Below are 52702 nucleotides of genomic sequence, written 5' to 3'. Positions count from 1 at the left end.
CCCGCACCAAAACGCGCCTGATCTATCTCCCCGCCGTGCGTCTCGTCGATGAACTGCGGCTTAATGAGTGTCTTCAGGATCTCCTCCGGCTGAATGTTCTGAACTGCAAGCGAAAAAGACGCTTCCCAATTAGCAATCTCGTCGGTTACTTCCTTCTCAAGAGACTTAAGCGACTGCCCGTCAGCACAGGTCTGCGTCCTAATCGAGCCTTCAAAGGCGCCGAACGCCTTGGTAAGCTCTAGGTATGCGGGGCTGTCGGCGACCACCTTGTTGAGAACCTCCGCTACGAGTTCTCGTAGCGCAGAAGGGCCGGTGAGCTTTGTGTTGTCATCGACCTTGCTGACAGCGGGAATGTAGACGATGTGTCCGACCTTGCCAGACCCCACATTCTTCGCACCGTAGAACAAGTTGTCGGACAACTTGTCGTCTTCGTAGGCGTAGTACCCCGCGCGAACCTTGCCATCTGCTCCGCTCGAGGGGCTGACGTAGTTCCGGACGCGGAAGGTGCCTTCTGCACTCCTGTAATCATCCTTCAGTTGCGCGAGCTCATCCGCAGTCGGCTGAAACTCGATCTCAACCCATGCTTCTGAATCGCTCGCCTCTACCTTCGGGGCATCACGTCCCTCATCCCACTTCAGGTCCCCATAGAACAGCCGGATGGCATCTATGATGTTGCTCTTGCCTGCATTGTTGGCTCCCGCGATTAGCGAGAGTGGCTCAAGGCGAATCGTCGCGTCGTGGACGCTCCGGAAGTTGTGAATCTGGACCTCTACTGCGCGCATTACAAGCTCCAATTGCCAGGGACGCTGACAGCGTAGCCCGGGACGGTATCAGTGCCGATGCCCAGCTGCTTGAAGTGCTCAGTCGCGGCTTTGATCTTGGCGTTCTCAGTCGGGCGACGCTTGGACTCATCCAGCGTGCTCTTGGTCTCGCGGATCATGTAGATGCGATCCACGCCATCCTCATCCTGCTTGATGATTGCCCAGTCTGGGTTGTACGGCCCGACGGGCGTGTCGATCTTGAACTTGTCGGGCAGCTTCATGAAGAACTTGACGTCTTCACGTGAGTCCAGCTTCTCCGCGAACTGGCGCTCAGGGGCGTCCGCACCGTCTGAGTCGATCTGGATGTAGTCGAAGTCGGTCTTGCCGGTGTTCTCGACCTTGTAGACGCGATCGAGAAAGAGGTCACGTGCCTCAGCACCATCGGCCTGCAGTTCACGCAACTCGTAGACGTAGCCGCCGATCTTCTCGTACTGAATGCCTTCCTGAACGGCAGCGGCCACCACGTTCTGGAGGTTTCGCTTCACCATTGCAATGAAGTCATTGGGATTGCCGATAAACTCGCTCAGCTTGCCAGAGCGCGTCAACACGTCAATCAAGGTCCGACGCGTAAGGGATGTAGCTTCCTGCAGCTCGCTGAGGATGTCGGGAAGTTGATAGGCGCCAGTCAGCTCAGCAGAACGAGTTGCAGTCTCGGAGGTCTTGGTGCCGCCCCGCACCAGCTTTACGCCTGCACGGGTGACCTGAACTCGAAGCGGCAAGATGGGCTGCTCAGCCTTGATTCTGTTGACTGCGTTGTCGATGACTTCCTCACGATTAAGGGCCACTCGATAGGTGGTCTTCTGCGAAATCGTGCGCCAAAAGTCCTCGAACCACGGCGTTGAGTAGATCTCCTTGTTGAGCTTGCGAGCGACACGCTCGCGCCGAGTCTTGACTATGCGCTCGATGCGACAGTTGAGCATCACATCGATTATGTCGTCTTGGGGCCAGAAGAACTCCGGCACCGGGCCAAGTGTGAACCCGAGTGTCTCGGGACGGAAGTTGGCGGTGACTCTGCCTTCCTTGTCAATGAAGCTGCGTTCGACCAGTTCGTCCCAGATCAGTTTGGAGCCCTGGAAGCCGAGCCGTTTCTCGTCGCCGGTAACTTCGTCGATTGTCGGGATCTTCGCGAACTCACCAGGGCGCACCAGGCCGATACTGACGCCGGAGTCCCGATACTCCTTCTGTAAGCTATCGGCGAATTCTCGATAGGACTCATTCGCAACGACGGTGAGTTGAGCGATGCCCTTGTCTGGTACCCGCTCTCCTGCCTGGCTGACCGGCAGCCGCAGTCCGCGTCCGATCGTTTGGCGACGCTCCGTCGCTTCGCCCATCTCACGTAGAGCACAGATCTGAAAGACGTTCGGATTGTCCCAGCCTTCACGCAGCGCCGAGTGGCTGAAGATGAATCGCACCGGCTCGTTCTCGTCGAGGAGTCGTGCTTTGTCACGCATTATCAAATCGTAGGCGTCATCATCAGCCTTCGATGTGCCGGTTGTGTCCTTAAAGGTATCGTGCTGACCCTTCCTCCCCCTAATGGCCGAGAAGTAGGCGCGCCGGTAATCGACTGGATCAAGAGGCAGTGATTGCGACCATTGCTGACTCCTGGAGCGCTCCTCGATGAACAGCTCGTCGAACCAAGTGACGAACTGCCCGTCAGCAGTGTCGTTGTTGTAGCCCTCTCCAAGGAAACTTGCGACCTTGTCGACAAAGAACAAGCTCAGCACCTTGATCCCGTGAGGTCGTAGCATCGTCTCCTTACGCAGATGCTCACGGATGGTCTCACGGATCATCTCGCGGTAAATGGAATCGTTGGAGCCGCCGATGGTCTCACCTGCCTGAAGCCACCCGTGCGGGAACAGCTCGACTGACTCGGGTTCGATACTCAACTCGTTGACCAACCAACCCTCATAGGCAGAGTTGTCAGTGACCAGAGCGAGGTCTTGGCCGTTTTTGACGTACACCGTCTTCCGCTGGATTGTGCCGTCCGATGCTTTGCGCACCGCCAGTTCCATACATGCTAGAAAGCCTTTGTCATTACGAACTGACTGGAGCTTCACATACGGTGCTGCATCGGCGCCCTGCTGCAGCGCCTCCGCCACCACAATCTGCTTGACCAAGCCGAGATCGTGGGCGTCAACCGGGTCGAGGCGATAGACGACGTTGCGCGTCTTGCGATGGGTTGCCGAGTAGCGCAGGGTGCAAAGCGGATTCAGCTCACCCACTGCAGACTGGCTAAGCAACGACTCCATGTTCTGTGGCTCGTCCATAATGACCACTGGATGTGTGGCCTTCAGATAGTCAATTGGGCGCAGCCCGTTAAGCTTGTCACGAGTCTGGTGGATGACGCGGGTGTTCTTGTCGCCCCGCAACGAGTCGATGGTCATGACCATGATCTGCACGCTCGTGGAAGTGGCGAACGACTGCACTTCTTCCGGCGTGCTGCCGCTGTAGACGAACGAGTCGAACGGCGTGGCGTAGAGATCTTGGAAGTGCTTAGTCATTAGCTTGATACTGGTGGTCACGCCCTCACGGATGGCCACGCTCGGCACGAGGATGATGAACTTGGTGAAGCTGTAGTTCTTGGCCAGCTCGAAGATGGTACGCAGATACACATACGTCTTGCCGGTGCCGGTCTCCATCTCGATGTCAAAGTCCAGCGAACCCCCAGCCAGCTCGCTCACTACCTCGAGGCCGTTTCGATCCTGCACGGTCTGCAGGTTCTGCAGTATTGTCGCGTCGTCGAGCAGCAGGTTGTTCCCAACCGCGCCAACTTCGCTAACCATGTCAAAGGCGATCATCTGATCGCCAGCGTCGGGAACCGCGCCCTGGAGCTTCGTCGACAACGATGCGGCGTCGGCCAGCTGACCCTCAAACAGATCGACCACGGCAGCGATTGCGTCCTGCTGGAACTCCTGGTGAGCATCAAACTTGAATTCCATCGTCAGGCCGTCCAGAGTTCCACGCTATGTGACCTGCATTCTTGGACCAAGTTGGTCTTTAGCTCATCGTCGCCTTGGAATGCGTCTTCGAGGATAACGAGGCGTGCTGGCTTCTCCGCCAGCACAGAGCGCAGTTGATTCAGCGTCGGCTTGGTGCGCTCGTCCAGGTATGCGAGCAGAAGTCCCCCACCAACGGTCTTCAGCTTCAAGCCTGAGACTTCGATCTCGTCAATCTGCTCGGAGAGAGAGTACCCCTGCTTCAGTAGAATCTCGGTCAACAAGGCATCCGGTGTTGCATCGTCAGCAGCGTTGTCGCGCAAATCGAGCAAGTGCTGCTCGAGCGTACTTGCGTCCGCATCGCTTGCCACGCGCCACTTCGAGAAGTTGGTGTCACTGAGGGTGAACGTGCGAAATCCGACATCAACAGTCTGGCCCTGGAGCGACCCGTGAACTTCCTCACCAGCACGCCTGATCCGCTCAATCGTCAGTGCGGAAATCGTGTCATACCCCGCGTTGCGAGCATCGGACTCTTCGGGTGTTGGTTCAGGCAGCTGAACCAACACGAAACTGCGGCTGCCACCATCGGCTGCGTTCTGCTTCAAGACCGCTTGTGCCGTCGTGCCGGAGCCAGCAAAGAAGTCGAGGATGATCGAGTCCTTGCGAGCCCCGATGGCCAACACATCACGGATGAAATCAACGGGCTTCGGGTTGTCGAAGTAGTTCTGTCCATCGAAGAGCGCCTTTACTGCACGCGCTCCGCCTGCCGTATCATACTTCGGGTCAATCCAGACTGTCTTAGGCCGGACCGTCCTCGCCTCGCCATCAACGACATCACGCATCTTCACATAGACATTCCACTTGCCGTTGACTTCTCTAGCTACAAGCTCGGTATCCTTGTTCTTCTGAAAGGTGTCCCTGCTCCAACGCCACCGACCTTCCACTCCTGCTGAGTCAACCGGGAAGATTTCAATTGCGCCAGTACTTGGCTCGAGGCTGAATTCCGAAGAACTCGGACAGTAGTAGATCGGGTAGTACATGTTCGGGCGGTCAATCCTTCGTGAGTTCTTACCGGTCTTGCGAAGCCCGACCTCTTTGTAGTTGCTAATCTCATCTGAATGCTTGAACTCGGCTTGATAGTCCTCCGCTGTTGCGAATCCATAGATGGTCGCACCCTCGTTGTTTCGTGCACAGGCGACCAAGAATTCATTCGCCGTAGCGAAGTACTGGTCATCAGAGCGACCCTTGAGGTTGTTGACCACGGAGACTGAGCCGAGCAAGTTGCTCTCACCGAAAACCTCTGCACACAGACGCAGCAGTGCAGCGTGCTCGTGCTGGTCAATCGAGATGAACAGGACACCGTCCTCGGTCAACAGGTTCCGCGCAAGCTTGAGGCGCGGATACATCATGTTGAGCCAGTTTGAGTGGTAGCGACCCTCGGTCTCGCTGTTGGTGCTGACCTTCTTACCCTCCTCATTGACCTGCCGAGTCCATTCGAGGTAGGTGTCCAACCCCTCCTTGAAGTTGTCAGGGTAAACGAAGTCGTTGCCCGTGTTGTAGGGCGGATCGATGTAGATCAGCTTGACCTTGCCGTGATAGTGCTTCTGCAGAATCTTGAGCACCTCGAGGTTATCGCCCTCGATGAACAGATTCTTGGTGGTGTCCCAGTCCTTCGAGTTCTCGAAGTCGGGCTTCAAGGTTGCTGTAGTCGGCTCCTGCGCGGCACGCAAAGCTCGCTTCTTTCCGGGCCAGAACATGCCGAAGCGCTCGCGGTCGTCACCCGCATCGTCCCCCAAGAGCTCCTTGAGCTTTTCGACGTCGACTTTGCCATCGGCAATGGCCTCAGGAATCAACTCCGAGAGTTGTGCCGCGAGCTCCGTTTGGAAGCTTGGTGTTGTGCTTGGTGTTTCGTAGATGTCCTGTGAATCGTCGTTGCTCATTGAATGTTTCCTCTATTCATATTACCAATAATTGTATATTCGACCAGTGCGCTCATCAGGAGACCACCTTCCATCGGATGGCAAATAGGTGCTCGACCTCCTGAGTTCCCTTGAGCGCTTGCTCAATCAACTCGAGATAGTGGTCCGCTTCTTCACGCATCTTCTTGCGAGCCAGGCGTGCCTCTTCGTCTTCTTCCTCCGCACGCTCTGACCAGCGGCGTGCATCCTTCTTGAACTTTAGCTGTTCCATTGGATCATCGGTGGCCCTGGCGGCTCTGCGGGCCTCCTTCTCCTTGGCCTTGTACTCGCGAATCTTGCCCTCGGACTCAGCTCGTCGGTCCTGTTGATTGCGGTAGAGGAGCTCCTCTTGCTGGTCGTAATAGCGGGAGTTGCGGCCCTGGACTTCCTTCTCCAAGTGCGAGCGACGCTCTGACAGATGACTATCAAACCTCGAGTCATCGACAGTGACTTCCGGCCCCTCATCTACACAAGCCAAGTCCAGCAAATCGGCGACGTATTCATGATCGAGCCACTGGCCATCGTCGGTCAGGCCCCCAGCAAGCATGTAGGACTCACTAATGTCATCGTTCTTCGCCTTCATAGAGAAGGTGACAAGCTTGACCGTTAGCTCACCAGACTTGCCCTGAAGCTCCTTCACGGCAGTACTAATACGCGAGGACTCGCCGAGGCTGAAAGTGAGTTCCCTGCTTGGGGTTTCGGCCTCCTTGGATGACTCCACGACATAGCGAGCAAGGTCACTGTCGAAACGGTACTGGTGGGCGTTGTCGAGCGGCTCTGACTTGAAGTAGTAGCGGCCGGTCTTCGCATTCTTGACTGGGGCTCTATTCAGAACGAAGCGGCGACCATCGCCCTCAAATGTCGCGAAAGGTTCGAGCTGCAACTTGGTCACTGATAGCAGCAGGCGCTCGAACTTGTTGAGAACCTCGCCGGACTGCGAGTCATATGCTTTCAGGCGGTCTTGCACGTTCGGGTCAAGGTTGTCGAACACCTTGGCTTTGGCGGCAGCCATTTCAGCCGTGATCTCGGTGGCGTACTGCTCCTCCAGTGCCCTGAACGCTTTGTCGATATCAGCGTCACTTCGAGAAGTACTGAGGATGCTGTTGATCGTCTTCTCGAAATCGAAACCGTCCTCGATAGCACCAAGCACTTCATCGCTGGCACCAAAGACGGACTCAAACAGGTGGAACTTGGTCGCCAGCAGTTCGAGGATGCGTGCCTCGGCTACATTGCCCTTGTTTGAGAAGTTGACCACGACCACGTCGAACTTCTGTCCGTAGCGGTGAGCACGTCCAATGCGCTGTTCGACCCGTTGCGGGTTCCACGGCAGGTCGTAGTTCACGACCATGGAGCAGAACTGCAGGTTGATACCTTCGGCTGCGGCCTCGGTGGCGATCATGACGGTGCCGTGGTCGCGGAAGTAGTCCACGAGAGCCTTGCGGCGATCGGCAGCCGGAATGCCGGTTATGACGTCGCCATCCTTGTTGGCTTCAAGCCAGTCCCTGTAGATCTGGTTGCTCTCGGATGAGTTGTTGGAGCCGTTGAACAGGACCAATCCCTTGGCCCGACCGGCCTCACCGAGCGAACGGGCAATGTACTCCTGGGTCTTGGTTGAATCCGTGAAGATGATCGCCTTCTCGGGTGCGCCAAGTTCACGCAGACGTTCGAAGCCTTTGTCGAGAGCTTCGTTGAGCTTCACGGCCTTCTGATTCACCGTGATGGCGCGAGCCATATCGGCGTAGCTGCGAAGCTCGGCGACCTCGGCACGCATGGCTTCGAGTGTTTCATCATCGAGACGCGCACCGGAGCCGGGGCCGAACTGGGTCCGCTCGGAGGCGGGTTCGCCACCATCTTCGAGCTCCTCAAGCACCTCATCCGGGAGGTCGTCGTCAATGAGGTCGGCCGCAATCAGGCCACCACGACTGTCGCGACGGACGCCCGCGTCTAGCTCCGCTTGGAGCCTGTCAGCGATCTTCCCCAACGTACTGGAAACGGCGTAGGTCGATGAGCCGAGGCGCTTTCGGATAATCAACGTTGTCAAGTGCCTCTGGGAGTTGCCGAAGGCAAACAGATCCTCGCGCTGCAGATAGTCGTTGACCCTGTCGTAGAGTCGGATCTCCTCGGGACTCGGCATGAACTCCACGGTGAGCGGCAGGCGCTTGGTGAAGTGGATGTACTTGTCGGCGTCCCGTCGCAACGTGCGCTTGCTGATGGCTGCCACGCGATCAACTAGATCGTCATTGTCTCCAATGCCTTTGGCCTTGACGTACCGCTCACGAAAGGCATCGAGTGAATAGAAGTAGTCGGGATCGAAAACGCTGACAAGGCCATAGAGTTCCTCTAGGCGGTTCTGCAGCGGCGTCGCGGTCAGCAGCAGTGTCTTGTGAGCTTCACGAACGATGTGGCTGATTGCCTCCGGAGCCTTGTTGCGTCCGGTGTAGAAGTTGCGCAGACGATGGGCCTCATCGCACACCACCAGGTCCCACTGGCGCAGCAGGCTAGCCTCATGACGTAATGCAAACTCATACGAGCAGATCAGCACTTCGGCACCGCGTTGCGCGGTGCGCGCGAGCTGTTGGTCCTTGAGCTTTGGGTCGAGTAGTTGACTCGGAATCAGGAACTTCTCGTAGAGCTCTTGCTGCCACTGTTGACGAAGGCTTGAGGGCGAAATGATGAGGATACGTCGCTTGCGTTCAGCCCAATACTGCGTGATGACGATGCCCGCCTCAATTGTCTTTCCGAGGCCCACCTCATCGGCAAGAACCACTCCGGCCAGGTACGGTGTCTGCAACGCAAACAGTGCCGCATCTATTTGATGTGGCTTCGGTTCAACTTGTGCGTCAAAGAGAAGGCCAGCAAGCTTGCCGACATGATCGTTCGCGTAGGAGCGCTGGAGCTCGTGGGCGTAGTACTTCGCCTGATAGGCAGTGATGCTCATCGACACCCCACGCTGTCGATTGGTCCCTGATTGCCACTCAGCGCATCAGCGGCTATCCAATGCCGCTGAACCGTTCTCTTGCTGTGCTGCGTCTTGCCCGTGCGTGCCATACTTCGTGCTCCATCTTCTTATTCCGGGATGAGATCCCCGGCGATCCGCAGCGCTCCCCCATCATGATACGTCCGGCCGCTGACACGAACACGCAGAATCCCCCCTACACCTGCGTGAACTTGGGACGGACAGCGCGTCAGAAGATGGCGCTGAAACCTACACTAAGAATAACACATGCATATATCGCTCACAAAACTGCATATTGTACTGAGGACTGTGTTCCAGCACCTACGAACTGAACCACTCCCTGAATGGCACACCCCAGTCAACTGACTCGTCAGCCGTCTGCAAGTACCGTGGAGGCCGCGCGTCCAAGGCTGCCCGAGGAATCGCCTCTAATGCTCTGCCGTCGCTGTTTTTCGCTGAGACCCCAGATTCACTCAAAGCGATGTCCACCGTGTTCTCCACCAAGTAGAGGAATTCTCGTTCAGCTTCCTTGGCTTCCATAGTCAGAGACCCGAACCTGCTCTGCAGCACCGCGCAGGCAAGCCTCGCAGCTTCGATTGCCGCACCACGGTGCCGGGCCGTTGGCCGCTCCCAAGGCATCGTCGCGCCGATCGGAGAAACTGGCCATTCAACTGAAGCCAGCATGGCGCTCCAACGCCCACGTAGTGCTCCGTGTTCACCCTCAATCAGCTCCAAGGCAAAGGTGTGAGGATCGTCATCCTTGGCAGACGACAGTGCTTGCAGGAGGACCTCCAGCTCCTCGGTAAGAAACGGTCGGTCCAGCCGCGTCCACACCCACCACTCGAGCGGCAGATTCTCGCGAAGGAAGTCCCGACTGGCCTTATCCCTAAGCACCTCGTTGAAGTACAAGTGCACGTACGTGAACATCCACAGCGCCAAGTCCCCATTCATGCTCGGCTGCTCTGAAACGAACCGCGCAGTGTCCCGGTACCGATTGCTCGCCGGAATTTCAAGTGAACAGCGCGCGCAGAAGTCGGCCGCTTCCAACCTCAGCGTGACCTCCTGCAGATAGCGATACAGCTGTTCAATCGCGCCACTGGTGCGTTCAGCTACCAAGTCACCGCCTGCACCAGAGCGGGCAGAGCCTGCCGACACCCCAAGCGTTGGCAGGCTGTCTTGGGCATCGCGATGTATCTCCCAGGCCAGCGTCTGTAGGATGCCTGGTTGAATACCTGTGCGTACGTGCTCGGCGCTGACGCCCAGATGCCTTCCCGACTCCCTGCGCCTGTCTCCGATGGGTTGGCGTCGACTCCCTTGGGCGGCACCGAAGAGAACGGCGACAACCTCCTTTAGCCGGTCATCCGGATACCGACTGAGATGCCATCGGAGTAGCTCATCCAGAGCGTTAACCCGGCCAAGGCGATCACACGGATCGGTGGTTCGGATGAGTACGTTTGGCAGAGACAGCAGCGTCTCGTCATCGAACTCGGGTACGACAGGCAGGCCTCTCCGGACGATAGGACCCAAGGCCTTCGCAATATGCTCAACGCTCGGGAGCGAATCGCTGCGCGTAGGATCCGGTCCTTCGTTTGAGATACGGAATTCCTCCGCTTCGCCCAATATCTCTCCTACGCGCTTCTGCGGTCAGATACAGCCAGACGCAACCGAAGCGTCTGGACCTCCTTCTTCGAGAAAGGATGCGAGATGTCTGACCAAACTGGCTTGGCTCTTCAGGGTAACGGACAAGCGATTCAAATGCTCGATCACATGTCGCGCTCGACACAGCGCCACACTCGGCGTGAGGTTGAACTGATGGCCAAGCGCACCATCATCGCCTGCCAGCGCGAGGAAGGACGGGCGCAGATCGCCCAAGCCGCCATGATGGGCGCGGCCACGGTAGGCATGGCCCACGAGACCCTGATCGAGATGGCGCCCATGGCCGAGGACAACCTGAGGGCGCTCAGCATGGCCTACGGCATCGGTGCCTCCAAGGCAATCATGGCGTGGTGACGGCAATGCATCCCATCTGGTGGTTCCTCATCGTCATCGTGGGCCTGATCTTCCTCTGCGATCTAGCACGTCAGGCGAATGAAGGCCTGCGCGAATCAAGGGCGCTGGAGCAGGCGGCAATGCGACGACGGCTTGGCAAGTTCGAGGCCGAGCAGCGTGTGCGCCAGCAAGCCGCCGTCATGCAGCGCACACGAGAGATCAACGCCATGGCCCACGAGACTTGCCAGGCAATGCTGCGGGCCGCACTCGAGGCGCAGCGCAAGGAGCTCGACAGCTACATCGAGTAGGAACGTTGTCTATTCCACTACAACGGCTGACGTTTCCACTAATCGTGCGTATACCGCTTATGCCAACCTGTCCCATCGCTCCGACTAGTCGGTACCTCTGACCTGTGCTTTTGCCACGAATGGGTGTGCACTAGATGCGAACGGCGGGCCGGTTTCAGTTCGCCCGCCGCGTAAACGAAAGGAGGTTTCCTATGACCAAGAAGACATACGGAGCCGCGATCATCGACCCGCCATGGATGCGTGGACAGACCGGCTCACTCGGCGCTGAGCGCCACTACAACCTTATGACCCTTGACGCGATCAAGGCTATGCCGATCGCCGACCTGATGAACCCCGAGGGCAGCCACATCTGGCTCTGGACCACGAATGCCACGTTGAGGGACGGCTACGACGTGCTCGAAGGCTGGGGCTACACGGTTCGCAGTCCCCTGCACTGGTGTAAGCCGCGCTTCACCCTGGGCAATTACCTGCGCAACAGTAGCGAGACGGTCCTACTCGGCACACGCGGCAAGTCCAAGGATGTTGCAGTCCGCTTCCGTGGTCAGCCGACGTGGATGTTCGCACCGCTGCAGGACCACAGCCACAAGCCAGAAGAACTCTACGACATCGTGGAGCGCGTCTCGCCCGGTCCCTACCTCGAGATCTTCGCCCGCCGTCGCCGCCATGGCTGGGACGCTTGGGGCAACGAGATCGACTCCGACCTCGACATTCCCGGCTACCCGGTCCCAAGCCGTGCACTACCGGAGGGTGTGTGATGGAGGCCGGTGAGCAAGATGTCGAACGAATCGAGCGACTCGATGCTGAAGAGACTCTGGTCCGCTTCGTTGAGTCTCCTTGGAGTGACCCTCGTGTTGTGGCTCAGCGTTCAGATCCTGCTGAAGATCTGGGTGGTCCTAGCGATCGCGGCCGTCGTCATCTTGGCCGTCTGGCTACTCGCAAGGTGGTGGTACTTCCGCAGCTGATGCGAACGATCGGCGGTACGTCGTTGAGAAGTGCCGGAGTGACCGTTGGTGATTTGGAAGGAGGTGCAGCGTCATGAGCAACCATAGACGCAGAGGCCGCCCGATGCGATCGAACCGCGTCTGGATTGAACCAGAGATGAACGAGGATCTCGACGCTCGTAAGCTGTCGCGCGCCTTCCTCGCCTTGGCGCTGCACCAAGCGGCGGAAGAGGCTCAGGCCCAGGCCGATCACGTCGAGTCACATACCAAGGAGGCCGACGATGCTGGCGCGTAGGAAAGCCCTCGTCTGGCGGGGTGTCACATGGCCCCGTCCGTTCGAGCCGGAGGCCGCCCTGGAACTACTCACCCGACTAGCCTCCGATCACACGGTAGGGCATGTCGTCTTCGAGGTTCGTGGTAACTCGCGCAAGGTCCACTACCTCGTGGGATGTGCACCCGACAAGGTGCACGCCGTCGCGAACCTGCTGCCGACTCATGTCGAAGGCGCGCGTTTCTGCCAAGACGTGCCGCGTCACACCCCGAGTATCGCGGCTAAGGTGCGCATGACGCACCCATCGCTGGCGCTGTCGACCGATCGCGTGCTGGCGGCAGTGAGATCGGTGCTGGCTGGCTTTGCTGCAGCCAAGAAGGATCACGAGGAACTCGTACTCCAGGTTGTCTTAGGGCCGCGCATTCAACCGCATATGCTCTCCGACCGAACAGCCGACCCGCGCAGCACATGGTGGGGCCTGCTTCTGTTCGGAGAACGCCCCGTGTCACCTGAAATCAAGTCCAGCATGAAGGTCCGTGCACACTCGCATGCCTTCAAGACCACCATCCGTCTCGGGGTTCGGGCAGAGACCGCAGGCAGGGCTCGTCAGTTGCTGACCAGCCTATACGCCAGCCTCAAGGTGGCCGAGGCCGCAGGGGTGAGGCTACACATCAGTCCTGAGGCCCCACGAGCAGTGCAGGCGGCTAGTGGCCCGTGGCGGTGGCCACTGACCCTCTCCGCGCCAGAGCTCGTCTCACTAATGGGCTGGCCACTCGGGGAAGGCACGCTGCCGGGCATTGGTGGTGTGCATCCGAAGTCGATGCCGCCGCCGCTGAAACTGAAGGACTCGGACAGAACGTTTGCTGTTTCCAGCGCTGCCGGAGAGACAGTGAAGCTCGGCATCTCGGCTCACGACTCCTTGCAGCACACCGTGCTACTCGGGCCGACCGGCTCGGGTAAGAGCAATGCCATGCTCAGCCTGATCATGGCTGACATCCAAGCCGGACGCGGCGTGCTGGTCATTGATCCGAAGAGCGATCTCACGACGGAGATTCTCGCCCGCGTTCCGGAGTCCCGTCAACGCGATGTCGTCGTCATCGATCCGGCCGACAAATGCCCGGTCGGGCTCAACCCACTTGTGAGCAAGCGACAGAACCCTTCGCTCGTAGCTGACGGCATCCTCGCCGTCCTGAAAGAACTCTATGCCGACTCATGGGGTCCGCGCACTCAAGACATCCTGACCGGAGCACTGCTGACGCTGGCCCAGACGCCGAACTCCACTCTGGTCTGGTTGCCATCATTACTGACCGATGCTCGCTTCCGCCGAAGCCTGACCACGCACCTATCTGACCCGGTTGGCCTCGAGCCATTCTGGAATGCGTTCGAGGCGATGAGCCCAGCGCAACGCGATCAAGCGATCGCGCCGGTCCTGAACAAGCTCCGCCAGTTCCTGCTTCGCCCCGCCCTAAGAGCAGTGCTTGGACAGACCGAACCGAAGTTCGACATGAGCGACCTATTCTCGAAGCGCAAGATCGTGCTGGTGTCGCTCAACAAGGGTCTGATCGGCTCAGAGGGTGCGCGCTTGCTCGGTTCACTCGTCGTGGCGCAGCTCTGGCCCCTCATACTGTCGCGCGCCACCCTCTCTCCAGAGCGCCGCTACATCGTCAGCGTGTTCATCGATGAGGTCCAGGACTACCTGACGCTACCGACCGATCTGGCTGATGCGCTGTCGCAGGCACGTGGACTTGGCGTCGGCTTCACATTGGCACACCAGTATCGCAATCAGCTGCCAGCGAGTCTGCGGGCTGGAGTCGACGCCAATGCGCGTAACAAGATCGTCTTTGGACTCAATGCCGGTGACGCCCACGACATGGCGGCGATGGCTCCGGAGCTTGAGGTCCGGGACTTCATGTTGCTGCCGCGCTTCGGCGTCTACGCCCATCTCATGCATGGTGGTCATTCCACCGGCTGGATCTCAGGCAAGACTCTCGCGGCCAGTCGGCCAATCAGCAACCCGGAGCATCTGCGTGCTGCCAGCGCTGAGGCCTACGGCAGTCCAGCCGCAGAGGTTGAAGCAGCTGTCATCGAGGCAATCGGACTCGGTCATGAATCTAAGCCTGCTAACGAGGCGACTGAGGCGGTCGGTCGTCGCTTGAGGAGGTCGTCATGAGCTGTCCTGTCGGGCGACCAGTCGTGTCGAAGACGATGGCCGATAGTCGCGGCTCACGGGCGTCCATGGGGCCGGCAAGGGATAAGACTGTCCCCCACTACTGGTGGCGTCCTTCTTCCTACCGCCGGGAGGCCGAGCGATGAGCCGCCCACGAGTGAGTCGCGGGCGGCTCCAGGCAATACGGAGCCAGCTGTCTGAGCGAGACATGGGTGTGATCGAGGAAGTAGCGAAGAACCGGTTCCTGACGTCGCATCAAGTCCGCAGACATCACTTTGCCGACCATGCCACCGACACAGCCGCCATCCGCGCCACGAATCGGTCACTGGCAAGACTGGCGGACCTTGGACTCGTCCTTCACTTAGATAGGCGGGTCGGCGGCGTGCGAGCTGGGTCCGGCTCCCACGTCTGGACCCTCACTGAGGCCGGTGCCCGTTTGCTCCGGACTGCTCATGAGACGGATGGGTTTCCAGCGCGGTACAGAGCGCATGAGCCGACGACCAGCTTTCTCGAGCACACTTTGGCCGTCGCTGAGGTCTGCCTGAGGCTGTCAGAGGCCGACAGAGGCGGCAACTTCTCTATAGTCGAGTTGCTGCGCGAACCGGACTGCTGGAGGGCATACAGCGGCAGACACGGCGGCGTGGTCCACTTGAAGCCGGATCTCTCGCTAGTGACGATGTGCGGTCAGTACGAAGATCACTGGTTTCTTGAGATTGACCGCAGTACCGAACCGCCTTCTCGGGTCGTTCGAGCTTGCCTCAGATACGAGGCTTACCGCGAGACCGGCGCCGAGCGGAAGCGCATCGGGGTGTTCCCTGCGGTCGTGTGGATCACCCCGGATGCCAAGCGCACCAACACTCTGCGGAGTCACATTACCAGGACGCCCGGCCTCAGCAGAGACCTCTACGCGGTCGTTCAGATCGATGATCTGCCCTCACTGATCAAGGCCGGAATCGGCCCACAGGAGACTGGCCATGGAGCGTAGCGATTTCGACAACACCGCAGGTCAGAATATGTACGGGGGTGACGGCGAGAATGCCCTTGCTGACGTGGGCAATCAGAGGTACACATGGAAGGAAGTAAGCGAGGTACCTAACGCAATGAACCCACTAGCAGCAACGATGTCAGCACCATTCGCGGACGCATTCGCCCAGAGTCTCGTCCCGAAAGCCGCCGTTTCCTACTTGCGCGTATCGACGCGCGATCAGGCCCACCGAGGCGGCGAAGCTGAGGGCTTCTCCATTCCGGCCCAGCGCGAGGCCAACAAACGTAAGGCCGCGTCGCTCGGGGCTATAGTAGTCAAGGAGTTTGTCGATCGTGGGGCATCCGCGAAATCAGTCAACCGACCCGAGCTGCAGAACATGCTCGAGTATGTCGCCGAGAACGAAGTCGACTACGTCATCGTCCACAAGGTCGACCGACTGGCACGCAACCGTGAGGACGACGTCGAGATAAACAAGGCCCTCAGCAAAGCGGGCGTTCGGCTGGTCTCGACAACCGAGAGCATCGACGAGACGCCATCCGGCATGTTGCTGCACGGCATCATGTCGTCCATCGCCGAGTTCTACTCACGCAATCTCGCCAATGAGGTCGTCAAGGGCATGAGTCAGAAGGTCCGCAACGGTGGGACGGTAAGCAAGGTGCCACTTGGCTACCGGAACATCAGGACCGTTGACAGCGATGGACGTGAAGTACGCACTGTGGTTGTCGACGAAGAGCGAGCACCCCTAGTCAAGGAGGCATTCGCACTGTACGCGACCGGCGAATGGACCATCGCCACACTCGCGGAACACGTTGCCGATCGAGGACTGACGACCTTGGCCACACCGCGAGTCCCCTCTAGGCCAGTGGACGCCAAGAAGCTCAACAAGCTTCTGGTGAACCCCTACTACACCGGGCTGGTTACATTCCAGGGCGCACTGCACCCCGGAAAGCACGAACCACTCGTTGACGACAAGACGTGGCAGATAGTCCAAGACGTGCTCGCCAGTCATATGCACGGTGAACGAACGCGCAGACACCCGCACTTCCTCAAGGGCACAGTGTATTGCGCGGAGTGCGGTGAGCGCCTCGGCATTCAGAAGCCCACGTCGCGATCTGGTGAAGTCTATGAGTACTTCGTGTGTCTTGGGCGCCAGAGGGATCGCAGCAGCTGCACACAGAAGGCTGTGCTGATCTACGAGGTTGAGGAGCAGCTTGAGGCCTTCTATGCGCGCGTCGCGCTCAAGCCCGAGTTTCGCGCGGCCGTTGAGAACATGCTCGGCGAGGAACTGCGCGCCGCCCAGGATGATGCGGAGCTGGAACTGAAGTCACTCCATCGCGAGCGCGAGAAGCTGGAAAGGGAACGCAAGAAGCTCATGGAGGCTCACTACGCTGGTGCCATTCCGTTGGATCTTCTCGCAAGTGAGCAGGAACGGTTGAGGGCGAGGCTCACCGAGGTTCAAGCCAAGTTGGACTCCTCGGCCGTCCGCTTCGAGACGATCCAGAGCAATCTGACGACAGCACTCGATCTCGCCGAGGATTGCGGGCGCGCCTACCGCCTGGCACCCGACAGCATCAAGAAGCGCTTCAACGTCGTCTTCTTCAGGCGGGTGTTGGTGCACGCTGACAGCTCGATCGATCCCGACCTCGCGCCACCGTTCGATACACTCCTCGGTGCCGACTTGCGAACAGCGATCGAGGGTCAGTCGGCCGAGAATGCAAAGAAGCCCACTGCTGAGAGTGGGCTTCCTGCGAAACCATCACTGAACCGTCGTGCACGCCGTTCAATGGCGTCTTTCTTGGCACATGGTTCAGTTAAGACACTTTTGGTGGAGCCTAGGGGGATCGAACCCCTGACCTCATGGCTGCCAGCCATGCGCTCTCCCAGCTGAGCTAAGGCCCCGTATCACATACCGCTTGAACGGCAGGCGCTAGTATACCAGGCACCCAAGCACGGTCAACACTTCCCGCTGCCGTTCCCGCTGCCGTAACGCGGCCACAGCGCGCCCGGCCAGCGCGCCTTACAAGTCCCGCGCATCCGTATCGCTCAAGCGCGACGCGACCGGCACCGGGATACCCTCAAGACTCGGCTCGAACTCGACACCCTCGCGGGGGTGCGCGGCCGCGCCCACCACCTCGGCGAGTATCATCCCCGTGAGAATCAACCCGCTTCCCACGAGTCCACCCACCCCGATAGCCTCGCCTGCGAGCCACCCAAACATCCCGCCAAACACCGGCTCCAAAATGAGCACGAGCGCGGTCTTGGCCGGAGAGATGTAGCGTTGCGCAAGCGTTTGCACCCAAAACGCGATCGCCGAGGCCAACACGCCGGTCACTCCGAGCGCGATCCACACGCCGCTGTCAGGCGGAAGCCCCGGACTTTCTGTCGCAAGCGAAATCGCGCCGCACACCACCGCGACTGTCATCAGTTGCATGAGAGTCAACGCCCCGACGTCATGCTTTCTTCCCAGCGACCCCAGCACGATCATGTGGGCCGAGTACGCAACCGCGCAAAGCAAGACACGAGTGTCACCGTCGTTCCACCCTCCACCACCGGCACCAGAGAGGAACCACAGCCCGATGAACGCCAGCACCGCGCCAACGGCGGTAAGCAGGCGCGGAGTCCGTCGCAACAAAACCGCCTGCATGATAGGCGTGATGATGACGAACATTCCGGTGATGAACGCCGCCTTGCTCGCGGTCGTGCCCTGCAGTCCCCACGTCTGAAACACGTACCCAAGCGTGAGCATCCCCCCCGCAAGCAACCCAACCTGCACCGTTCCGCGGTCGAGGCGGGCAAACGCACGCGGAAACAGCACGCTGAACGCTACTACCGCGATAGCGAACCTAAGGCCGAGAAACCCGTAGAGCGGGTAGCGCTCGACGGCGTCCTTGACCATGACGAAGGTCGCGCCCCAGATGGCGGCCACCCCAACGAGGGCAAGCGTCACCCAGCTCGTGGCCGAACCCGCTGTCACCTAGGTGTCCGCTCCCGCCGAGTCCGCTCCCGCCGAGTCCGCTGGCAGGGCCTTCGCGACCTGTCCGGTGATGTCCTCAGGCAATTCGAGTCGCGGAGCGTCGCTCCACAGCTTCTCAAGACGGTAGAAATCACGCTCAGCGGGCTGGAAGACGTGCACTACGACATCGACAAAGTCGATGAGAATCCATTTGCCCTCGGCTTGGCCCTCCACACCTATCGCCGGAAGCCCCGCCCGCTTCATGACAGACTCGACCTCCTCGGCGATGGTGCGAACCTGCCGATCGGTGTTTCCGCTACAGATCACAAAGTAGTCCGTCACAACGAGCAAGGCCGCGACGTCGAGCGCCACGATGTCTGCTGCCTTCTTCTCTGCGGCCGCTCGCGCCGCTGTGATCGCGATCTCGGCGGCGGTAAGCTCCCGGGGCTCTGATATCTCGTTATCGCTCATTAATCCTGGTCCGTCCTTATCCCTCGGGTGATCCTGGTGGCGTGAAATCCGCACCAATGATCACGATCACGTCAGCAACCCTCTGTTCAGACGGTTGCACGAGGACCGCGCCTACGCCAATCGAATCGCGCACCGCGTTTCCCGTGCTCTCGTCGCCCTGCTCCACAATAATCTGTGTCTCCGTGTAATCGAATGTGTCCGCGTTCTTCGTGTCGATAACTCGGAATCCCGAGCGGATCAGCACCCCGGCCGCCTCACCGGCGATTCCTGGAACACCCGCACCGTTATACACGATGACGCGGATCGCTCGATCCTCGGCATCGATAGCAACCCCCCACCACGCCTCAACAAGATCTGCGATCTCCTCGCGTTGTGGCTCAAAATACGTCTGCGTTCCCACATTGAGCGGCTTTACCGGCATAGGCACAAGCGCGACGTTGGCCACCGGTATCTCAGCCACCGCGACACGCCACCTTTCGAGCGCATCGGCTTCGAGATTGCTATCGACAACTCCCGCGAACAACCCGCGTACATCTTGGCCGGTCAGCGCCGCCTGATATGCCGCCGAGTCGACCGTCAGGTACGTGGTAAACGGCACGCTGAAAAAGTTGGTGACGGCGGCAAGCGAGGTGTCAGGACCTTCGGTGAAACTGTCTCCGGCCCTGGTAAAACCTTGCCCAGGCACCTCAATGAAGGCCGCGTCCGGTATCGCAATGCCAAACACTTGCTGCTGCTCAGGCACGACCCTTAGCGCGAGGAAGCCTGTGGCTCTTCCCTCGGTCACCGCGATGACCAGGAGGTTGTCGCGCGCCTTGATACTCAACGCCTCTGGAGAGGCCTCGATAGCGGCGATCCTCTCAGCGTTCCACCGCGCAATCCCATTGATGGCAAGCGCCGAGAGCCACAGCACCAGCACGCCCAGCGCGAGAGCGCCCAGGCTCATGCCAGCGAGGTAGACGGTGTTGCGAGCGGTTCGCACGGCCGTGCGCGCCGCGCCGCTCGCCCGCTCTCTCGCCGCGTGCGCCCTCATCGCGCGCTCGGCTTGCTTGCGCGCGCGCGAGCCACGGCGAGTTGAGCGCCAGCCGCTCGGCATCTGAGGCGGCTCGGCGGCGGCAATCCGGCGCGCCTTCCGCGGATTCCGGCGCGCCATCACGCACCGCCCTCAGACACGATCGCGTTCCACACAGCGACCGTGTGCGGGTGGAGTCTCCGGCGCCCGCCCACGATGCGCGTGATGGAAAGCGCGTAAGCGCGCGCGAACAGCTCGGCGAGGGAGACCTCTCCGGCCGCGGCGCGAATCTCCGCGATTCCATCGATCCGCCGGTCCGGTTCGATCAAGTCCGCGATGTACACCACGCGGGCAAGATCGCTCATCTCGACATCTCCGAGCGTGTGTGCGGCGACGGCTTCGACAATCGCCTCTCCCAGCTCAGGAAACTCCTCGGCGAGTTGCCGCGCGCCTACCTTTGCGTGCAGCAGATACGGTACCGCTGCGTCAGTGGCCGTCACCTCAATACCGATGGCTGCTGCCGCGGCGAGCAGATCCTCAGCGCGCTCCGCGCGCGCCCAGTCGTGCAACATGCCTGCGACGAAAGCGGTATCTGAGTCGAGTCCGTATGCGCCCGCGAGAGCCGCGGCTGTCTCGGCCACCGCCAGCGAGTGGCGGTACCCCTGCTCACCGAGCCGTTCACTCAGCTTGCCGTCGAAGCGGGCCCGGATCGCATCCACGTCTGACGCGCTCCTCACCGCGTCTCCCGATAGAGCCCGTACTTTCGTATGTAGGAGCCGACAGGCTCGGGCACGAGGTAGCGGACGGGCTGACTCCCCGCGACGCGATTCCTGATCTCAGTTGACGACACCGCAAGCGCAGGCACTACCATGAACTCGATTCGAATGCGGGAGAGCTCCTCGGCGTGCAGCGCGCGCGCCGCGTCGAGGTCGTAACCAGGACGCGTGGCGGCAATGAACGTCGCGAGTTCACGGAAGCGCTCGGCCTCCTTCCACGTCACAATCTCCCACACGGCGTCAGCTCCGGTGATGAAGAAGAGTTCCGTCTCGCCGCCATGATCGTCTCTGAGCTTCTGCAACGTGTCGACGGTGTAGGAGAGCCCTGGGCGGTCGATCTCGATCCGGGACACATCGAAATTGGGGTTGGATGCGGTTGCGATCACGGTCATGAGATACCGGTGCTCCGGAGCGGTCACGGGGTTGTCTGTCTTGCGCGCCGGACGGCCGGTTGGCATGAATACGACGCCGTCCAGATTGAACTGCACAAGCGCCTCCTCGGCCGTCACAAGGTGGCCGAGGTGGATGGGGTCGAACGTACCACCCATTATGCCGAGGCGAGACATCTTTTTCACTGCCTGATCTGACCGCTTCCCATCGCCAGGTACTTTGTCGAGGTGAGCGCAGCCAGGCCCATTGGGCCACGTGCGTGAAGCTTCTGCGTCGAGATGCCGATCTCCGCACCGAGGCCAAACTCCCCGCCGTCGGTGAAGCGTGTGGACGCATTGACGTAGACGGCCGCCGCGTCCACCTCGGCAAGGAAACGGCGAGCTGCGGCGTAATCCCCCGTGACGATTGACTCTGAGTGCTGTGAACCATACTTGTTGATGTGACGCACAGCCTCATCGAGCCCGGAAACGACCTTGACCGATATCTTGAGATCGAGGTACTCGGTCGCCCAGTCCTCCTCGGTAGCCGGCTCGATTCGCATGACCGCACCGAGCGCGCGGACGTATTCATCTGCGATGATGGTGACTCCGTTGGCCTCCAGCTCTTTCAAGATGGGCGGCAAGACGCGCTCGTAGATGCTCTCGTCGATGAGCAGGCTCTCGGCCGCGTTGCACACGCCGGGCCGCTGGCACTTGGCGTTGACAACAATCGAACGCGCCATATCGGGATCGGCGGCCTCATGGATGTAGATGTGGCAGTTGCCCACACCAGTCTCGATGACAGGGACTTTCGCGTTTTGCACCACGCTCCTGATAAGCCCGGCCCCGCCGCGCGGGATCAAGACGTCAATGTAGCCGTGAAGCCCCATGAGTTCCTCGGCAGCTTCACGCTCGGGCGACTCCACACTTTGGATGCATCCTTCCGGCATGCCAGCCCCACTAGCGGCGTTGGCAAGAACGGAGGTGAGCGCCGTGTTGGAGTTGGCGGCGAGCGAACCGCCCCGCAAGATCACGGCGTTGCCCGTCTTAAGACACAAGCCGGCGGCGTCGGCGGTGACGTTTGGCCGCGCCTCGTAGATCATCGCGACCACGCCGATGGGAACTCTCACCTTGGTGAGCGTAATGCCGTTGGGAAGCGTATGCCCCTCAATCACCTCTCCGATGGGGTCCGGCAGAAGCGACAGCGCTTTGAGCGCCTCCGAGATCGACTTGAGCCGCCCCGGATCGAGCAGGAGACGATCGATCAGCGAGGGAGCGACGTTCTTCGCGCGAGCCGCCTCCACATCACGCGCGTTGGCGGCAAGAACCTCATCGGCGTTGTGCATGAGGCCGCCAGCCATGGCGAGCAGGGCACGGTTGCGCTGTTCCGTGGAGGTGGTAGCGAGACGCACGGCTGCCTGCCGCGCGCGTATCGCCAGGTTCATCACTTCCGACATCGGTCCATCCCTTCTCGGCGGATAAATCCGCCTCGCCCATCCCACGACCGGAATACGTCTACCGTCACACGATCACAAGGTGGTCGCGGTGTACGACCTCTCGGCCAGCAGCCGCCGGACGCACCCGTTCGATGTCACTCGACGACAGGCCCTTGATGGCAACGAGGTCCGCGGAAGACACACCCGCCAGTCCTCGAGCAACAATTCCCCCGTCGGGACCCCTCAATACTATCGCATCACCGGGCACAAACGTTCCTGAGACCGCCGTCACGCCAGCCGGAAGGAGACTCTTTCCGCGCTCGCGAACCGCCACGACAGCACCCTCATCAAGCACAACCTCGCCACGCGGCGAACCGCCAAGCGCGATCCACGACTTCCGGGCGCCCCGGCTCGCACTTCCTCCCTCGAATCGCGTGCCTACATCCACGCCCGCGACCGCGTCGAGGACCACATCCGCCCGGCGTCCGTCGCAGACAACCATCGGGATGCCCGAGCTCATCAGCGCGCGCGCCGCCTCCACCTTAGTCGCCATGCCGCCAGAGCCTACCAAAGACCCGCTTCCCCCAGCCGCCGAGACGACTTGCTCGCTCAGCTCATCCACGCGCTGCAACAGCTGGGCTTCAGCGGCATGCCGAGGATCGGCGTCGTAGAGTCCCTCGATGTCGGTGAGAAGCACAACGAGGTCTGCACGGATCATCGTGGCGACAAGCGCGGCAAGGGTGTCGTTATCGCCAAACCTGATCTCGTCGACCGCCACGGTGTCGTTTTCGTTGACAACCGGGATCACGCCGAGGGCGAGCAATCGCTCAAGGGTGTCGCGAGCGTGGAGAAACGCCTGACGGTGCGCCGTGTCGTGACGTGTCAGCAGTACCTGGCCCACCGAAATACCCCGCGCGGCAAACAGAGCGGCATACATTCCGAGCACCTGCACCTGGCCGACGGACGCAGCGGCTTGAAGCGAGGGCATATCGGAAGGCCGCTTACCTAGTTCGAGCACCTCAACGCCTGCGGCAATCGCGCCTGATGTGACGAGCACGATCTCGTAGCCGTCACTGGCGAGCTGGGCGAGTTGCCCTACGAGCGAATCCACGTATGCCCGGTCGAGACCTTGGCCCTCGGGCGCGAGGGTCGATGTCCCAACCTTCACGACGACTCGCCGAGTGACCGCCACGCTACCCGCCCCCTCCATCATCATCTTCTATGGCGCCCTGCGCGGGATCGGTTGCGCGCGTGCCTTCAAACTCGAACGTGACCGCGGCGATCGATATCTCGTCCCCGTCGCGCGCTCCGGCTTCGATAAGCGCGGCTTCAACCCCGGTTTTGGCGAGCCGCCGCTGCAAGTGCGCCACAGCCTCTTCGTTGCCAATCTCGGTCATGATAACCATACGCTCGATGCCTTTGCCCCGAACCTGAAACGAGTGCGCCCCCGTACGGCTCACTTCGAACCCGCGGTCGGTACGACGCGCGTGGGTGTACACAGCTTCCGGCGCCTCGTGGCCGTCCATCTCGGCACCTTCCGAGCGTAACTCGTACACGAGTCCGCCAACCGCGAGCGCGAGCGCTTCGAGGCCCGCGCCGGTTGCGGCCGACACCGCGAAGTATGAAATCCCGCACTCATCGGCGTATGCGGCCAAAATCTCTGAGGACTCGGCGGAACCGGGAACATCGAGCTTGTTGCCCACGAGCACCCGGGGCCGCTCGGCGAGCTCCTCGGCGTGACTGGCGAGCTCACGGTCGATGACGGCAACGTCTTCAAGCACGTCGCGACCCTCCCAGCCTCCGGTGAGGTCGACCACGTGAATAATGAGCGCCGTCCTTTCGATGTGACGCAGGAACGCGTGACCGAGACCGGCGCCCTCACTCGCCCCCTCGATGAGGCCGGGTACGTCGGCAAGCACGAAGGAGTGCTCACCCGCGCGCACCACGCCGAGATTGGGCACGAGGGTCGTAAACGGGTAGTCCGCGACCTTGGGCCGGGCGGCACTGAGACGTGCGATGAGCGAGGACTTGCCCACATTGGGCAAACCCACAAGGGCTGCGTCGGCCATGAGCTTCATCTCTAGAGCGAGCGTGCGCTCCTCGGCGGGCTCGCCGAGCTCAGAAAAGGCCGGTGCCCGCCGAGTAGGCGTCACGAAGTGGATGTTTCCCCTGCCGCCCCTGCCGCCCCGCGCGACCACGACCCGCTGACCGTGGTGCACAAGGTCGCCGAGGCGCTCACCGGTCTCCGCGTCGCGGACGATCGTGCCGAGCGGCACGGGAAGCACGAGATCTTCTCCCGTCGCGCCATGCTTACGCGAGCCCTTCCCGTGGATCCCTCGCGGTGCCTTGTAGTGACGCCGGTAGTGGTAGTCGATCAAGCTTGAGGAAGTGGCGTCGGCCTGAACAACGACGTCACCGCCGTTTCCGCCGTCGCCGCCGTCCGGGCCACCCTTGGGCACGTGCGCCTCTCGGCGAAACGATGTGCAGCCGCCGCCGCCTGGGCCGCTCTTTACATGTATTGTCGCTTCATCAACGAACATGGAGCACCCTCATTCGAGTCGGAGGAAACACACCACGCGTCGCGTGGCGCGAGCGAAAAAACGAAAACCCCCCGCCCGACTCTTGGCGGAGGGTCCGTAGTTGACGGTCGTACTCGCACGAGCGGACGTAATGGATGCTATCCCTCGAACGGTCGCACGTGCACACGACGCTTGAGACCCTTCGTAAACTCGACCACACCGTCCGACATCGCGAACAGCGTGTCGTCCCCGCCGCGACCGACGTTGTCACCGGGGTGGAAGTGGGTTCCCCGCTGACGCACGAGAATCGAGCCAGCACTCACGCTCTCTCCACCAAACCGCTTCACGCCGAGCCGCTTTGCCTTCGAATCGCGACCGTTCTTGGTCGAACCGAGGCCTTTCTTGTGAGCCATCTCTCTCCCTGCCTTTGCGCATCCATACCACGGCACCTGCCGAAGTATGACTCGATCCGGTATATGTGAGGTGCTGCGCTACGCGTCGTACTTTTTCGCGTGGACTCCGCAGTACCTAGAACCATCCTTGGGCTTGTTGCCGCATCGCTCACCGCTCGACTTCACGGCTTCACACTGCTCTGCGGATGTCTCGGCAACAACGGCTTTCTTGGGGGCGGCCTTGGCCGGCTGCTTGGGGACAGCCTTGGTGCCACCCGCGAGCGCGACATCGGTGATCACGACTCTCGTCTGATCCTGCCGGTGACCTTTGAGGCGCTTGTAGCCTTTGCGCTTCTTGAACTTGAACACAATCTGCTTGTCGCCTCTGAAGTGCTCGACGACCTCAGCGGTGACAAGAGCGGATGCGAGCGCGTCCCGATCAGCGACGATTGCGTCACCGTCAGCGACGAACAAGACGTCGAAGGTAACTGTCTCACCAACAGCCGCATCAAGCTTCTCGACGACGGCCTCGGCACCCTTCACGACCTTGAGTTGCTTACCGCCGGTAGATACCACAGCGTACATCGTTTCCCTCTCTTATCGCTTCCATGCGCGAAGGGATACTCTAGCAGAGGGCCCTACCAGCGTCAACGCGCACTTCGCACACTTCGCACTTGGAAGCATCACAAACTCGGGGGCTAGTTGACGAATAACGCGGACTCCTGAGGCGGCTCACTGCGCACCACGAGCGAGGTTCACGCCACATATAGTGCTTGCTTCGTGCGCTCGATCTCTGCACGGATGTAGCGGTTCTTGATAGCGTCGCTCATGACGAGGTCGACCTTGGGGCCGAGAAGCGCACGGAGATCGTCGAGCAGACCGAAGTAAGCGTCGATAAGCTCGAAGGGATCTTGATCGCCGAAATCGGCGAGCAGATCAATGTCACTCTCGCCCACGCGGAAGTCTTCGCGTATCGCCGAGCCGAAGACATCCATACGGACGACCCCGTACTTGCGGCACAGTCCGGCGATGACATCGTGCTTCTTCTCGAGCGTCATAACCATGATCAACCTCCATGTTCATGGTACCCGCTACGGAGAAGTACTGCCATTCACTCATGCTGGGGAGTCGGACTGACCTGAGATGAGAGAGTGGAGTTGGTGAGGAAGCGCATCGTGGCTGGGTCGTAGTGGCGGGCCGAGGGGTAGTAGGTGGCCGAGTGCGCGTCGTAGGTGTAGCCCGCGTAGCGTAGCGGCTGGCGGGCGGCGACCGCAGAGGCGACCTCCTCGGCGCGGTCCACGCGTGCGCAAGCTCGACCTGCCCGTCTTTGATGTTGCCGGGAAAGCGCATGTGGATTTGCGCGATCACCGGCGTCCACCACTTGGGGTTCCGCGCATCGTTGAGCGGGACGACGATCAACTCGCCGAGAATCGTCTCGCCCACCACCACCCACGGGCGCTCCTCACTGCCGTCGTAGACGGTCGACAGCGGCCCTCCCCCAGCCTGGCCGAGCAGCCTGATCAGCGGACGCGTTGCGAAATCTCGGTCGCCACAGGTAGCAACTTCTTGTAGCTCATCTCGTGCTCCGATGCGACAGAGGTCACGAGTCCTTCCGCATACCACATAATCAGCGCACTCGGTACTTCGAGTTCCATCGCCGATCCGTCTTCAAGCTGAATAGCGTGGGTGCCTCCGTCCCAGGCGACAGCCTCAACGGTAGCGAGGGAGATTCGATGCTTGTATCCTTGCGCTCCTGTCTCCTCAAACTGTGACTCCACCATTTCATCTGAGCTCGCATAGCCAATGCCCAGGGCTTGCTGGACAATCGTCCCGTCGGCAAGAAACACTGCAAGAACACGCTGGTCCGTTGGTTTGTCCCCGATCGCAGAGCCGTCCGGTGCGGTCAGTTTGTCGTCCACGACAATGGTGTCAATTTCTCCCTCAATCGACTCAAGTCCGCGGGGAGCAAACCCAAGCAACGTGGCGGCTTCTGACAGGTCTGCCACGATAGTCCCGCTTGCGCTCAACTTCTCCCTGTAGGTGTCATCCGCGTCAGTGCCAAGAACGTAGGGGCTCTCTGTTGTCGGCCCTCCCTCGGTTGTTGGCGCGACGCGGGACTGATCAGAGGAGTCCCGGACGGCCTTCTCCGCACCGCCAGCACATCCAGCAGCTGCTGTGAGTGCCACGGTCAGCACCAGGAAGAGCGCGAGCCTTCTGCGAATTCCTTCCATGTCAGTCCTTCCTCAGTACGGCTTGGATTCAAACTGGACGTACCCGTTGGAGTAGTAACCATTAGTAGTAGATTTCAGGGACAGAGGGCGTCCAGTATGGTCGAACGCTCCAATTCAGCCATGAACCGTCGTAATCGCGGTACTTCATATTTGTGTACTTCGCGTCGTTGTTGGAACTCGGAACTGAATACCGGACTTCCTTGATGTCCAAGAATGAAGTATGCGGCACCCCCATAGGCATTGCCTACCGCAGAGAACACGAGTACCCCCGTGACGAACAACAGTGCGCGCTTTGCACTCAACCCGCTTCACGCGCTTCGGAAGACGTCCTTGATGCCCCGGCGAACCTGCCCTGTCGAGCCTTCGATGAGCACCCTGACCTCGAGCGGTCCGCACTCCGCGTCAGGCACTATCACCACCGTCTTGGATGTCTGCTCCTTCAGCGCGGCCGCGATGTTGTTGCCCGGGGTCACCAGCAGCGCGTGCGCCTGCGGGTGCACACCGAGCAGGTACGCCGAGGCACGCCCCGCCTCCAGCATCTCACGCATCGTGCGCTCCACGGCGATCCGCCGTGTGGCCGCCGAGAGAACCCTCCCCTCTCCTCCGCAACACGGGCACTCCTCGGTGATGACGTCAAACGCTCCCTCGGTGACGTTCTTGCGCGTCATCTCTACGAGTCCGAGCCGCGACATCTCTCCCACACGCGTTCTGGTGCGATCCCGCTCGAGCGCCGCCGAAAGGCGCGCCACTACCGCGCTGCGGTGCGCAGACTCTTCCATGTCGATGAAGTCGATGACGATGATCCCGCCGATGTCCCGGAGTCGAAGCTGGCGTGCGATCTCCTCGGCAGCCTCAAGATTCGTCCGGTACGCCGTGTCCTCGAGACTCTTTCGGCCCACGAACCGGCCGCTGTTGACGTCAATCGCCGTGAGCGCCTCCGTCCGGTCGATCGCGATCGAGCCTCCCGATGGCAACTCAACCGTGCGCCGTAACGCCGAGTCGACCGTCTCAAGCACTCCATGCGCCTCGAAAAGCGGCGTGCGCTCCCGGTGCAGCATCACAGCACGAACAAGTTCGGGGGATGATTTCTTAATAAAGGATACGAGCTTGGCGTGTAGCGCCTTGTCGTCGACGATGAGACGCTCGAAGCCCGCGGAGAACACGTCGCGCACGATCCTGAGCGCTAGGTCCATCTCGGTATAGACGACCTCGGGAGCCAGTCCCTCCTCGGCCTGGTGTTTCACGCGCTTCCACAAACGCAGAAGAAACTCCAGGTCGCCCGCGACCTCCTTATCCGAGACGCCCTCGGCGACAGTGCGAACGATCGCGCCCATCCCGTCGGGTACAAGCGGTATCACCACCGCGTGGAGCCTGTCGCGCTCCGCTTCCGGAAGTCGGCGCGACACGCCCACGGACGATGAGTACGGCATGAGCACCGTGAAGCGGCCGGGAAGCGTGATATCGGTGGTCACACGCGCGCCCTTGGTCCCCATCGGATCCTTGAGCACCTGCACCATTACATCCTCACCAGGAGCGAGAATGTCGGCAATCGAGCGGCGGCCACCCGCCTCCACGCCCTCAAACGCGACGACCTCGTCTACGTAGAGGAACGCGTTCTTCTCGAGTCCTATGTCCACAAAGGCCGCCTGCATGCCCGGCAGGACATCCTTGATCTTGCCGAGGTAGACGTTCCCGACAACCGAGCGACGGGGGCGCTCTACATAGAGCTCAACGAGTGCCCGGTTCTCGAGCAGCGCGACCCGAGTCTCGTGCGAATCATGCGAGATAAGCATCTCGCGCCTAAGTGCCGCCATGGCTGTCTCCCATCAGAGGGGACGCCGCGGACCGTCCTCGCCCTCGATGAACGTGCCGGTCCGCGTCACTGATACGACAGCGCCGTCGCACCGCGCTCGGGATAGGGCCGTCTGGCAGAGCACCTCGGGTCTGAGCGAGCCTTCCTGGCCCATGCGTGTCGTTAGAAAGACAACGATCCCAGACCCACTCGGCCTCACGCTCACCTCGTTCGGGAGTGTGCGCGTAAGATCGAAAACCTTGGTCTTGCTCTTGTGCTCAACCTCAAGCCACCTATCGCCGGTCACAGCGTCGAGCGCCTCTCCCACCTTCTCCGCGCTCACCCCCTCACCTTCGATTGCCACCTCATACTCCGCGAGCGTAACCGCCGCACTCAGCGACGGCTCCTTGGGCCCGACGTACGCCACCCCAGAGGCTGCCAAGTCCGGCGGCGTCGAACTCCGCAGACGCCGGAGGACCTCACCCGCGGGCACGTATGTTGTCAGCCACACATCGTAGTGCTCGGCGAGTCCAGCGGTCCCGACCGGCAACGCGGGACCAAAGGCAAGCTTCATGTGCGGCGAGAACCCTTTTGTGACAGCATACGGCAATCCAGACCGGCGTGCCGAACGCTCGATCGCCCGCATGACCTCGAGGTGGGAAAGAAAGCGCACGGGGCCAATCTTCTGGTAGCGAACCCGGAGCCGGAACTCACCCGGTGCCACGGCGGTCACCACCTAACACAGTGTCAACACCGAGGCCGGTGCAAACGTCACATCCAGTGCACACAGAAAACGTGCAATCCTCGGTTGATGCCCCGCGTTGCGCACGTTCAAGCTCGCGCCACAGGTAGGTGCGCGACACGCCACACGAGATGTGGTCCCAGGGCAGCGCGTCATGGGCGCCGTACGACCGGCCAGCCACCGCCTCCGGATCGACCCCAGCCGAGGAAAACGCATCGAGCCACACGCGCAGGTCGAACCGCTCGGTCCACGCGTCGAAGCGCGCACCCGCGCGCCACGCCGCCTCGATCGCGTCGGCAAGTTCGCGCCCGCCGCGCGCCATCACTCCCTCAAGGAACGAGACCTCCGCGTCGTGCCACGCCAGATCGACACCCTTGCGCGGCATCGTCGAGCGCAAGACCTGCTGACGCCTCCGCACCTCATCGAGTGAAACCTGGCCGAGCCACTGGAATGGGGTATGCGCCTTGGGAACGAGGGTGGAGACAGATACGGCGATCCTCACCGATCCGCGCTCATCTGGCTTTACCTCGGCACGAGCGCAAGCCAGCACCCGGGAGACGAGGTGGCCGATTTCCTCGATGTCAGCGTCGGTCTCGGTAGGCAACCCGATCATGAAGTACAACTTCACCCGACGCCACCCGGACTTGAACGCATGGGTGATGGTGGTGATGAGCTCATCTTCCGTGACGTTCTTGTTGATGACATCACGCATCCGCTGGGTTCCGGCCTCCGGCGCGAGCGTGAGTCCCGACGTGCGCCCGGCGCTCACCAGTCGAGCCATCTCGACGCTAAACGCGTCGACGCGCAGGCTCGGAAGCGAAACGCTCACGCCCGTGCCGTCCAGTCTGTTCGTCAACCGGCGAACCACCTCTTCTATCTGACTATGATCGGTGGTGGACAGCGAGGTGAGCGAGACCTCGTCGTAACCGGTGTGCGCGAGGCCAGCCATGACGTCGCGCACGATATCGTCAGCGCGGCGCTCACGTACCGGACGGTACACCATCCCCGCCTGGCAAAAGCGACACCCTCGCGTGCATCCACGGAACACCTCAACGCCAACCCTGTCGTGGACGACATCCATGAAAGGAACGATCCCGCAGACCGGCGGGGAGTGAGCACCGAGATCGGACACGACCCGCTTGACCACCACGGACGGTGCCGGATCCGCCGCTCGCAGGCCGCCTTCGCCATCAACCTCGTACAGTGACGGCACGTAGACGCCCGGAATCCTGGCGAGGCTTGCCAGCGTGTCTTGACGGCTCAGACCCGCGTCGCGCGCATCGCGATGGCTCCTGACAACATCGAGCACAACATCCTCGCCCTCCCCGATCACGATCGCGTCGAAGAACGGGGCGAGCGGTTCGGGGTTGTAGGCGCACGGACCGCCGCCTACAACGAGCGGATGTCTATCCGTGCGATCAGACGCGCGCAGCGGGATGCCCGCCAGATCGAGCAGCTCAAGAATGTTGGTGTACGTAAGCTCGTAAGGGAGGGTGATGCCCACGATGTCGAACTCGGCCACCGGCGTAACGGACTCGAGCGAGAACAGCGGAATCTTCTCCCCGCGCATCTCGCTCGACATGTCCACCCACGGCACGTACGTCCGCTCTGCCGAGAAACCCGTCTTAGCGTTTATACGCGCGTACAAGATGGCGAGCGCCTGGTTGGATTGACCAATCTCGTAGGTGTCGGGATACGCGAGAACCGTACGGTGCGTGGCGTCGCGGTCCCTGACACTCCCCCATTCGCTGTCTATATAGCGTGCCGGACGCTCGACTCGTGAAAGGACACGCTCCACACGCCGCCTGAGCGCCACGCCGGACTCACGCACCAGCGTCCGCTCGCTTGAGGCGCTTGACAGCCGCGTCACGCGCCGCAACCGCTGTTCGAGCCACGCCAGTCAAGTCGCCCCCGTGCTCAAAATACGTGATTGCCGCCCTGCCCATCGCCACAGTGCCCACGTACCCGAAACCAGCCTTGATGGCCCATCCAAATCCCGGTACGAACCCAAGTATCTGCCGAGCCACCGTTCTGAGCGCAAACGCTCCGCCCACGAGGGCGAGAAGCTCCTTTGCCCTCTCGGTGCCGAGAGACTGACCGTACGCGGCGGCGATCTGAAGGAGCATCTTTGCCTGGTTGAGCGTCATCAGCGGCATATCGGCACCGGGCACGAACGCGACCGCGCCAATGAGCGCGTTTTGAGCAGCAGTAGCCTTCACCGCTTCCTCAGCGACCACGGCACGCACGAACGGGAAGTTGTGAGCGAGCGCGAGCCGCTTTCCATCGAGGCGCTCGACGAGCCACCCGGCAAGCTCGACATCGACAGCGTGAGAGGCTACCGGTGAAGCGACGGTGTCGGCATACGGATGACCTGCGTTCAAAGCGACCACGTGGCGATCGTGAGCAACTCCGATCACGACGGCAGGCACGCTCCGCTCGCGTGCGGCGGCCATCACCTCATTGAGTCCCACTGATCCGCTGCCCGCGACTCCAATGACCACGTCACAAGCGGGGTCAAAGACCCGTGTGCGGCCAGGTTCGGCGACATCTATGCCGAGACTCGCGGCGGCCGTTGCTGGCCTCAAGCGGTCACGCACCGCTTCGATCAGCTCGTCTGGCGCATCGGCCTCGATAATGATCTCAATCCGCAAAGGTTTCTCGCGCTGCGCGCGAATCTCGGCGGTTGACCGGACGATATCTCTCAAGTTGACGGGCAAAGCCACGACTGAACCCTCCTCAAACGAGTACCCTCAGACGCCTTTCCGCCTGGCCCACACGGACATGAGCATACCCGTTCCGGCCAGGTTGGTGATCATGAATGACGAACCATAGCTCATAAATGGCAGCGGTATGCCCGTGATCGGCATGAGACCTATCGTCATCCCGATATTCTGCAGAATCTGAAAGGTCCACATACTGATAAGACCTATTACGATGAGTGATTGGTACAGATCGCGCGCTGATGTCGCGATTTCAAGTGATGTGACGAGCAGCCCGAGGTACAACCCGAGCAGCAGTACCGCCCCGAGGAAACCGGCCTCCTCGCCTAGCACCGAGAAGATGAAGTCGGTGTGGCGCTCCGGCAGAAAGTTTAGATTGGACTGCGTCCCCTGCCCGAGACCCTTGCCCGCAAGCCCGCCGGAACCAATCGCGATCTTCGACTGGTTCAAACTGTACCCCGCTCCCTTCGGATCGAGCGAAGGGTCGACGAATACAAGAAGCCGGTTGCGTTGGTACTCGGCCAAGAGATCAGTTTGAAGGATCACCCCCACCCCAACCGCTCCAACCAACGCGATGATGAGAAAGAAGCGTCCCTTCATCCCACCCACGAGCAACATACCGAGCGTGATCGCTACAAACACGAGCCCAGTGCCAAGATCAGGCTGCGTGAGGATCAACCCGAACGGTACAGCGAGATACGCGAGCACGTGCGCAACATCTCGACCCCGTTCGATCCGGCCTTTGAAACGCGCGATCACGATCGCCATGATTAGGATCGTGATCAGCTTTGCGGGTTCTGACGGCTGAAAGAGACGCACGCCCGCGATCTCAAGCCACGCGGTCGCTCCCTTGGCCTCAGCGCCCAGACCCGGGATCCTCGGTGAGAGTATGAGAAACGCGTTGAGCACGACAAGCGGGCCGAGCCACCCCTCGATCCTGCGGTAGTCAATCTTCCACGCGAGCGCGAGAAGGACAGTGCCGATGCCGATGCCAAGCAACTGGCGCTGGAACATCGCCTCGCCGTACGAGAAGCCGGATGTCGCGGAGTGGACCATGAGGGCCCCGAAGACCAGCAGGAGCGCCACTACCGCAGCGAGCGGGAGATTGACCTTGTCGCGCACAAGTTCGATCCGGCTACCCATCGCCGGTCACCTCGACACGTCCGTCGCCGTGACGCGGTCCGTAGGTAAACCGAGCAGTTGTGCGAGGATCGAGCGTGCCGCGGGTGCCGCGTTGGCGCCTCCGCCTCCACCTTGCTCGAGCACGATTGCCACCGAGTAGCGAGGCTCACTCGCCGGCGCGTACGCGGTGAACCACGCGTAGTTGTCGCGGCCCGCGACCTCCGCTGTGCCGGTCTTCCCGGCGATAGGGGTGCCGAAACCTCGAAATGCGCTCAAGCCGGTGCCGTACTCGGTCACTCCGACAAGAGAGTCATGGATCGCACGAAGATTCGCCTCGGACAGACCGATCTCGCGTACGACCTCCGGCTCGAAGGCACGAACCGTCTCTCCCTTAGCGTCTATGACCTCCTTGAGAACGTGCGGACGCATGATGGTGCCGTTGTTACCCAGGCCCGCGAAGACCGCCGCCATCTGGAGCGGGGTCGTGAGCATGTCACCCTGGCCGATCGACAGGTTGATCGTGTCGCCGGGAAGCCACCGGCGATACTCGGGATAGTCGCGGTTGAACTCAGCCTTCCACGCTGCGTCAGGAACGCGGCCGCTCACTTCTCCGGGCAAGTCAACGCCGAGCGTGGCGCCGAGACCAAAGTTGCGAGACCACGCCTGAAGCTCTTCCGCGCCGCGGCTCTCGAGCTGATAGCCGATATCGTAGTAGACGATGTCGCACGAGTACGCCATGCCGCTGAAGAAGTCGACTTGCCCGTGACCACGCAACTCCCAGCAGTTCTTCCCCCACTGCTCGCCAAAGCCGGTCCACCGGCCTGAGCAGTAGTAGGAGTGGCCGGTCGAAGTGACCTGGTGCTCCAACCCGGCCGCCGCCGTCACGACTTTGAACGTGGACGCAGGTGGGTACGCGGCGTGTATCGCGCGGTTGTTGAGGGGGTACTCGCTCTCTTTCGCATTCAGCCGCTCCCACTCGGCCGCTGCGATACCGCCGATAAACGCGGCGGGATCGTACGTCGGCACGCTGGCCATCGCCACAATCTCGCCTGTCTTCACGTCGAGCACGACCGCGGCACCCGCACGCGCGTTGGGAAACTCGTCCGCGCGTGCCGCGGCGAGCGCGTCGACGAGCGCTTGTTCCGCGACGGCCTGGACGTCGGCATCGATGGTGAGCACGACATCGCGACCCGCAACCGGCTCAGCCTCTTCGATGACCTTTCTGGGCGAGCCAAATGCGTCAACCTCGAGACGCGTGAATCCCTTTACGCCCTGCAGCACTGACTCATACTGCCGCTCGACACCGGTCCTACCCACGATGTCGCCAAGCGCGTACCTGCCTATCTCGGACTCTTTGAGCTGCTCATCTGTGATCTCGCCCGTATAGCCAAGTACGTGGGCCGCGAGCGTCCCGTGCGGATAGTCGCGAACGGGTATCGCCTCGACCTCGATCCCGGGAAACTCAGCCTCGTGCTCGGATAGATATGAGACGGCCGTCATCGGGACATCGACGGCGACGATGCGCGGTTTGAGCGGGTCGTCCCTCACCGACATCGCTCGCTCCAGCACGGAGTCGAGCGTCACTCCGAGGACGACCGAAAGACGGCTAAGCAGCTCCTCGTCGTTCCTGGCCGCTGGAGAGATCGTGACAGCTAGTGCGGAACGGTTGACCACGAGCGGGACGCGATCACGATCGAGGATGCGACCGCGAGGGGCGTCAACCGAAACCTCCCTCACCCTGTTGTTCTCCGCCGCTGTCGCAAACTCGTCCCCATGAAGCACCTGCAAGCTCCACAACCGGATGAGCAGTACCCCAAGCACGACGACAACCGCCACGCCGAGCACGGCGTATCGCTGTCGCAACTGTTCACGGAAGGCAGGCAATGGGTGTGTTCTCCTCGGCCGCTACTTTGGCGGTCGAACGGCAGACGCGGCTACGACAGCCGCCTGAACATGTTCACGGATCGCTCGTCTCGCAAGAAGCGGGCCAGCCACGGGTACACGAGCACGGCCACCGCGACATTATACAGCGCTCCCGAAAACATCACGCCGGCAAACCCTCGGAATCCCGATCCGCTCTCGCCAAGTACCGCAAGCGATAGAGCGTACGCTCCTTCGGTCGCCAAGCCGGAAAAAAACAAGATTACGAGCGGCACTGACCATCCCTCGGAAAACGTGTTCTCGGCTGCAGATCCCGCAAGGAAGCCCACCACACACAGTACAAGCGCGCCAGGACCGATCGGGCCCGTGCCAACGAGGTCGAAGAGGATTCCACCTGTAAATCCCGCGATCATGCCGGCGCGAGGTCCCTGTACCAGGGCAAGTGTGACGACGACCAGCAAAAACATGTTTGGCACCACACCACCGATCGCGATATTTGGAGCAAGTCCCGCCTGCAAGAGAACGGCTCCGGTAAGCGCGCCTGCCGCGGACCAGAATCTGTTCACTGTCCGCCGCCTCCCTCTATCTCGGCAGCGGCGCCCACTAACACGACTGCCTCCTCGATGGCAGGTAGCGACACGTTTGATCGCACCGTGATCACGGGATGGAGGTCGGCGTCGGTGAGCCGGTAGCTCGCGACTTCGCCAACAAGCAGGCCGCGTGGGTACACGCCACCGAGCCCAGACGTGAGCACCGGCTCGCCCACGGTGACCGTCGCGTCACGGCTCACGAACCGCATCACGAGGTCACCATTGATGGATCCCGAGACGACACCTTCCGCGCGAGACGCCTGGAGCATCGCCGCAACGCCGCTGCGCTGGTCGGTGATCAGGCGCACGCGGCTTGATCGCTCGCTGGTTTCGACAACGTATCCGAGCAGTCCGTGCACAGTGAGCACAGGCATCCCTGGGGCGACTCCGTCAGCCCCGCCTCGATCGATGGTGACGACCGCCTCCCACGCCGTCAGCGGCCTTGCGATGATACGCGTGCCAACCGCGTCGAACTCGCGGCCATCTACGAGACCGACCAATCCCCGTAGACGTTCGTTTTCGAGTCGTGCCTCTTCGAGATCAACAACGCGCTGTCTCAAGGTGGCGTTCTGCTCGCGCAAGATCTCGATCTCCTCACGCGAGATTGTGAGTCCCGCAAACCATCCGCCCACCGCTCTAATCGGCGACGTGACAAAGGCGCCTGCGTGAGAGACCGGCGTGATCACCGCGTGAAAGACCCGCCTCGTCGACGTGAGCGGTCCGGAATCGCCCTCACGATAGTAGACGGTCGTGAGCAGAAATGAGGCGGCGATGAGGGCGATCAGTACCCAGCCGCCCCGCGATCTCTCGCGGGAGGAAAACCTCATATGCGTGTCCTAGCGTGCGCCGGTGAGGATCTTTTTGAGAGCGTCAATCTCCTCAAGAGCCTGAGCGGAACCATCCACGACGTTAGTAAGTGCGTTTTCCGACACGTGTACCGGCATCCCGGTCTCGTGCTTGATGCGATCATCAAGCCCCTTGAGAAGCGCGCCTCCACCAGTAAGCACGATGCCGTACTCCATGAGATCGCTGGCAAGTTCTGGGGGGGTCTTTTCCAGGGTGCCCTTGACCGCCGCCACTATCGCCGCGATCGGCTCCTCGAGAGCCTCCCTGATCTCCTCGGACTCCATCGTCACCGTCCGCGGCAATCCTGTGAGCAAGTCGCGTCCGCGAATCTCGACGTCGATCTCCTCAAGCAGCGGCCACGCGCTACCGATTTCGAACTTGATCTCCTCAGCGGTACGTTCGCCGATAAGAACATTGTACGTGCGCTTCACGTGACTGATAATCGCTTCGTCGAACTCGTCCCCGGCGATGCGAATAGACTGCGACACAACGATTCCACCGAGCGAGATCACAGCGACCTCTGTCGTGCCGCCCCCGATATCGACAACCATGTTTCCGGTAGGTTCCTGGATCGGTAGCCCGGAACCGATCGCGGCCGCCATCGGTTCTTCGATGAGGAAAGCCTGCCTCGCACCGGCCTGCATCGTCGCCTCGAAGACGGCACGCTTCTCGACCTCGGTAACCCCACTCGGCACGCAGATGACAACACGAGGTTTGGGCTGCCACGGAAAGCGCTTCACGCGCGTCTTGTTGATGAAGTAGCGCAGCATCGACTCGGTGACTTCAAAGTCAGCGATGACACCATCTTTGAGCGGACGGATCGCGACGATGCTCCCCGGCGTACGGCCGAGCATTCGCTTGGCCTCCATGCCTACGGCAAGCACACGCTTCGTATCCCTTTCGACCGCGACAACGGACGGCTCTATGAGCACGATCCCGCGACCCCTGACCGAAACGAGCGTGTTGGCGGTCCCAAGGTCGACAGCCATGTCGCCGCCCCACGAGTTGAAAAACATATCGATGAGCGACACGGTCGCCTAGACTCCTCTCGCACGCGAAAGCCCCTGCTCTCAGAGCCGGATAAGTGTAGCACAGCACATTGGTCGATACGCTCGTCCTCACGTGACGGTTCCGTGTCATCCGTTCATGGAACCCGCTACATCAGGCCGAGGTCACGCAGGGACGCGTGCTCGCCGCCATCGCCGATGATCACGTGGTCGAGCACCTCTATCCCAAGGACGTCTCCCGCACGCACAAGACGCCGGGTGAGCTGAATGTCGGCGCCAGAAGGGGTCGGGTCTCCGCTTGGATGGTTATGGACGACCACCACGGACGCTGCCGAGCACCTCACCGCATCTTTGAACAACTCCCTTGGGTGCACTATCGACGCGTTGAGACTCCCCACGGATATCTCGACCATTCTGACTAAACGGTTCTTCGTGTTGAGCGCGAGCGACCAAAAGTGCTCGCGGTCAGCACCCCTCAATTGGAGCCCGCACAACGCGACCACGTCTTCGGGCGTTTGTATACTCGCGCGCTCTTTACAACGCCACACTGACGCACGCCTGCTAAACTCCAACCCCGCCAGAAGCCGCGCCGCGCTTGCCGGACCGATACCGGGCAGCCCCGTCAAGTCCTCGGCGCTCACCCGCCACAGAGCGTCTGGGACCGGATACGCCTCAAGGACTCGACGCCCTCCCTCCTCGCCCTCGTCCCCGATGAGCACGGACAAGAGTGCGGCGTCAGACACCGCGTCAACATGACCCGAGAGCACCAATGATCGCGGTGTGCGCTCGACACCCATCAGGCGAGGCGCCATCGACACCCACCTCCTCTACTTACCTACCAGCAACCGACAGAGTGAACTGGGGGATGCGGGAGATGAGGAGACGGGCGGAGTATCCGATCGCGAGCCCGGAGGGCAGGCTTAGGGCAAGGACAAGGGGTGCCAGCGCCAGTGGAGCAAAAGAACCAACAAGCAGACACGCAGCAGCAATCTGCGCAACGGAGTGAGCCGCCGCGCCCGCGACAGCCCAGCCCACGACTGAAAACGTGCTTCCCCGGGAACGGAGGAACATCATCGCAACAAGCGCAGCACACGCTCCGGCAAGCGAGAGCGCGACTGTCGGTCCGCCCAGCGTGCCCGTAGCAAGACCGACGAGCGCTACACGACCCAGTGAGACGATCATGGCCCGGAACGGATCGGTTATGGCCAGAGCGATTACGACAGCGATGTTCGCGAGGCCGAGCTTGGCGCCCGGTACCGGCATGGGGATGGCGATGAGCGTTTCCACGTATCCGAGAACAGCCCCCAGCGCGAGCAACATGGCGGTGTGAGCGGACAGCCGTGTGTCAGCGCGATACCGCATCGAGCACTTCACCGCCTTCTCCGCGAACAGTCACGCTGACACCGTTAGGAGCACACACGACGGGTCTCCCGGGACGGGCGTAGCCGGCGCGGACACACAGCTCGTCAGGGCAGCACGCATCGACCACCGAGGCTCGCCCTTCAGCGACTTCGACGACCACAACTCCCAGGCGGCCTTCGACACGGTACACGGCAGTACGTCGAAGAGAGACGTCGCTGACACCTTCCGGACCACCGATCGTCACTGAGTCGCCGTCAAGGGGAGCTAAAGCGGCTATCAGCAGGAACGAGAACAGTGCAAGCGCGAGGAGTGCGGCAACGAGTATCTGGTCGCCCCTGGTCATGACGGCTCCTCGCGAGCGATACCCACAGCGAAAGCACCTTGAACGCCTAGTCCATCGAGTGTCGCGGCAGGGGCATGCGCGGCTCTTCCGGTAAAGTCGATACACTGTTGAGGGCAGACGGCGACGCACGCCCCGCAGCCCGTACACCTCTCGAAGGACACCACCGCAAGCAAGTCAATGACGTGGATCGCGTCGGCGGGACACGCGCGCTCGCACTTCTTGCACGCGATGCAGCACTTTACACAGTAATCCTTGCGAGCCTTTGGACGATCATGCGAGTTGCATCGGATGACGACGGGTCCGTCCTCGGGCACCATCTCGAGCAGACGGGCCGGCCCTCGCGGGCACTCACGAACACAAAGCTCACACCCTGTGCAGCGATCGAGATCGATCACCGGAAGTCCGCGCGCATCGATAGTGATCGCGTTGAATGGACATGCCGCAACGCAGTCACCGTAGCCGAAACACCCCGCCGGACATTCGATGACGCCACCGGCGAGCCGTGACACCATGTTGCATGAGAGAACCCCCGAGTACTCGTAGCGGCGGACCGCGGCGCTGCCCCCTCCGCAGCGCCTCACTGACACGACCTCGGCGACCTCGCACTTTTGGATCCCAAGCACGTCGGCGATGGCATCCGCGACCGCTCGTCCACCCGCCGTGCAACCGGTCAGCGCCATCGTTCCCGCTACAAGCGCCTCGGCAGCCGAGAAGCACGACGGATTCCCACACGCGCCGCAGTTGGCGCCGGGAAGAGCGCTGAGCACGCGCTCGATCTGCGGGTCAACCTGCACTGTAAACGTGCGCGCTGCCATGGACAGCAGTGCGGCCGCGACGAGACCGATAAGACTCAGCGCAAGTACCGCGTTCACTATGAGCGTCAGATCCACCCGGACACACGCCTCACAATCCAAACAAGCCGGCCAAGCCGACGTAACCGAAGGAAAGTAGACCCGCCGTGACAAACGCGATCGGGGTGCCGCGCATGATTTCTGGAACCGGGGCCACTTCGAGACGTTCTCTCAACGCCGTAAACGAGATGAGCGCGATGCCAAAGCCTAGCGCCACACCGAAGGTGTAGACGAGCGCCTCTCCGAAGCCGAACCCGTAGTCAACTCCCATCTTGAAAAAGCCAGGGCGCACCGCTTCTGTCGCGGTCGCGAGCACGGCACAGTTTGTAGTGATGAGAGGCAAGAAGATGCCTAACGACCGGTAGAGCGCAGGGCTCGCCTTGCGCAAGTACATCTCCACGAACTGCACGAGCGCCGCGATGACGAGTATGAACGCCGGGATGTAGAGGAACTCACCCACGCCGAGCGGCTGCAGCAGCGCATTCCAGAACACCCACGTGGCACTCGTGGCGAGCGTCATCACAAAGACCACCGCGCCTGCCATGCCAAGGCTCGTCTCCATCGAACCCGAGACCCCGAAGAACGGACAAAGCCCAATGAATCGCGTGAGCAATATGTTGTTCACGAGCGCACCGCCCACAAGCAGTAGCGCGAAGTGTTGGAGGGTCTCCACCCCTACCGCCCTCCCTCTTCCACCCTGCACTGAACGGGCGTCTGAACCGTACGCACTAACGTACGCTGGTTGTTGTACCACCTCATCGCCGCAACGATGAATCCAAACACAATGAACGCACCGGGGAAGAGCACGAGAATGCCGGGAGCCGGGTACCATTCGGGCATCCCGAGTACTCGAGTGCCAAAGAACACGATCTCCCCGCTCCCAAATAGCTCCCGTATGAACGCGAGCACGACTATCACCATCGTGAACCCGCTTCCCATTCCCAAGCCGTCGGCTATCGCAAGCCGTACGGGTTGGTGGTACGAGAACGCCTCGGCACGCCCGAGAATCATGCAGTTAACAACGATGAGAGGGATCCACACGCCGAGGAAGCTGTAGATGTCTGGCACGAACGCTTTCATCGTCAGGTCGACGATGGTGACAAATGACGCGATGATCACGATGAACACTGGAATGCGGACCATCTCGGGGACGAGGTGACGAAGGCTCGACACGATCGCAGCCGACATGACGAGCACAAAGATGACCGCAAGGCCCATGAAGAGAGCGCCTTCGACCTTGGTGGACACCGCGAGCGTCGCACATAAGCCGATCATGAGCACGGTCAGCGGGTTATCGACCGCCAGCCCACGCTTGAACACCGCAACCCACTCACTCAAGGCGCATCTACCTCCTCCCGCCCACTCAGCGCCGCGGACCACACCCGTCCAGCGGCAACCACGCCCTCACGAACAGCGACCGACGACTTTGTCGCACCTGCGATCGCGTCAAACTCTCGCGCCGAGGCGTTGATATCCGCTCCGCTCCACCCGATGAACTGATCGAGCCACCCGTCGACCGTGGCGATCTTAGTTCCCAGACCTGGCGTCTCGGTCATGGAGATGATACTGACACCAAGGACTTCCCCATCTCTATCCAATCCCACAACGAGCTGGATAGGACCGGCGTAGCCCCGTGGCGCGACGCGCACGCCCCACGCAACGACGTTTCCCTCAGGCCCTAGCGCGCGATAGACGGCGGTCACGGCGATTTCCTGCGCCGCATCGACCGACTGTTCAAGCACGTCGTCAGCGACCTCGAATCCCTCGGCATCCGGAACCACCGCCCTCAAAGCGCGCTCCTCAGCCGCTCGCTCCTGCGCGGCGATCCGGTCACGAGTGACCTCGTAGGTCAGCGCGAGTGAGGTAGCGGCGACCACGCAGGTAAGGAGGACCGCTCCCACCATGTTGAAGGGTGTCGACTGGGCCCTACGCATCGCCCCGCCTCCAACCGAACGTTCGTGGCCGCAAACCTCGGTCGATAAGGGGGACAAGGCCGTTCATGAACAGGATCGCGAACGTGGTCGCCTCGGGCATCGGCCCAAAAAAGCGCCCGACGACGTTGAACACTCCGCAGCCGACCCCGAAGACAAAACGGCCGAGGGGCGTCATCGGCGAAGTAACGTAGTCGGTGGCCATGAAGAACGCTCCAAGCATGAGCCCGCCCGCAAGCACGTGGAACACCGGATCGGAGCCAAACGCCCACGATAGCAGCGCAACCGTGCCGATATATCCTGCGGGAATACGCCAATCGATAATCCCACGGATGATAAGCGCTACTCCGCCGAGCAACAGAAGCGCCGCCGAGACCTCACCAAGGCATCCTTCCAGGTTGCGGAAGAGTAACGCGTCGTAGTGGCCGGAAAGGTCGAACCCGTACGCGCCTCCCGCATCCCGGTCAGCGGCGGCGATGGCGAGCCGCGTCGCACCGCTGATGGCGTCGAGATCCGCCGTGCCCGGGACATCGATCGCGCTATACCATCCCCCGGGATACGGGCTCACTTCAGAAAGCACACCCGCCCAGGAAATGGAGATGAAGGCTCGCCCGACGAGCGCCGGGTTGAACAGGTTCCAGCCCAGTCCTCCAAAGATCATCTTGCCGAGCGCGATCGCGACGATCCCGCCAGCGACCGCGATCCACCACGGAGTGCGCGGAGGAAGTGCTAGCGCGAGCAAAAGCCCTGTCAGCAGCGCGGACCCGTCGAGAAGTGTCTGAGGACGCCGCGCAAGCCGGTTCCAGAGCCCCTCGGTGGCAAGCGCTGAGCCTATACACGCCGCAAGCAGCGCCACGGCGACAGAGCCCATGTTCCAGATTGCCCATGCCGTCACGGGCATCAGTGCCCCTATGACCCAAAGCATCGTCCCTCGGCACGTGCTTTTCGCTACGACGTGTGGCGCTGGCGCGACGAGGATCGTCGTGGCTTTTGACGACTGAGCGCTCACGGTCTGGCCACTCGCTCGATCAGAACTTGCTTCGCCCGGCGGATGAGCTGCACGAGGGGCCGATTCGTGGGACAAACGTAGGCGCAGCACCCGCACTCGATACAATCCATCGCATGGAGGCGATCCGTCGCATCCCACTGCCTGCGGTTGGCGTAAATGCCGAGCGCGTACGGCTCAAGCGACATGGGACATCCAGCCACGCACCGCGCGCACCGGATACACGGCTGATCGCCTTGGATCGCCGGTGCCACGCTCCTGGCGGGCAACACGACAACTCCCCCGGTCCCCTTGACTACCGGCACGTGGAGATCGGCCAGAGCGATGCCTGTCATCGGCCCTCCAGCCACCACGCGCCCCGCGCCCTCGATCACGCCGCCGACCGCCTCGAGGAGATCGGCCACAAGCATCCCGATTGGCACGATGTAGTTGCCCGGCCGAGCCACCTGGCCCGTGACGGTCACAACCCGCTCCATGAGCGGTTTGCCTTCATCGAGCGCATCCGCTATGGCTGCGGCGGTGGAGACGTTGTGGACGAGCGCTCCCACCGACGCGGGAAGCCTTCCGTGCGGCACCTCCCTGCCAAGTACGGTGTGTATAAGCTGCTTCTCGGCCCCTTGCGGATACCGGGTGGCGAGCATGAGCACCTCCGCCGAGGCGCCCATGGCGGATCGCATGACATCGACTGCGTCGGGCTTATTGGCTTCGATGCCTACGACAACGCGTGACGCTCCGAGGGCGCTGGCGATGTGGCGCGCGCCGGAAGCAACGCTGGCCGGACGTTCGAGCATGGTGCGATGGTCGCACGTCAGATACGGCTCGCACTCGCACCCGTTCAAAATAAGCGTCGACACCGGAGAGTCCGCCGGCGGTGTGAGCTTGACGGCGGTCGGGAACGCTCCGCCGCCGAGCCCTACGACTCCCGCCGCACGAACTGTGCGCACGACGCTCGTCACCTCGACCCGCACGTAACCGTCCCACTCTTGAACCGGATCAGGCTCGATATAGACGGCGGGGACGATAGCTCCGTTAATGGTAAGGGTGTCGCCGATCGAAACGACCACACCGGTTACCGGCGAGTGAATCGGAGCGCTCACCACATCACCCGCCGAGGCGATCAGCTGTCCGCGCCTCACCGTGTCCCCCACGGCGACAACTGGCGCATTGGGCACGCCGAGGTGTTGAAGTACCGGCACAACGATACGGCGCGGGACAGGCAGCCGTGCAGTGTGCTTGTCTCTCGTCGATTCCTTGTGGTCGTGCGGGCGTATCCCGCCCCTGAACCCGTGCGAAAGCACGTGGTGTGTCCCTCCCGGCATCAGAGAGTCCCCTGTGATGTGCTTGATTCTAGAGCTCGGCCCTCGTTCCTCTCAGCCCGCGCATCACGCCGATACCTGGCAAGCGTGCAACCGGCGCACACCGCCAAGTCACGTCGCACGTTTAACCGGTGAAGAAGATGGCGATCTCGCGCTTCGCTGATTCGGGGGAATCTGAGCCGTGAACAATGTTCGCCTCCAGGCTGAGGCCAAAATCCCCGCGAATGGTGCCCGGGGCCGCTTCACGCGGATTGGTGGAACCCATCAGCTTACGGCAGACCGCAACGGCTTCGGGACCCGAAATGACCATTTTGACAACAGGTCCCGATGTGATGTACTCGACAAGACTCTCGTAAAATGGTTTGCCCTCGTGCTCCGCATAGTTCGCCTCGGCCTGCTCGCGAGAGACCATGCCAAGCTCGAGACGCTCGATACAAAGCCCCGTCCGCTCAAATCGAGCAATCACCGGCGCAATCAAGCCGCGAAGAACGGCGTCGGGCTTGATCATGATGTATGTGCTCTGATCCACGTGTGCGCCTTTCATCATGGTAACTTCGATGTTGACGAGCGAATTTCGCGCGCCGGTCGGCAGTATCGCTTATGAACCGCCGCCCGTCGACCTCCAGTCGTTGTCGACTCCGTTCACCTTCCAGCCCACGCCCTCACGCACAAGAGTCACCTGATAGTAGAGTGGTGCGCCGCTCTCAGGAGTGACAGTCACCGTGACCGTTGATGTGCGCGGCGAACGTTCGACGTCGCCGAGCGCAAACTCCTTCATCGGCGGAAGCTTCGCCATCTCCTTGTCTACATCGGAGGTGGGGACCGCCACCCAGTACTGCGCAACTGGCTGACCCGCCGCCCGCGCCTCAAGCATCGCAGTGACGGTCATCCTTTGAGTGGGGTATCCGAGTCCCAGCGCGAACGCCGCCGCAATACCCCCGCCAACGATGGCGACGACAGCCACGATCACGCCTACGAGCGCCCACGGATTGCGCTCCGCGCGCCGAGCGTCACGCTCCATGCGCCTCGCCGCCCGATCCCGTTCGCGCATCTCATCGTCGGTCATCGCAAAGAAGCTCGACACCTCCTCTTGATCGCCCATCCGAATAGCTGGAGGCGTCGGCATGAGCGGCCCGTCACTCGGCCCAACCGGTTCGATCGTCTCTTCCAACAGCGGAGACATCTCGCCGGTGCTCCAGCCCTCAACGGTCTCCCGGCGGCCGGGCGTAAGCGCATGCGCGCTCTTCTCGAACTCAAGCGCCGCCGAGGCGGAAAGGGAGTAATTATGCAATCCCGTGGCCTTCTCAAACGCGCGCACCGCCTCCTCGTGGCGACCGAGTGCGTGGTACGCCTGGCCAAGATTGGCGAGCGTCTTGCCCCGCGCCTCGTACGTGTCGAATCCGAGGGCGGCGCGGTACGCCTCAACGGCGTCACCGGGACGTCGCATTGCCATGAAGCACAAGCCGAGGTTGTTGAGCGCTTTGCCGGGGTCGGGATTCTCGGAATCCAGCGCCGCCTGACGGTACGCGATGGCCGCGTGCTCAATCTCACCCATCTCACAAAGCGCTGCGGCCTTGCCCTGCAGCGCGCGATGCACGCCGGTATAGGCGGGATCGTCGATAGCCGCCTGATACGACGTGATAGCTTCAGCGTACTCACCAAGCTCGGTGAGTGCCATGCCAAGGTTCACGTGCACCGCGGCACGCTTGTCGTAAACCTCATCGATCAGGGCATGGCGATATACCGTAACCGCGTCGCCAAACCTGCGCAGCCGAACGAGCGAGTTGCCAGCCATGTGATACGCGGCACCGTTACCATCCCCGCGGTCCGCCGCCGCGATGAACGCCTTCGCCGCCGCGCGATACTCCTTGGCCGCGTAGGCCTGCTTGCCCTCTTCGAAGCGTGCGGTATCCACTTGCGTCCTCGTCCCTACTCGGCGCGTTCGATACGCACACTCTGCATCACGTCACCAACTGCAATCGCGTGGACGACGTCGAGACCCTCAATCACCTGACCGAACACCGTGTACTGACCATCAAGAAATGGCTGGGGACCCAGGCAAATGAAGAACTGCGATCCCGCCGAGTCCGGACTCTGACCGCGCGCCATCGACACGGTACCGTCGAGATGCAGACGCTCGTTGAACTCTGCGGCAAGCGTGTAACCCGGCCCTCCTCTACCGACCATCGGGTCATCGGTCTTGGAGTACGGATCGCCTCCCTGGATGACAAAGCCCGGCTCCACACGGTGAAACTTCACTCCGTCATAGAAGCCTTTTTCGGCAAGCTCGATGAAGGCGGCGACGTGATTAGGCGCGTCTTCCGTAAAGAACTCGAACCTGATGACGCCCTTCGACGTCGTGATGACGGCGACCTCGTTGCCTGCGGGTTTGTACGTAGGCGTGTACAACTCATCCTCCTCGGTAGCGGGCAGAGCGGTCGGCGGTCCGGCCTCGGAATCCGACTGGGCAACCTCACCCATCTGTGGCGAATCCATCTCCGGAGAACATCCGGGAACGAGCAGGACCGCAGTCAGCAACGCACTTACAAGTAGCAGCGTTATCACTGTGGCGCGAATCGAACGAATCAATTGCGAGTCCTTCCGAATCCGAGTACCCGGCGTGCCGGGAGACCAGACACGGTTTCTCATTCTACCAGGGTGGCCGAGAGGCGAGAAAGGAGTATGCTATCGGGACGGGTTGCATCCGTGCCAACCGCACGGCTCGAGTTCCAGGAACGCACTTCAACGACGTGAGACATCGAGGAGGAGATGCACTTGGGCGCACCCAGCACCGACAAGGTCCGCAACGTCGTGCTCGTCGGGCACGGAGGAGCGGGCAAGACCTCCCTTGCGGAGGCCATGCTCCACGTCGCGGGCGTGACGACCCGCCTCGGATCGGTAGACGAAGAGCACTCGAATCTCGACTACGACTCCGAGGAAGTCCGTCGCAAGAGTTCTGTGAACCTCGCTCTCGCACCGCTCGTTCACAACGGCATCAAGATCAACGTCATCGACACCCCGGGGTACGCCGACTTCATCGGTGACGCGATCGCTGGACTTTCCGCCGCCGAGATGGCCCTGTTCGTCGTCGACGCCGTCTCGGGTCCACAGGTTCAGACCGACCGGCTCTGGAAGCTCGCCGGAGAGATGGGCGTGGCCAGAGCGATCCTCATCAACCGGCTCGACAAGGACAATGCGGACTTCGAGGCCACCATGCGCAAGCTCGAAGATCGCTACGGTCACCGTATCGGCGCGGTGCAGATACCCATGGGTGCGGAATCCGGATTTCGCGGCGTCATCGATATCATCCGCATGAAGTCCTACCACCACGAGGGGGACCACGAGGTGGTAGAAGATATCCCCGCCGAGTTCACCGATTCAGCGGAGAGCGCCCGCGACAAACTCACAGAGCTCGTCGCCGAGGCGGACGACGACCTGATGGAAAAATACCTGCTCGAAGGTGAGCCACTCGACCAGGGCGAACTCGAAACGCTGCTTAACAAGGCGATCGCCCAGGGCATCTTCATACCCGCATTTGTCGCCTCGGCCATTTCCGTCCAAGGCATCGAGGACCTGCTCGATGAGATCGTCACCTTCTTCCCGGAGCCCACGGCTCACGGGCCGATCCCCACTGCAGACGGCGGCACTCGCGAGGTCACCATCGACGGCGCCGTCTCGGCGTTCGTGTTCAAGACGGTGTCCGATCCGTATGTGGGACGCCTGAGTCTCGTCAAGGTCGTATCGGGCACGCTGACACCCAGCAGTGAGCTCATCAACAGCCGGACCGGCAAGAAAGAACGCGTCGGGCACGTACTCAAAATGACCGGCAAGGAAACGGTTGACGTTTCGGCGGTACCCGCGGGAGACATCGCGGTGCTTCCCAAGCTCTCCGAGACGCTCACCGGCGACACGCTCTCAGCGGACGGTTCGGTCACCTACCAGCCCATGCCGTTTCCTGAACCGCTTTACCCAGTCGCCATACAAGCCAAGACCAAGGCCGACGAGGACAAGCTCGGTGTGGCGCTCAACAAGCTCGTGGAGGAGGAACCCACCCTCAAGCTCGTCCGCGACGAGGAGACCCACCAGACCGTTCTTGCGGGGCTCGGCGATGTGCAGATCGATATCGCGATCGCGCGTCTCCGCGACCGGTACCACGCTGACGCGGAGACCATTGACTTGAGGATCCCGTATCGCGAGACGATCCGAAAAACGGCACAGGCCCAGGGCCGCCACAAGAAGCAGACCGGCGGTTCAGGCCAGTTTGGCGACTGCTGGCTGCGCCTGGAGCCCAACCCAGGGGGCGGGTACGAGTTCGTCGACGAGATCGTTGGCGGCAGGATCCCTCGCCAGTTCATCCCAGCGGTAGACAAGGGTGTGCAGGAGACCATGGTGCAAGGCGTGCTAGCCGGGTACCCAATGGTGGATATTCGAGTCGCTGTGTACGATGGCTCCTACCACAGCGTTGACTCCTCCGAGATCGCATTCAAGACGGCCGCACGCATCGGTTTCCGATCAGCTGCCGAGAAAGCCGAGATGGTTCTCCTCGAACCGATCGCGACTCTCGACATCGAGGTTCCCGACGAGTATGCGGGCGCGGTGATGGGAGATATCAGTTCGATGCGCGGACGGATTCTCGGCATGGACAGCACCGAGGGACGTCAGCATATCCATGCCCAACTCCCCTACGCGGAAGTCGTCCACTACTCGCCGCACCTTCGCTCACTGAGTAGTGGAACAGGAAGCTACACGATCAAGGTCGAGGGCTACGAGCAAGTCCCTGGCGACATGGCCGCTAAGGTCATCGAGAGAGCAAAGGCTGAAAGGGAGTCTTCGTAGAACACGCGCGCGCCGGGGCGGCCGCACACCGCCCCGGCGCGCGCACTCGACCGGTCAAAACACACGGTCGCGCAATCTGACGTGGTGCCCTCGACAGGACTCGAACCTGTGGCCTTCTGCTCCGGAGGCAGACGCTCTATCCACTGAGCTACGAGGGCGCGACACCGAACTCTAGCATACCGTACGTACAGGGAACAGAGCGCCGCGCGCAGCAGCGCTCCCACGGCCGAGGAGGGTCGTGTGTCACACGGACGCACACTGGTAATCATCAATCCAACCGCCCGTCACGGGATCACACGGAGTCTCGTACCCGTCGTAGCCTCACTTCTAGAGGGCCATATCGATCACGACACCGTTCTCACCGAACACCCAGGCCACGCGGCCGAGATCGCATCCGGGTCAGCCCAATATGACACCGTGATCGCAGTGGGCGGGGACGGAACCGTCCATGAGGTGCTCAATGGACTCATGCGCATCCCTGCCAGTGACCGTCCGATCCTCACCGTACTTCCTACCGGGTCAGGGAACGACTACCGCCGCACCCTGGGGATACCCTCTGATCTCACTAGTGCCGTCCGCGAACTTCTCGATGGCGTCCGGGTACGTCTGGACGTCGGTGTGGTCAACGGCGTGTACTTCGCGAACTCCATAGCGATAGGACTCGATGCCCGTGTCACCGCGCGCGCCGCGGAGATCAAGATGTCGACCGGCTGGTCAGGACTCCCGCTCTATCTTCGCGCCCTGATGTACATCCTGCTGCGGCGCTTCTACTCGCACCCGGTTGTGCTCTCAATCGATGGCTCGCCGCCGCAAGCCGTTGAAATCCTCCTGATCGCCATCACAAACGGACCCACGTACGGCGGTGGATTCCGCATCACGCCCGACGCCGTTCCTGATGATGGCTTGCTCGACGTGTGCACGATCGACCGGGTCGGGCTCGGCTCGGCACTGTGGCGCCTTCCGTTTGTCATCACGGGTAATCACACTCAAATGAGCCCCGTGAAGATGGGGCTCCATCGCTCCATCCGCCTCGAGTCGGAAACACCCCTCGAAGGCCAACTCGATGGAGAGGTCATGCTTTCTACCGTCTACGACATCCACATCGAACCAAGCGCGGTGGAAGTCTTGGTGCCGAGGCGGTGGAGACCGTGAACACTTCGCTTCTCGCCCTTATCGCTGAGGCGGGTTTGGAGCGAGTGCCCGACCTCATGTGGCCGGCGGCGGCGATGTTCGTGCTCGCGTATCTCATCGGCTCGATACCGTTTGCATACATCATCGTCCGCGGGATTACCGGAGAAGACATTACCGAGCACGGCACAGGCAACGTTGGCGCGATGAACGTGAGACGCACGACCGGGTCGTGGACATGGTTTACCGTCGCGATGTTCGCTGACGCGCTCAAAGGGTTCCTTCCCACCATCGCAGCCACCACTGTGCCTGCGATGTTCCTCGATCCGTCCCTTCCGGCGGGAGGCGCGGCGTGGAGCGGCCCTGCGGCGGTCGCGGTCGGCGCCGCGGTGATTGGGCCGCCAGCCGTTGTCTTGGGCGCGGTGCTCGGGCACAACTACTCGCTGTGGCTGAGCCTCGGCAAACGCAGGGTACTCGGCGGAAAAGGGCTCGCTACCGGCGCAGGAGCGCTGCTCGCGTACGATTGGCGCTACTTCCTCGTGGTGTTGATCAGCGGTCTTCTCGTTATCGCGCTGACACGGTACATGATGGCCGGTCAAGTCGCGGCGACACTCGCGCTGCCGCTGTATGTGCTCATAACCGGACAGCCCGACCTGCTGTTCGTGCTACTGCTATCCGGGATCGTCTACGCGCGGCATCACCGGCGATTCGCCGGACTGATCAAGGGACGAGAGCCCAAACTCTACGTCGACGACGGCATGGGACCGCGCGGATGACAGAGGGCCGGCACGAAGCCGACCCTCATCGCTATCATCCGGCGGCTCCTGCGACTACATCGAGATGGCTTCACTCGGACAAACATCGACGCAGATGCCGCACTCGGTACAGTCATCGGGACGAGACAGAACGGCTACGTCCCCGAGGTCATAACAGCTCTGGGGACACTCATCAACACAGATGCCGCAAGCGGTACAGAGATCCTTGTCAACGACTGGGAGAGCCATAGGTCCGTCTTCCTTTCTCCGGGAGGCCAATGGCCACGCGTGCGCGAGGTGCGATGCATGATATCACGCGAACACCCGCTCCACACCGAGTCAGGGCGCTACGCGCACGATTCGCTCGATCTTCTCCGGATCCCAAAGAAAGTAGGGGTACGTCCGGTCAGTGAGCACCTCCGCCGTCGCCAGCTCAGCCCTCAGCGCGTCGCGCCGCTCGGCAAGCGTGGCCGCGTACGGTGCCAAAACGATCGCGAGTTCGTCGTTTACGGCCCGGATTCTCGCGCCCAGGCTCCTTCGGTTCGCTCCCGGCGCCGATATCGCATCGACAAGCGCACGTTTCTCGGCGGCGAGGCGAAACGCGTCCGCGCTTGCCTCGACGGACTCAAATCCCGCCTCACCGAGGAACTCATCGGGCTTGCGAGTGATGCGGGTTACCGCCCGCGTCGCCTCGGCGATCGCCTCGGCTGAGACCACGGGCATGCCTAGCGGCGCATGCATCGTCAGTGTCACGGCGGCATAGGGCTGAATATGCTCGCCCCAGTATGACGACGCGACCGCGTCGGTCACCCTGTCGTATCGCGCGCCTCCGATGCCGTGCACAAATAGATCCGCGAGCATGGTGCGAGCGAACATGGTGAGCGTGAGAGCCCTTGGCGCCAGAACATGTTCTTCTCCTGCGAGAACTTCAGCGAGCAGATCGCACCTGCGGGGCACCTGCCTGGTCACAGAGCCGGCAACGAGCTC

53 protein-coding genes, 2 tRNA genes and 2 pseudogenes (1 of these 57 only partly in view) are annotated in these 52702 nt (G+C 61.5%); 12 read left to right on the top strand and 45 right to left on the bottom strand.

What is annotated here, in order from left to right; genetic code table 11:
- From KGZ40_08185 to KGZ40_08165, 5 genes are all read right to left on the bottom strand, one after another.
- Window positions 1-782 (bottom strand): AAA family ATPase (locus tag KGZ40_08185; protein ID MBS3957487.1); only part of this gene is annotated, 782 nt, incomplete at its 3' end.
- On the bottom strand, window positions 782-3760 hold the full coding sequence (locus tag KGZ40_08180) for a DEAD/DEAH box helicase family protein (protein ID MBS3957486.1): 2979 nt from the start codon (window positions 3758-3760) through the stop codon (window positions 782-784). The genes KGZ40_08180 and KGZ40_08185, both read right to left, overlap by 1 nt.
- A 2-nt stretch (window positions 3761-3762) precedes the next feature.
- Entirely contained in the window at window positions 3763-5697 is a 1935-nt protein-coding gene (locus KGZ40_08175; GenBank protein ID MBS3957485.1) for a site-specific DNA-methyltransferase, read from the bottom strand.
- Between the two features lie 55 nt (window positions 5698-5752).
- Complete coding sequence (locus KGZ40_08170) at window positions 5753-8653, bottom strand: DEAD/DEAH box helicase family protein (GenBank protein ID MBS3957484.1); 2901 nt, start codon at window positions 8651-8653, stop codon at window positions 5753-5755.
- Between the two features lie 339 nt (window positions 8654-8992).
- Window positions 8993-9787: a hypothetical protein gene (locus KGZ40_08165; protein ID MBS3957483.1), complete on the bottom strand. Its 795-nt coding sequence runs from the start codon at window positions 9785-9787 to the stop codon at window positions 8993-8995.
- 588 nt (window positions 9788-10375) lie between these two features.
- On the opposite strand from KGZ40_08165, the gene KGZ40_08160 reads away from it, so the two are divergent.
- From KGZ40_08160 to KGZ40_08125, 8 genes and pseudogenes are all read left to right on the top strand, one after another.
- Window positions 10376-10681 carry a hypothetical protein gene (locus KGZ40_08160; protein MBS3957482.1) on the top strand — a complete coding sequence of 102 codons (306 nt, stop codon included), beginning with the start codon at window positions 10376-10378 and terminating at the stop codon, window positions 10679-10681.
- Entirely contained in the window at window positions 10675-10968 is a 294-nt protein-coding gene (locus tag KGZ40_08155; protein MBS3957481.1) for a hypothetical protein, read from the top strand. Before KGZ40_08160 ends, KGZ40_08155 begins: the two co-directional genes overlap by 7 nt.
- A gap of 191 nt (window positions 10969-11159) precedes the next feature.
- Window positions 11160-11723 carry a cytosine methyltransferase gene (locus KGZ40_08150; protein MBS3957480.1) on the top strand — a complete coding sequence of 188 codons (564 nt, stop codon included), beginning with the start codon at window positions 11160-11162 and terminating at the stop codon, window positions 11721-11723.
- A 9-nt stretch (window positions 11724-11732) separates the two neighbouring features.
- A complete protein-coding gene (locus KGZ40_08145) occupies window positions 11733-11930 on the top strand; it encodes a hypothetical protein (GenBank protein ID MBS3957479.1) in 198 nt (65 codons plus the stop codon).
- A gap of 73 nt (window positions 11931-12003) precedes the next feature.
- A complete protein-coding gene (locus KGZ40_08140; GenBank protein MBS3957478.1) occupies window positions 12004-12204 on the top strand; it encodes a hypothetical protein in 201 nt (66 codons plus the stop codon).
- A 169-nt stretch (window positions 12205-12373) separates the two neighbouring features.
- The gene (locus tag KGZ40_08135) at window positions 12374-14350 is read left to right on the top strand and encodes a type IV secretory system conjugative DNA transfer family protein (protein ID MBS3957477.1); all 1977 of its coding nucleotides are present in this window, start codon (window positions 12374-12376) and stop codon (window positions 14348-14350) included.
- Window positions 14351-14489: 139 nt separating this feature from the next.
- Window positions 14490-15332 (top strand): replication-relaxation family protein, encoded by an 843-nt coding sequence (locus tag KGZ40_08130; protein ID MBS3957476.1) that lies wholly within the window; start codon window positions 14490-14492, stop codon window positions 15330-15332.
- A pseudogene (locus KGZ40_08125) lies at window positions 15322-15975 on the top strand (recombinase family protein). Before KGZ40_08130 ends, KGZ40_08125 begins: the two are co-directional and overlap by 11 nt.
- Window positions 15976-16074: 99 nt before the next feature.
- Here the strand turns inward: KGZ40_08125 and KGZ40_08120 are convergent.
- Window positions 16075-16368 (bottom strand): hypothetical protein, encoded by a 294-nt coding sequence (locus tag KGZ40_08120; GenBank protein MBS3957475.1) that lies wholly within the window; start codon window positions 16366-16368, stop codon window positions 16075-16077.
- Between KGZ40_08120 and KGZ40_08115 the strand changes: the two are divergent.
- Window positions 16342-16542 (top strand): annotated as a pseudogene (locus KGZ40_08115) (zinc ribbon domain-containing protein). The gene KGZ40_08120 and the pseudogene KGZ40_08115 overlap by 27 nt on opposite strands.
- Before the next feature lie 114 nt (window positions 16543-16656).
- Here the strand turns inward: KGZ40_08115 and KGZ40_08110 are convergent.
- The 36 genes from KGZ40_08110 to KGZ40_07935 form a co-directional block, all read right to left on the bottom strand.
- Window positions 16657-16950: a hypothetical protein gene (locus KGZ40_08110; protein ID MBS3957474.1), complete on the bottom strand. Its 294-nt coding sequence runs from the start codon at window positions 16948-16950 to the stop codon at window positions 16657-16659.
- 205 nt (window positions 16951-17155) lie between these two features.
- Window positions 17156-17231 (bottom strand) — tRNA-Ala (locus KGZ40_08105).
- Between the two features lie 118 nt (window positions 17232-17349).
- Complete coding sequence (locus KGZ40_08100; GenBank protein MBS3957473.1) at window positions 17350-18306, bottom strand: DMT family transporter; 957 nt, start codon at window positions 18304-18306, stop codon at window positions 17350-17352.
- Entirely contained in the window at window positions 18307-18756 is a 450-nt protein-coding gene (rsfS, locus tag KGZ40_08095; protein ID MBS3957472.1) for a ribosome silencing factor, read from the bottom strand.
- 16 nt (window positions 18757-18772) lie between these two features.
- Window positions 18773-19906, bottom strand: a complete 1134-nt coding sequence (locus KGZ40_08090) for a LytR C-terminal domain-containing protein (GenBank protein MBS3957471.1) — start codon at window positions 19904-19906, stop codon at window positions 18773-18775.
- Window positions 19906-20484 carry a bis(5'-nucleosyl)-tetraphosphatase (symmetrical) YqeK gene (gene yqeK, locus KGZ40_08085; GenBank protein MBS3957470.1) on the bottom strand — a complete coding sequence of 193 codons (579 nt, stop codon included), beginning with the start codon at window positions 20482-20484 and terminating at the stop codon, window positions 19906-19908. Before yqeK ends, KGZ40_08090 begins: the two co-directional genes overlap by 1 nt.
- 14 nt (window positions 20485-20498) lie before the next feature.
- A complete protein-coding gene (gene nadD / locus KGZ40_08080; protein ID MBS3957469.1) occupies window positions 20499-21107 on the bottom strand; it encodes a nicotinate-nucleotide adenylyltransferase in 609 nt (202 codons plus the stop codon).
- A gap of 5 nt (window positions 21108-21112) precedes the next feature.
- A complete protein-coding gene (locus KGZ40_08075) occupies window positions 21113-22366 on the bottom strand; it encodes a glutamate-5-semialdehyde dehydrogenase (protein ID MBS3957468.1) in 1254 nt (417 codons plus the stop codon).
- 64 nt (window positions 22367-22430) lie between these two features.
- Window positions 22431-23537 carry a glutamate 5-kinase gene (gene proB, locus KGZ40_08070; protein MBS3957467.1) on the bottom strand — a complete coding sequence of 369 codons (1107 nt, stop codon included), beginning with the start codon at window positions 23535-23537 and terminating at the stop codon, window positions 22431-22433.
- Between the two features lies 1 nt (window position 23538).
- On the bottom strand, window positions 23539-24885 hold the full coding sequence (obgE, locus tag KGZ40_08065) for a GTPase ObgE (GenBank protein ID MBS3957466.1): 1347 nt from the start codon (window positions 24883-24885) through the stop codon (window positions 23539-23541).
- A 137-nt stretch (window positions 24886-25022) separates the two neighbouring features.
- A complete protein-coding gene (gene rpmA / locus KGZ40_08060) occupies window positions 25023-25277 on the bottom strand; it encodes a 50S ribosomal protein L27 (GenBank protein MBS3957465.1) in 255 nt (84 codons plus the stop codon).
- A gap of 78 nt (window positions 25278-25355) precedes the next feature.
- Window positions 25356-25841 carry a 50S ribosomal protein L21 gene (gene rplU, locus KGZ40_08055; GenBank protein MBS3957464.1) on the bottom strand — a complete coding sequence of 162 codons (486 nt, stop codon included), beginning with the start codon at window positions 25839-25841 and terminating at the stop codon, window positions 25356-25358.
- Between the two features lie 170 nt (window positions 25842-26011).
- Window positions 26012-26320: a nucleotidyltransferase domain-containing protein gene (locus KGZ40_08050; GenBank protein ID MBS3957463.1), complete on the bottom strand. Its 309-nt coding sequence runs from the start codon at window positions 26318-26320 to the stop codon at window positions 26012-26014.
- 47 nt (window positions 26321-26367) lie between these two features.
- Entirely contained in the window at window positions 26368-26556 is a 189-nt protein-coding gene (locus KGZ40_08045; GenBank protein MBS3957462.1) for a hypothetical protein, read from the bottom strand.
- A gap of 220 nt (window positions 26557-26776) precedes the next feature.
- Window positions 26777-27487, bottom strand: a complete 711-nt coding sequence (locus KGZ40_08040; protein MBS3957461.1) for a hypothetical protein — start codon at window positions 27485-27487, stop codon at window positions 26777-26779.
- Between the two features lie 308 nt (window positions 27488-27795).
- Entirely contained in the window at window positions 27796-29301 is a 1506-nt protein-coding gene (locus tag KGZ40_08035; GenBank protein MBS3957460.1) for an Rne/Rng family ribonuclease, read from the bottom strand.
- A 12-nt stretch (window positions 29302-29313) separates the two neighbouring features.
- Window positions 29314-30003: a TIGR03936 family radical SAM-associated protein gene (locus KGZ40_08030; GenBank protein MBS3957459.1), complete on the bottom strand. Its 690-nt coding sequence runs from the start codon at window positions 30001-30003 to the stop codon at window positions 29314-29316.
- On the bottom strand, window positions 29990-31837 hold the full coding sequence (locus KGZ40_08025) for a TIGR03960 family B12-binding radical SAM protein (GenBank protein ID MBS3957458.1): 1848 nt from the start codon (window positions 31835-31837) through the stop codon (window positions 29990-29992). The genes KGZ40_08030 and KGZ40_08025 overlap by 14 nt, the downstream gene beginning before the upstream one ends.
- A gap of 7 nt (window positions 31838-31844) precedes the next feature.
- On the bottom strand, window positions 31845-32744 hold the full coding sequence (locus KGZ40_08020; GenBank protein MBS3957457.1) for a DUF697 domain-containing protein: 900 nt from the start codon (window positions 32742-32744) through the stop codon (window positions 31845-31847).
- Window positions 32745-32771: 27 nt separating this feature from the next.
- Entirely contained in the window at window positions 32772-33884 is a 1113-nt protein-coding gene (gene rodA, locus KGZ40_08015; GenBank protein ID MBS3957456.1) for a rod shape-determining protein RodA, read from the bottom strand.
- A gap of 6 nt (window positions 33885-33890) precedes the next feature.
- Window positions 33891-35747 carry a penicillin-binding protein 2 gene (gene mrdA, locus KGZ40_08010; protein ID MBS3957455.1) on the bottom strand — a complete coding sequence of 619 codons (1857 nt, stop codon included), beginning with the start codon at window positions 35745-35747 and terminating at the stop codon, window positions 33891-33893.
- A 50-nt stretch (window positions 35748-35797) separates the two neighbouring features.
- Window positions 35798-36310 carry a rod shape-determining protein MreD gene (gene mreD, locus KGZ40_08005; GenBank protein MBS3957454.1) on the bottom strand — a complete coding sequence of 171 codons (513 nt, stop codon included), beginning with the start codon at window positions 36308-36310 and terminating at the stop codon, window positions 35798-35800.
- Window positions 36307-37161, bottom strand: coding sequence for a rod shape-determining protein MreC (mreC, locus tag KGZ40_08000; protein ID MBS3957453.1), 855 nt, complete (start codon window positions 37159-37161; stop codon window positions 36307-36309). Before mreC ends, mreD begins: the two co-directional genes overlap by 4 nt.
- Window positions 37162-37170: 9 nt before the next feature.
- Window positions 37171-38196 (bottom strand): rod shape-determining protein, encoded by a 1026-nt coding sequence (locus KGZ40_07995; GenBank protein MBS3957452.1) that lies wholly within the window; start codon window positions 38194-38196, stop codon window positions 37171-37173.
- 140 nt (window positions 38197-38336) lie between these two features.
- A complete protein-coding gene (gene radC, locus KGZ40_07990) occupies window positions 38337-38999 on the bottom strand; it encodes a DNA repair protein RadC (protein MBS3957451.1) in 663 nt (220 codons plus the stop codon).
- A gap of 19 nt (window positions 39000-39018) precedes the next feature.
- A complete protein-coding gene (locus KGZ40_07985) occupies window positions 39019-39549 on the bottom strand; it encodes a Gx transporter family protein (GenBank protein MBS3957450.1) in 531 nt (176 codons plus the stop codon).
- A complete protein-coding gene (locus KGZ40_07980) occupies window positions 39533-39892 on the bottom strand; it encodes a NusG domain II-containing protein (GenBank protein MBS3957449.1) in 360 nt (119 codons plus the stop codon). The genes KGZ40_07985 and KGZ40_07980 overlap by 17 nt, the downstream gene beginning before the upstream one ends.
- Window positions 39889-40782 (bottom strand): RnfABCDGE type electron transport complex subunit B, encoded by an 894-nt coding sequence (locus KGZ40_07975; protein ID MBS3957448.1) that lies wholly within the window; start codon window positions 40780-40782, stop codon window positions 39889-39891. Before KGZ40_07975 ends, KGZ40_07980 begins: the two co-directional genes overlap by 4 nt.
- Window positions 40783-40795: 13 nt before the next feature.
- Entirely contained in the window at window positions 40796-41416 is a 621-nt protein-coding gene (locus KGZ40_07970) for an electron transport complex subunit RsxA (GenBank protein ID MBS3957447.1), read from the bottom strand.
- 2 nt (window positions 41417-41418) lie between these two features.
- The gene (rsxE, locus tag KGZ40_07965; GenBank protein ID MBS3957446.1) at window positions 41419-42063 is read right to left on the bottom strand and encodes an electron transport complex subunit RsxE; all 645 of its coding nucleotides are present in this window, start codon (window positions 42061-42063) and stop codon (window positions 41419-41421) included.
- A 14-nt stretch (window positions 42064-42077) separates the two neighbouring features.
- The gene (locus KGZ40_07960; GenBank protein MBS3957445.1) at window positions 42078-42677 is read right to left on the bottom strand and encodes an RnfABCDGE type electron transport complex subunit G; all 600 of its coding nucleotides are present in this window, start codon (window positions 42675-42677) and stop codon (window positions 42078-42080) included.
- Complete coding sequence (locus KGZ40_07955) at window positions 42670-43683, bottom strand: RnfABCDGE type electron transport complex subunit D (protein MBS3957444.1); 1014 nt, start codon at window positions 43681-43683, stop codon at window positions 42670-42672. Before KGZ40_07955 ends, KGZ40_07960 begins: the two co-directional genes overlap by 8 nt.
- Complete coding sequence (rsxC, locus tag KGZ40_07950) at window positions 43680-44999, bottom strand: electron transport complex subunit RsxC (protein MBS3957443.1); 1320 nt, start codon at window positions 44997-44999, stop codon at window positions 43680-43682. The genes KGZ40_07955 and rsxC overlap by 4 nt, the downstream gene beginning before the upstream one ends.
- Before the next feature lie 121 nt (window positions 45000-45120).
- Window positions 45121-45540, bottom strand: coding sequence for a nucleoside-diphosphate kinase (gene ndk, locus KGZ40_07945; protein ID MBS3957442.1), 420 nt, complete (start codon window positions 45538-45540; stop codon window positions 45121-45123).
- A gap of 54 nt (window positions 45541-45594) precedes the next feature.
- Entirely contained in the window at window positions 45595-46911 is a 1317-nt protein-coding gene (locus KGZ40_07940; protein MBS3957441.1) for a tetratricopeptide repeat protein, read from the bottom strand.
- A 14-nt stretch (window positions 46912-46925) separates the two neighbouring features.
- Window positions 46926-47477 (bottom strand): peptidylprolyl isomerase, encoded by a 552-nt coding sequence (locus KGZ40_07935; protein ID MBS3957440.1) that lies wholly within the window; start codon window positions 47475-47477, stop codon window positions 46926-46928.
- A 294-nt stretch (window positions 47478-47771) separates the two neighbouring features.
- Between KGZ40_07935 and KGZ40_07930 the strand changes: the two genes are divergently transcribed.
- Window positions 47772-49832: an elongation factor G gene (locus KGZ40_07930; GenBank protein ID MBS3957439.1), complete on the top strand. Its 2061-nt coding sequence runs from the start codon at window positions 47772-47774 to the stop codon at window positions 49830-49832.
- Window positions 49833-49914: 82 nt separating this feature from the next.
- Here the strand turns inward: KGZ40_07930 and KGZ40_07925 are convergent.
- Window positions 49915-49990, bottom strand: a tRNA-Arg gene (locus tag KGZ40_07925).
- A gap of 82 nt (window positions 49991-50072) precedes the next feature.
- On the opposite strand from KGZ40_07925, the gene KGZ40_07920 reads away from it, so the two are divergent.
- A complete protein-coding gene (locus tag KGZ40_07920) occupies window positions 50073-50984 on the top strand; it encodes a diacylglycerol kinase family lipid kinase (protein MBS3957438.1) in 912 nt (303 codons plus the stop codon).
- Window positions 50981-51736: a glycerol-3-phosphate acyltransferase gene (locus KGZ40_07915; protein MBS3957437.1), complete on the top strand. Its 756-nt coding sequence runs from the start codon at window positions 50981-50983 to the stop codon at window positions 51734-51736. Before KGZ40_07920 ends, KGZ40_07915 begins: the two co-directional genes overlap by 4 nt.
- A 54-nt stretch (window positions 51737-51790) precedes the next feature.
- On the opposite strand, the gene KGZ40_07910 is transcribed toward KGZ40_07915, so the two are convergent.
- Together KGZ40_07910 and KGZ40_07905 are read right to left on the bottom strand one after the other, a co-directional pair.
- Window positions 51791-51964, bottom strand: a complete 174-nt coding sequence (locus KGZ40_07910; protein ID MBS3957436.1) for a 4Fe-4S binding protein — start codon at window positions 51962-51964, stop codon at window positions 51791-51793.
- A 90-nt stretch (window positions 51965-52054) separates the two neighbouring features.
- Window positions 52055-52702, bottom strand: partial view of a hypothetical protein gene (locus KGZ40_07905; protein MBS3957435.1) — the 3' end only. 951 nt of this gene lie beyond the right edge of the window; 648 of the gene's 1599 nt are visible here — the last part of the coding sequence; its start codon lies off the right edge, out of view; its stop codon occupies window positions 52055-52057.

The organism is Clostridiales bacterium, assembly GCA_018333995.1.
GTDB lineage: Bacteria > Actinomycetota > Coriobacteriia > Anaerosomatales > SLCP01 > JAGXSG01.
This window is presented reverse-complemented; position numbering and strand designations above follow the sequence as displayed.

What these genes read in the sequence shown, in the direction of transcription:
- KGZ40_08180 (MBS3957486.1), bottom strand. Translation starts at nt 3,760, where the DNA reads ATGGAATTCAAGTTTGATGCTCACCAGGAGTTCCAGCAGGACGCAATC.
- KGZ40_08175 (MBS3957485.1), bottom strand. Translation starts at nt 5,697, where the DNA reads ATGAGCAACGACGATTCACAGGACATCTACGAAACACCAAGCACAACA.
- KGZ40_08170 (MBS3957484.1), bottom strand. Translation starts at nt 8,653, where the DNA reads ATGAGCATCACTGCCTATCAGGCGAAGTACTACGCCCACGAGCTCCAG.
- KGZ40_08160 (MBS3957482.1), top strand. Translation starts at nt 10,376, where the DNA reads ATGTCTGACCAAACTGGCTTGGCTCTTCAGGGTAACGGACAAGCGATT.
- KGZ40_08150 (MBS3957480.1), top strand. Translation starts at nt 11,160, where the DNA reads ATGACCAAGAAGACATACGGAGCCGCGATCATCGACCCGCCATGGATG.
- KGZ40_08140 (MBS3957478.1), top strand. Translation starts at nt 12,004, where the DNA reads ATGAGCAACCATAGACGCAGAGGCCGCCCGATGCGATCGAACCGCGTC.
- KGZ40_08130 (MBS3957476.1), top strand. Translation starts at nt 14,490, where the DNA reads ATGAGCCGCCCACGAGTGAGTCGCGGGCGGCTCCAGGCAATACGGAGC.
- rsfS (MBS3957472.1), bottom strand. Translation starts at nt 18,756, where the DNA reads ATGAGCGATAACGAGATATCAGAGCCCCGGGAGCTTACCGCCGCCGAG.
- KGZ40_08090 (MBS3957471.1), bottom strand. Translation starts at nt 19,906, where the DNA reads ATGGCGCGCCGGAATCCGCGGAAGGCGCGCCGGATTGCCGCCGCCGAG.
- nadD (MBS3957469.1), bottom strand. Translation starts at nt 21,107, where the DNA reads ATGTCTCGCCTCGGCATAATGGGTGGTACGTTCGACCCCATCCACCTC.
- KGZ40_08075 (MBS3957468.1), bottom strand. Translation starts at nt 22,366, where the DNA reads ATGTCGGAAGTGATGAACCTGGCGATACGCGCGCGGCAGGCAGCCGTG.
- obgE (MBS3957466.1), bottom strand. Translation starts at nt 24,885, where the DNA reads ATGTTCGTTGATGAAGCGACAATACATGTAAAGAGCGGCCCAGGCGGC.
- rpmA (MBS3957465.1), bottom strand. Translation starts at nt 25,277, where the DNA reads ATGGCTCACAAGAAAGGCCTCGGTTCGACCAAGAACGGTCGCGATTCG.
- rplU (MBS3957464.1), bottom strand. Translation starts at nt 25,841, where the DNA reads ATGTACGCTGTGGTATCTACCGGCGGTAAGCAACTCAAGGTCGTGAAG.
- KGZ40_08050 (MBS3957463.1), bottom strand. Translation starts at nt 26,320, where the DNA reads ATGGTTATGACGCTCGAGAAGAAGCACGATGTCATCGCCGGACTGTGC.
- KGZ40_08040 (MBS3957461.1), bottom strand. Translation starts at nt 27,487, where the DNA reads ATGGAAGGAATTCGCAGAAGGCTCGCGCTCTTCCTGGTGCTGACCGTG.
- KGZ40_08035 (MBS3957460.1), bottom strand. Translation starts at nt 29,301, where the DNA reads ATGGCGGCACTTAGGCGCGAGATGCTTATCTCGCATGATTCGCACGAG.
- rodA (MBS3957456.1), bottom strand. Translation starts at nt 33,884, where the DNA reads ATGGGTAGCCGGATCGAACTTGTGCGCGACAAGGTCAATCTCCCGCTC.
- mreC (MBS3957453.1), bottom strand. Translation starts at nt 37,161, where the DNA reads ATGAGGTTTTCCTCCCGCGAGAGATCGCGGGGCGGCTGGGTACTGATC.
- KGZ40_07995 (MBS3957452.1), bottom strand. Translation starts at nt 38,196, where the DNA reads ATGTTTTTCAACTCGTGGGGCGGCGACATGGCTGTCGACCTTGGGACC.
- radC (MBS3957451.1), bottom strand. Translation starts at nt 38,999, where the DNA reads ATGGCGCCTCGCCTGATGGGTGTCGAGCGCACACCGCGATCATTGGTG.
- KGZ40_07985 (MBS3957450.1), bottom strand. Translation starts at nt 39,549, where the DNA reads ATGCGGTATCGCGCTGACACACGGCTGTCCGCTCACACCGCCATGTTG.
- KGZ40_07980 (MBS3957449.1), bottom strand. Translation starts at nt 39,892, where the DNA reads ATGACCAGGGGCGACCAGATACTCGTTGCCGCACTCCTCGCGCTTGCA.
- KGZ40_07960 (MBS3957445.1), bottom strand. Translation starts at nt 42,677, where the DNA reads ATGCGTAGGGCCCAGTCGACACCCTTCAACATGGTGGGAGCGGTCCTC.
- rsxC (MBS3957443.1), bottom strand. Translation starts at nt 44,999, where the DNA reads ATGCCGGGAGGGACACACCACGTGCTTTCGCACGGGTTCAGGGGCGGG.
- ndk (MBS3957442.1), bottom strand. Translation starts at nt 45,540, where the DNA reads ATGAAAGGCGCACACGTGGATCAGAGCACATACATCATGATCAAGCCC.
- KGZ40_07935 (MBS3957440.1), bottom strand. Translation starts at nt 47,477, where the DNA reads ATGGGTGAGGTTGCCCAGTCGGATTCCGAGGCCGGACCGCCGACCGCT.
- KGZ40_07910 (MBS3957436.1), bottom strand. Translation starts at nt 51,964, where the DNA reads ATGGCTCTCCCAGTCGTTGACAAGGATCTCTGTACCGCTTGCGGCATC.